The organism is Aquincola tertiaricarbonis (genome assembly GCF_000969605.1).
GTDB lineage: Bacteria > Pseudomonadota > Gammaproteobacteria > Burkholderiales > Burkholderiaceae_C > Aquincola > Aquincola tertiaricarbonis.
In genome coordinates, this window is record NZ_KQ033892.1 from 1 (window position 1) to 55931 (window position 55931).

52 protein-coding genes (1 of these 52 running past the window's edge) are annotated in these 55931 nt (G+C 71.9%); 26 read left to right on the plus strand and 26 right to left on the minus strand.

What is annotated here, in order from left to right; all coding sequences use genetic code 11:
• Nucleotides 1–102: 102 nt before the first annotated feature.
• Nucleotides 103–819 carry a lanthanide ABC transporter ATP-binding protein PedB/LutE gene (locus VO99_RS27585; RefSeq protein ID WP_046116180.1) on the minus strand — a complete coding sequence of 239 codons (717 nt, stop codon included), beginning with the start codon at nt 817–819 and terminating at the stop codon, nt 103–105.
• A gap of 483 nt (nt 820–1302) precedes the next feature.
• Between VO99_RS27585 and xoxF the strand changes: the two genes are divergently transcribed.
• From xoxF to VO99_RS27640, 11 genes are all read left to right on the plus strand, one after another.
• Nucleotides 1303–3123 carry a PQQ-dependent ethylene glycol dehydrogenase XoxF gene (xoxF, locus tag VO99_RS27590; RefSeq protein WP_046116181.1) on the plus strand — a complete coding sequence of 607 codons (1821 nt, stop codon included), beginning with the start codon at nt 1303–1305 and terminating at the stop codon, nt 3121–3123.
• A gap of 104 nt (nt 3124–3227) precedes the next feature.
• Nucleotides 3228–3614, plus strand: a complete 387-nt coding sequence (locus VO99_RS27595) for a c-type cytochrome (RefSeq protein ID WP_046116182.1) — start codon at nt 3228–3230, stop codon at nt 3612–3614.
• Between the two features lie 10 nt (nt 3615–3624).
• The gene (locus VO99_RS27600; RefSeq protein ID WP_046116183.1) at nt 3625–4530 is read left to right on the plus strand and encodes a substrate-binding domain-containing protein; all 906 of its coding nucleotides are present in this window, start codon (nt 3625–3627) and stop codon (nt 4528–4530) included.
• Nucleotides 4490–5572, plus strand: a complete 1083-nt coding sequence (locus tag VO99_RS27605; RefSeq protein WP_052736685.1) for a S1 family peptidase — start codon at nt 4490–4492, stop codon at nt 5570–5572. The genes VO99_RS27600 and VO99_RS27605 overlap by 41 nt, the downstream gene beginning before the upstream one ends.
• 31 nt (nt 5573–5603) lie before the next feature.
• A complete protein-coding gene (locus tag VO99_RS27610; protein ID WP_052736686.1) occupies nt 5604–6374 on the plus strand; it encodes a hypothetical protein in 771 nt (256 codons plus the stop codon).
• Nucleotides 6375–6399: 25 nt separating this feature from the next.
• Nucleotides 6400–6771: a hypothetical protein gene (locus VO99_RS27615; protein ID WP_046116184.1), complete on the plus strand. Its 372-nt coding sequence runs from the start codon at nt 6400–6402 to the stop codon at nt 6769–6771.
• Nucleotides 6772–6791: 20 nt separating this feature from the next.
• The gene (locus tag VO99_RS27620) at nt 6792–7763 is read left to right on the plus strand and encodes a quinoprotein relay system zinc metallohydrolase 2 (protein ID WP_046116185.1); all 972 of its coding nucleotides are present in this window, start codon (nt 6792–6794) and stop codon (nt 7761–7763) included.
• Nucleotides 7760–8602 carry a quinoprotein dehydrogenase-associated SoxYZ-like carrier gene (locus tag VO99_RS27625; protein WP_046116186.1) on the plus strand — a complete coding sequence of 281 codons (843 nt, stop codon included), beginning with the start codon at nt 7760–7762 and terminating at the stop codon, nt 8600–8602. Before VO99_RS27620 ends, VO99_RS27625 begins: the two co-directional genes overlap by 4 nt.
• Nucleotides 8599–9573, plus strand: a complete 975-nt coding sequence (locus tag VO99_RS27630; protein ID WP_310733682.1) for a YncE family protein — start codon at nt 8599–8601, stop codon at nt 9571–9573. The genes VO99_RS27625 and VO99_RS27630 overlap by 4 nt, the downstream gene beginning before the upstream one ends.
• A gap of 40 nt (nt 9574–9613) precedes the next feature.
• Complete coding sequence (locus VO99_RS27635; protein ID WP_046116187.1) at nt 9614–10186, plus strand: SRPBCC family protein; 573 nt, start codon at nt 9614–9616, stop codon at nt 10184–10186.
• A gap of 19 nt (nt 10187–10205) precedes the next feature.
• Nucleotides 10206–11237: an MBL fold metallo-hydrolase gene (locus tag VO99_RS27640; protein ID WP_052736687.1), complete on the plus strand. Its 1032-nt coding sequence runs from the start codon at nt 10206–10208 to the stop codon at nt 11235–11237.
• Here the strand turns inward: VO99_RS27640 and VO99_RS27645 are convergent.
• The 8 genes from VO99_RS27645 to pqqA all read right to left on the minus strand — a co-directional run bounded on the left by VO99_RS27645 (nt 11210) and on the right by pqqA (nt 21065).
• Complete coding sequence (locus tag VO99_RS27645) at nt 11210–11863, minus strand: membrane protein (protein ID WP_046116188.1); 654 nt, start codon at nt 11861–11863, stop codon at nt 11210–11212. The two genes, VO99_RS27640 and VO99_RS27645, sit on opposite strands and share 28 nt — an antisense overlap.
• Nucleotides 11860–16611, minus strand: a complete 4752-nt coding sequence (locus VO99_RS29285) for a PAS domain-containing protein (protein ID WP_157039856.1) — start codon at nt 16609–16611, stop codon at nt 11860–11862. The genes VO99_RS27645 and VO99_RS29285 overlap by 4 nt, the downstream gene beginning before the upstream one ends.
• Nucleotides 16608–17732, minus strand: a complete 1125-nt coding sequence (locus VO99_RS27655) for a response regulator (RefSeq protein WP_232315617.1) — start codon at nt 17730–17732, stop codon at nt 16608–16610. Before VO99_RS27655 ends, VO99_RS29285 begins: the two co-directional genes overlap by 4 nt.
• Nucleotides 17733–17794: 62 nt before the next feature.
• Complete coding sequence (gene pqqE, locus VO99_RS27660; RefSeq protein ID WP_046116189.1) at nt 17795–18949, minus strand: pyrroloquinoline quinone biosynthesis protein PqqE; 1155 nt, start codon at nt 18947–18949, stop codon at nt 17795–17797.
• Nucleotides 18946–19218 (minus strand): pyrroloquinoline quinone biosynthesis peptide chaperone PqqD, encoded by a 273-nt coding sequence (gene pqqD, locus VO99_RS27665; protein ID WP_046116190.1) that lies wholly within the window; start codon nt 19216–19218, stop codon nt 18946–18948. Before pqqD ends, pqqE begins: the two co-directional genes overlap by 4 nt.
• Nucleotides 19215–19937, minus strand: coding sequence for a pyrroloquinoline-quinone synthase PqqC (gene pqqC, locus VO99_RS27670; RefSeq protein ID WP_046116191.1), 723 nt, complete (start codon nt 19935–19937; stop codon nt 19215–19217). Before pqqC ends, pqqD begins: the two co-directional genes overlap by 4 nt.
• Nucleotides 19938–19944: 7 nt before the next feature.
• Nucleotides 19945–20913, minus strand: coding sequence for a pyrroloquinoline quinone biosynthesis protein PqqB (pqqB, locus tag VO99_RS27675; RefSeq protein ID WP_046116192.1), 969 nt, complete (start codon nt 20911–20913; stop codon nt 19945–19947).
• Between the two features lie 71 nt (nt 20914–20984).
• On the minus strand, nt 20985–21065 hold the full coding sequence (gene pqqA, locus VO99_RS32090; protein ID WP_046116193.1) for a pyrroloquinoline quinone precursor peptide PqqA: 81 nt from the start codon (nt 21063–21065) through the stop codon (nt 20985–20987).
• A 173-nt stretch (nt 21066–21238) separates the two neighbouring features.
• On the opposite strand from pqqA, the gene VO99_RS27685 reads away from it, so the two are divergent.
• The 5 genes from VO99_RS27685 to VO99_RS27705 all read left to right on the plus strand — a co-directional run bounded on the left by VO99_RS27685 (nt 21239) and on the right by VO99_RS27705 (nt 24991).
• Nucleotides 21239–22099 carry an alpha/beta fold hydrolase gene (locus tag VO99_RS27685; protein WP_232315618.1) on the plus strand — a complete coding sequence of 287 codons (861 nt, stop codon included), beginning with the start codon at nt 21239–21241 and terminating at the stop codon, nt 22097–22099.
• A gap of 79 nt (nt 22100–22178) precedes the next feature.
• Nucleotides 22179–23534 carry an ATP-binding protein gene (locus VO99_RS27690; protein ID WP_046116194.1) on the plus strand — a complete coding sequence of 452 codons (1356 nt, stop codon included), beginning with the start codon at nt 22179–22181 and terminating at the stop codon, nt 23532–23534.
• Nucleotides 23534–24172, plus strand: a complete 639-nt coding sequence (locus VO99_RS27695; RefSeq protein ID WP_046116195.1) for a response regulator — start codon at nt 23534–23536, stop codon at nt 24170–24172. Before VO99_RS27690 ends, VO99_RS27695 begins: the two co-directional genes overlap by 1 nt.
• Nucleotides 24173–24403: 231 nt before the next feature.
• A complete protein-coding gene (locus VO99_RS27700; protein WP_046116326.1) occupies nt 24404–24718 on the plus strand; it encodes an EthD family reductase in 315 nt (104 codons plus the stop codon).
• A gap of 72 nt (nt 24719–24790) precedes the next feature.
• Nucleotides 24791–24991, plus strand: a complete 201-nt coding sequence (locus VO99_RS27705) for a DUF3606 domain-containing protein (protein ID WP_046116196.1) — start codon at nt 24791–24793, stop codon at nt 24989–24991.
• Nucleotides 24992–25015: 24 nt separating this feature from the next.
• Here the strand turns inward: VO99_RS27705 and VO99_RS29290 are convergent, their stop codons facing one another.
• The 9 genes from VO99_RS29290 to VO99_RS27750 form a co-directional block, all read right to left on the minus strand.
• Nucleotides 25016–27004, minus strand: coding sequence for a methyl-accepting chemotaxis protein (locus VO99_RS29290; protein ID WP_232315619.1), 1989 nt, complete (start codon nt 27002–27004; stop codon nt 25016–25018).
• An 85-nt stretch (nt 27005–27089) separates the two neighbouring features.
• Complete coding sequence (locus VO99_RS27715; protein WP_046116197.1) at nt 27090–27776, minus strand: HAD family hydrolase; 687 nt, start codon at nt 27774–27776, stop codon at nt 27090–27092.
• A 2-nt stretch (nt 27777–27778) separates the two neighbouring features.
• Nucleotides 27779–29665: a chorismate-binding protein gene (locus VO99_RS27720; protein WP_046116198.1), complete on the minus strand. Its 1887-nt coding sequence runs from the start codon at nt 29663–29665 to the stop codon at nt 27779–27781.
• 85 nt (nt 29666–29750) lie between these two features.
• On the minus strand, nt 29751–30284 hold the full coding sequence (gene fae / locus VO99_RS27725; protein WP_046116199.1) for a formaldehyde-activating enzyme: 534 nt from the start codon (nt 30282–30284) through the stop codon (nt 29751–29753).
• Nucleotides 30285–30309: 25 nt separating this feature from the next.
• Nucleotides 30310–31149, minus strand: coding sequence for a formylmethanofuran dehydrogenase subunit C (locus tag VO99_RS27730; RefSeq protein WP_046116200.1), 840 nt, complete (start codon nt 31147–31149; stop codon nt 30310–30312).
• Complete coding sequence (gene fhcD / locus VO99_RS27735; protein ID WP_046116328.1) at nt 31146–32063, minus strand: formylmethanofuran--tetrahydromethanopterin N-formyltransferase; 918 nt, start codon at nt 32061–32063, stop codon at nt 31146–31148. Before fhcD ends, VO99_RS27730 begins: the two co-directional genes overlap by 4 nt.
• The gene (locus tag VO99_RS27740) at nt 32063–33742 is read right to left on the minus strand and encodes a formylmethanofuran dehydrogenase subunit A (RefSeq protein ID WP_046116201.1); all 1680 of its coding nucleotides are present in this window, start codon (nt 33740–33742) and stop codon (nt 32063–32065) included. The genes fhcD and VO99_RS27740 overlap by 1 nt, the downstream gene beginning before the upstream one ends.
• Nucleotides 33739–34959 (minus strand): molybdopterin-binding domain-containing protein, encoded by a 1221-nt coding sequence (locus VO99_RS27745; protein ID WP_046116202.1) that lies wholly within the window; start codon nt 34957–34959, stop codon nt 33739–33741. Before VO99_RS27745 ends, VO99_RS27740 begins: the two co-directional genes overlap by 4 nt.
• A gap of 284 nt (nt 34960–35243) precedes the next feature.
• Nucleotides 35244–35984, minus strand: a complete 741-nt coding sequence (locus VO99_RS27750; RefSeq protein ID WP_046116203.1) for a HisA/HisF-related TIM barrel protein — start codon at nt 35982–35984, stop codon at nt 35244–35246.
• A gap of 12 nt (nt 35985–35996) precedes the next feature.
• On the opposite strand from VO99_RS27750, the gene VO99_RS27755 reads away from it, so the two are divergent.
• From VO99_RS27755 to VO99_RS27765, 3 genes are read left to right on the plus strand one after another with little or no spacing between them, the layout of a single operon-like run.
• Nucleotides 35997–36932: an ATP-grasp domain-containing protein gene (locus VO99_RS27755; RefSeq protein WP_046116204.1), complete on the plus strand. Its 936-nt coding sequence runs from the start codon at nt 35997–35999 to the stop codon at nt 36930–36932.
• Nucleotides 36925–37983 (plus strand): hydantoinase/oxoprolinase family protein, encoded by a 1059-nt coding sequence (locus tag VO99_RS27760; RefSeq protein WP_046116205.1) that lies wholly within the window; start codon nt 36925–36927, stop codon nt 37981–37983. Before VO99_RS27755 ends, VO99_RS27760 begins: the two co-directional genes overlap by 8 nt.
• A complete protein-coding gene (locus VO99_RS27765) occupies nt 37984–38583 on the plus strand; it encodes an amino acid kinase family protein (protein WP_046116206.1) in 600 nt (199 codons plus the stop codon).
• A gap of 386 nt (nt 38584–38969) precedes the next feature.
• Here VO99_RS27765 and zwf read toward each other — a convergent pair whose 3' ends face one another.
• Nucleotides 38970–40433: a glucose-6-phosphate dehydrogenase gene (zwf, locus tag VO99_RS27770; RefSeq protein ID WP_046116207.1), complete on the minus strand. Its 1464-nt coding sequence runs from the start codon at nt 40431–40433 to the stop codon at nt 38970–38972.
• A gap of 199 nt (nt 40434–40632) precedes the next feature.
• On the opposite strand from zwf, the gene fusA reads away from it, so the two are divergent.
• From fusA to VO99_RS27785, 3 genes are all read left to right on the plus strand, one after another.
• Complete coding sequence (gene fusA / locus VO99_RS27775) at nt 40633–42735, plus strand: elongation factor G (protein WP_046116208.1); 2103 nt, start codon at nt 40633–40635, stop codon at nt 42733–42735.
• Between the two features lie 78 nt (nt 42736–42813).
• Nucleotides 42814–43542 carry a class I SAM-dependent methyltransferase gene (locus tag VO99_RS27780; RefSeq protein WP_046116209.1) on the plus strand — a complete coding sequence of 243 codons (729 nt, stop codon included), beginning with the start codon at nt 42814–42816 and terminating at the stop codon, nt 43540–43542.
• Between the two features lie 127 nt (nt 43543–43669).
• On the plus strand, nt 43670–46078 hold the full coding sequence (locus tag VO99_RS27785) for a DUF3772 domain-containing protein (RefSeq protein ID WP_052736690.1): 2409 nt from the start codon (nt 43670–43672) through the stop codon (nt 46076–46078).
• Here VO99_RS27785 and fdhD read toward each other — a convergent pair.
• Entirely contained in the window at nt 46036–46872 is an 837-nt protein-coding gene (gene fdhD / locus VO99_RS27790; RefSeq protein WP_046116210.1) for a formate dehydrogenase accessory sulfurtransferase FdhD, read from the minus strand. The two genes, VO99_RS27785 and fdhD, sit on opposite strands and share 43 nt — an antisense overlap.
• Nucleotides 46873–46931: 59 nt before the next feature.
• On the opposite strand from fdhD, the gene VO99_RS27795 reads away from it, so the two are divergent.
• Nucleotides 46932–48017 (plus strand): substrate-binding domain-containing protein, encoded by a 1086-nt coding sequence (locus tag VO99_RS27795; protein WP_052736691.1) that lies wholly within the window; start codon nt 46932–46934, stop codon nt 48015–48017.
• 133 nt (nt 48018–48150) lie between these two features.
• Nucleotides 48151–49248 (plus strand): asparaginase, encoded by a 1098-nt coding sequence (locus VO99_RS27800; RefSeq protein WP_046116211.1) that lies wholly within the window; start codon nt 48151–48153, stop codon nt 49246–49248.
• 33 nt (nt 49249–49281) lie between these two features.
• Here VO99_RS27800 and VO99_RS27805 read toward each other — a convergent pair whose 3' ends face one another.
• Entirely contained in the window at nt 49282–49536 is a 255-nt protein-coding gene (locus VO99_RS27805; RefSeq protein ID WP_046116212.1) for a hypothetical protein, read from the minus strand.
• A gap of 173 nt (nt 49537–49709) precedes the next feature.
• Between VO99_RS27805 and VO99_RS27810 the strand changes: the two genes are divergently transcribed.
• Nucleotides 49710–50540, plus strand: coding sequence for an urease accessory protein UreD (locus tag VO99_RS27810; protein ID WP_046116213.1), 831 nt, complete (start codon nt 49710–49712; stop codon nt 50538–50540).
• A 22-nt stretch (nt 50541–50562) separates the two neighbouring features.
• Here the strand turns inward: VO99_RS27810 and glk are convergent, their stop codons facing one another.
• Complete coding sequence (glk, locus tag VO99_RS27815; RefSeq protein ID WP_046116214.1) at nt 50563–51534, minus strand: glucokinase; 972 nt, start codon at nt 51532–51534, stop codon at nt 50563–50565.
• 189 nt (nt 51535–51723) lie between these two features.
• Here glk and VO99_RS27820 point away from each other — a divergent pair, with 189 nt between their 5' ends.
• Nucleotides 51724–52389 carry a hypothetical protein gene (locus VO99_RS27820; protein WP_046116215.1) on the plus strand — a complete coding sequence of 222 codons (666 nt, stop codon included), beginning with the start codon at nt 51724–51726 and terminating at the stop codon, nt 52387–52389.
• Here the strand turns inward: VO99_RS27820 and urtE are convergent.
• The 4 genes in view from urtE to urtB are tightly spaced (at most 31 nt apart) and all read right to left on the minus strand, a layout consistent with a single transcriptional unit that may run on beyond the window.
• Complete coding sequence (gene urtE / locus VO99_RS27825; RefSeq protein WP_046116216.1) at nt 52386–53078, minus strand: urea ABC transporter ATP-binding subunit UrtE; 693 nt, start codon at nt 53076–53078, stop codon at nt 52386–52388. The genes VO99_RS27820 and urtE overlap by 4 nt on opposite strands.
• Nucleotides 53079–53083: 5 nt before the next feature.
• Complete coding sequence (gene urtD / locus VO99_RS27830; RefSeq protein WP_046116217.1) at nt 53084–53962, minus strand: urea ABC transporter ATP-binding protein UrtD; 879 nt, start codon at nt 53960–53962, stop codon at nt 53084–53086.
• The gene (gene urtC, locus VO99_RS27835) at nt 53959–55083 is read right to left on the minus strand and encodes an urea ABC transporter permease subunit UrtC (protein WP_046116218.1); all 1125 of its coding nucleotides are present in this window, start codon (nt 55081–55083) and stop codon (nt 53959–53961) included. Before urtC ends, urtD begins: the two co-directional genes overlap by 4 nt.
• Nucleotides 55084–55114: 31 nt before the next feature.
• Nucleotides 55115–55931, minus strand: partial view of an urea ABC transporter permease subunit UrtB gene (gene urtB / locus VO99_RS27840; RefSeq protein WP_046116219.1) — the 3' portion only. 770 nt of this gene lie beyond the right edge of the window; the window shows 817 of its 1587 coding nt (coding positions 771–1587); its start codon lies off the right edge, out of view; it ends in the stop codon at nt 55115–55117.

Consider the following 55931-nt stretch of genomic DNA (forward strand, 5'->3'; position numbering starts at 1 on the left):
CCTGCGCGGCAGCGCCGGCGCAGGCCAGGGCCAGCAGGCAGCCGGCGGCATGACGGAGAGGGAATGGCATGGGTGCGTGTCTCCTTGGAATGGGGTGGTGCGTCAGCCCGTCGTGCGCTGGATGAAGCCGGCTTCCAGCGTGGGCCCGCCCAGCGCCTGCGTCACCGCGGCGGGCGTGCCGTCGGCCAGCAGGCTGCCCTTGTGCAGCACCAGCACGCGGTCGGCGGCCTGCGCTTCCTCCACCCAGTGGGTGGCCCACAGCACGCAGGTGCCGCGCTCGCGCACGTCCGCGCGGATGGCGGCCAGCAGGTCGCGGCGCGACCTGGGGTCCAGGCCCACGGTGGCCTCGTCCATCAGCATCACCGCGGGTTCGTGCAGCCAGGCCCGCACCAACTCCACCTTGCGGCGGTTGCCGCCGGACAGCTCGCGCACCTTGCGCTGCAGGTCGGGCTCCAGGTTCAGCCGCGCACAGCCGGCCTCGATGCGCTGCAGCGCCAGCCTGCGCGGCAGGCCATGCAGGTCGGCCTGGAACAGCAGGTTGCGGCGGATGCTCAGGTCCAGGTCCAGCGACATCTGCTGGAACACCACGCCGATGTGGCGCAACGCTGCGGTGGCCGCATGGCGCAGCGAATGGCCTGCCACCTCCACCTCGCCTTCGTCGGCCGCGAACAGACCGGTGAGCACCTGGAACAACGTGGACTTGCCCGCGCCGTTGGGCCCCAGCAGGGCGGTGAACTGGCCGGCGCCCAATTGCATCGTCAGCGATTGCAGCGCGGCGTGCTTTCCATAACGCTTGGTGAGGCCTTGGGTACGGAGCATGGAGGGGACATCTGGTTCTGGCCTGCAGCCAGCAACTTCCGCGCCTTTGCGCGTCCGGCAGGGGCCACGGGCAGGCCATTCTGCGGCAAGCGACAGCCCTGCACTCTTGTTGCAACACTCTGCGCCAAAAATGCGGCCTGCACTGTCGCGGCCTGCGACGAAGCGGCAGCCGTGCTGCGCTGCGGCATCGGCCGCACCGGTCCCCGATGCACTCAGGGCTTTCCCCAGTCGGCACTTGCCTAGACAGGTGGATTAGCCGCCCTGCGGCCAATTGCAAGCCTGCAATTTCAGGGTTTCACCTAGCGCATCCGGCACCTGGGCCGCCACCGGCCCCGTGCGGCCCGTTGCGGGGCCCGGAGCCGGCGCACCGGTTGCCGGCGATGGGCATGGTTGTTGCGGACCAGCCTGCCTGCGTACCAGCATCGAAGGGCTTCGGTGGCGGACCTTCGCACAACCCCAGACCACCCAGAGAAGGAGACATCGATGAAGCTTTCCCGGCAATCGAGCGTTCGCTATGCGCAGCGCTTGGGGCTTGCGTTGTTGGCTCTCCCGGCCTTGGCGTATGCCAATGCCGACGTGGAGAAGAACATCGCCAATTCCAAGAACTGGGCGATGCAAGCGGGCGACATGTTCAACCAGCGCTACAGCAAGCTGAACCAGATCAACAAGAGCAACGTCGGCAAGATGCAGGTCGCCTGGACCTTCTCCACCGGCGTGCTGCGCGGCCACGAAGGCTCGCCGCTGGTGATCGACGGCACGATGTACCTGCACACGCCGTTCCCCAACAAGGTGTTCGCGCTGGACCTCGACACGCAGAAGATCAAGTGGAAGTACGAGCCCAAGCAGGACCCGGCGGTGATCCCGCAGATGTGCTGCGACACCGTCAACCGCGGGCTGGCCTATGCCGAGGGCAAGGTCATCCTGCAGCAGGCCGACTCGATGCTGGTGGCGCTGGACGCCAAGACCGGCAAGCCGGTGTGGCAGACCAAGAACGGCGACCCCAAGCTGGGCGCGGTGAACACCAATGCGCCGCACATCTTCAAGGACAAGGTGATCACCGGCATCTCCGGCGGTGAGTGGGGCGTGCGCGGCTTCATCGCGGCATACAACCTGAGCGACGGCAAGCTGGCCTGGAAGGGCTACAGCGTGGGCCCCGACGCCGAGATGCTGATGGACCCCGAGAAGACGATGACCTGGACCGACGGCGCGATGAAGCCGGTGGGCAAGGACTCGTCGCTCAAGACCTGGCAGGGCGACCAGTGGAAGATCGGCGGCGGCACCACCTGGGGCTGGTTCAGCTACGACAAGGCCACCAACTCGCTGTACTACGGCACCGGCAATCCTTCCACCTGGAACCCCTCGCAGCGCCCGGGCGACAACAAGTGGTCCATGACCATCTTCTCGCGTGACCTGGACACCGGCATGGCCAAGTGGGTCTACCAGATGACCCCGTTCGACGAGTGGGACTTCGACGGCGTCAACGAGATGATCCTGGCGGACATCGACGTCAAGGGCAAGCCGACGAAGGCGCTGGTGCACTTCGACCGCAACGGCTTCGCCTACACCATGGACCGGGTGACCGGTGCGCTGCTGGTGGCCGAGAAGTACGACCCGCAGGTGAACTGGGCCACGCACGTGGACATGAAGACCGGGCGGCCGCAGGTGGTGTCCAAGTACTCCACGGCGCAGAACGGTCCTGACGTCAACACCAAGGGCATCTGCCCGGCGGCGCTGGGCTCCAAGGACCAGCAGCCCGCCTCGTTCGATCCGGAGACCAAGCTGTTCTACGTGCCGACCAACCACGTGTGCATGGACTACGAGCCGTTCAAGGTGGAGTACACGGCCGGCCAGCCGTACGTGGGTGCCACGCTGTCGATGTACCCGGCCCCGGGCAGCCATGGCGGCATGGGCAACTTCATCACCTGGAACGCCGGCACCGGCAAGATCGTGCAGAGCAAGCCGGAGAAGTTCTCGGTGTGGAGCGGCTCGCTCAACACCGCGGGCGGCCTGTCCTGCTTCGGCACGCTCGAGGGCTACATGAAGTGCGTGGACAAGAACGACATCAACAAGGAGTTGTTCAAGTTCAAGACGCCCTCCGGGATCATCGGCAACGTGTTCTCGTACGAGCACAAGGGCAAGCAGTACATCGGCGTGTTCTCGGGCATCGGCGGCTGGGCCGGCATCGGCATGGCCGCGGGCCTGGAGAAGGACCAGGACGGCCTGGGCGCGGTGGGCGGGTACAGGGAACTGTCCCAATACACCGAGCTGGGCGGTTCGCTCACAGTGTTTGCCTTGCCTAACTGATCCGCGCGCAAGGCACTGACAAGTTGGATGGGTGGGGGGCAGGTTCCCGCCGGGACATCGGCGGGCCGGCCCCCTTTTTTTCAAGCGAGAAGGACGGACGAGACATGAAGTTGAAGCAGATGCTGGTACTGCTGGCCTGCGCAGGTGTCACGATGGCCAGCGCAGCGCAGGACAAGCTCTACACGGTGGTCGACGGCACCAAGGTCGACGCCAAGACGATGGACGGCTTCCGGGCCTGGCGGGCCGCGGCCTGCGACCGCTGCCACGGCGCCAACCAGGAAGGCATGGTGGGCCCCTCGCTCATCACCAGCATGAAGACCCTGAGCAAGGAGGAGTTCATCAAGACCGTGCGCGACGGGCGCCTTGAAAAAGGCATGCAGAGTTTCGGCACCAACCAGATGGTGATGAACAACATCGACAACCTGTATGCCTATCTCAAGGGCCGCTCCGACGGGGCCATCACCCAGGCCAAGGTCAGCCCGATTCCGTGAGGACGCCGACATGACTGCACGCAACCTCCCGCTGCTGGCCGCGCTGGCGGCCGCGTCGATCGCCGCGGCGGTGGGTGGGGCTGCGCAGGCCCAGCCCGCGCAGCAGCAGCCGCCGCAGACCTCGGCCCCCGACGCCCCCGCGCCGCGCCAGGCGCTGCGGGTGTGCCAGGACCCGAACAACCTGCCCTTCTCCAACGTCAAGGGCGAGGGCATCGAGAACCGCATCGCCGAGCTGTTCGGGCGGTCGCTCGGGCTGCCGGTCACCTATTACTCGTTCCCGCAGCGCATGGCCTTCATCCGCAACACGCTGCGCTACAAGCTGCCGGGTCAGGACTACCCCTGCGACATCGTGATGGGCGTGCCGGTGGGCTTCGACCAGGGGGTGTCGGTCACCAAGCCCTACTACCGCAGCACCTATGCGCTGGTGGTCAACCGCGGCCGCGGCCTGGACGACGTGGCCTCGGTGGACGACTTCCTCAAGCTGCCGCGCGAGCGGCTGAAGCGGTTGCGCATCGGCATCTACGACCGTTCGCCGGCCAGCGACTGGCTGAGGAAGCACGACCTGGTGGACCAGGGCGTGCCCTACAAGATGATGAGCGCCGACCCCGCGCAGTACCCCGGCGAGATCATCGAGAAGGAACTGGCCGCCGGCAACATCGACGCCGCCATCGTCTGGGGTCCCATCGCCGGCTACTTCGCCCAACGCGTCAAGCAGCCGCCGCTGGCGGTGCTGCCGCTGGCCTCCGAGCCGGGCGTGCAGTTCGACTACGAGATGGCCATGGGCGTGCGCTACGGCGAGCGCGAATGGAAGCAGCAGATCGAAGGCCTGATCACCGCCAAGCAGGCCGACATCCAGGCCATCCTGAAGGAGTTCGGTGTTCCGCTGCTCGATTCCGCGGGCGACCGGCGCAACTGAGCGCGGTGCCCTCCTGCGGCCGCTGCTGCTGGCGTGGCTGCTGGCCACGGCCGGCCTGCCCGCCGCGGCGCTGGAAGGCGCGGCCCTGGTGCAGGTGGGCCAGAGCATCGTCAAGGTGGAGGTGCTGCGGTCGCAGGGCGGCTTCGCGCTGGGCAGCGGCGTGGTGGTGGCCGAGGACAAGGTGGTCACCAACTGCCACGTGACCCGCGATGCGGGCCAGGTGCATGTGCTGCGCGGCGGCCTGCGCTACACCGCCGAGGCCCAGGCCGCCGACACCCGCCACGACCTGTGCGTGCTGTCGGTGCCGCGCCTGGGCGCACCGCCGGCCGCGCTGGGCGACGAGCCGCTGCAGCCGGGCCAGACGGTGAGCGCCATCGGCTTCACCGGCGGCCAGGGCCTGCAGCACAGCCGCGGCCAGGTGGTGGCGCTGCACCGCTTCGACGCCGCGCAGGTGGTGCAGAGCACCAACTGGTTCAGCTCCGGTGCCAGCGGCGGCGGCCTGTTCGACGATGCCCAGCGGCTGGTGGCGGTGCTCACCTTCCGGCTGCGTGGCGGCCATGCGCATTACTTTTCCGCGCCGGTGGCCTGGCTGCGGCCGCTGCTGGCCGATGGCGCGCTGCAGCCCATCGGGTCGCTGCGCGCGGCCGAGGCGCCGTTCTGGGAGCAGCCCACCACCACCCAGCCGCGCTTCCTGCAGGCCGCGGTGTATGCGCGCGAGCGCCGCTGGCAGGAGCTGGACCAGTTCGCCACGACCTGGGCCCGCGAGGACGGCAGCGATGCCCAGCCCTGGCTGATGCGCGGCCTGGCGCAGCAGGAGATGGGCCGCCTGGCCAGCGCCCAGCGCTACACCGAGCGGGCGCTGAGCATCGAGCCGGCCTCGCGGCTTGCGCTGCTGCGCCTGGGCCTGCTGCATGTGGCCCAGGGCCAGATCGACCCTGCCAAGGCCGTGCTGCTACGCCTGCAGAGCCTGCGTTCCGACCTGGCTTCCGAGCTGGACGGCGCGCTGGAGCGTGCGATGGAACGCATGGGCGAGCGGCGCTGACTTCCACTTCTTCCTCCCTGTTTCCCACACCATGCAGTCCCCACCCACCCCGTTCCCCGATGCCACCGGCGCGCGCCGGCGCCGCCTGCTGGCCGCCGGCCTGGCGCTGCCCGCCCTGCCCTGGCTGGCCGCGCCGGCCCTGTCGCAGGTGCTGCCCCAGCCGCCGGCCGCGGCCGGTGCGGCCGGCGCCATCACCGCACCGGAGCGCGCGCTGTTCGTGCGGCCGCACCTGGCGGGCATGAAGCCGGGCCAGACGCTGCGGTACGGCTTCCGCCATGCCGGCACGCTGGAAGCCGGCTTCGACGACAGCGTGACCATCCACCTCGGCCCCGCCGCAGAGGGCGGCTGCTGCAGCGCACGCGGCGAGTTCCTCAGCGGCCCGCGCAGCATGGTGCTGCCCGACCTGCCCTCGGCCACCAGCAACCCGGTGATCCTGTACTTCCTCGAGCGCGACGTGCGCGAGATGCAGCGCCTGACCCGCGGCCAGCAGAACCACTTCCGCAAGCGCATCCGCCTGGCGCTGGCCGAGCGCGGCCAGATGCGCGAGGTGACGCTGCGCTGGCGCGGCCAGCCGGTGGCGGGCAGCGAGATCACCGTGTCGCCCTACCTGGACGATCCCAACCGCATGCGCTTCGAACGCTTCGCCGGCAAGCACTACAGCTTCGTGCTGAGCGAGGCGGTGCCGGGCGGCGTGGTGGCCCTGCGCAGCACCGTGGCCGGCGAAGGCGGCGCGGCCGAGCCGCTGATCGAGGACATCCTGACGCTGGACGGCGCCGAGCCGCCACCGCCCGCCCGCACCTGACGACACCTCCAAGACGAGCCCCACCATGACCTCCATCCTCCCCTCCGCCCGGCCGCTGGCCGCCCTGCTGCTGGCCACGGCCGCCGGCGCCGCCTCGGCCAACGACTTCCCGACCGTGGAGCGCGTGCTCTACGTGCAGGAATGCGTGGCCACCCATCCCGGCCCGCAGTACGAGATGGTCAACAAGTGCGCCTGCGCCGTGGATGCGCTGGCCCGCGACCTGAAGTTCGACGACTACGTGACCCTGAGCACCGCCGCCAAGGCCACCAGCATCGGCGGCGAGCGTGGCAGCTACATCCGCGAGGCACCGGCCATGCAGAAGGACATCAAGCGCTACAAGGAGCTGCAGACCAAGGCCGAGAAGAGCTGCTTCCTGGGCGCCGCGGTGCCCCGCTGAGCCCACCGCGGCACACCGACATGGCTGAGCTGCGCCTGCTCCTGCCGGCCGCGCTGCGGGCCTGCCTGGCGGCCGTGCTGCTGGCCGCCGGCGCGGCGGTGCGGGCGCAGGCACCCCCGGTGCCGCCGGCGGTGCTGCCGGTGGCCGAGGTGGCGCCGGGCGTGTGGGTGCACACCGGCGCGGTGGACGACTGGTCGCCGCGCAACGGCGGCGACGTGGCCAACCTGGGCTTCATCGTCGGCAGCCGCTGCGTGGCAGTGATCGACACCGGCGGTACGCCGGCCGTGGGCCAGGCGCTGCAGCGCGCGGTGGCCGCGGCCACGCCGCTGCCGGTGTGCTACGTGATCAACAGCCATGTGCACCCTGACCATGTGCTGGGCAACGTGGCCTTCCGCACCGCGGCCGGCGGCCCGCAGTTCGTCGGCCATGCGCGGCTGGCCGACAGCCTGGCCGCCCGCGAGCCCTACTACCGCCAGGCGCTGCAGCGCGAGTTCGGTACCGTGATGCTGGCCGCCGACATCGTGCCGCCCGGCCTGCCGGTGCAGGGCCGCCTGGAGCTGGACCTGGGCGGGCGCGTGCTGCAGCTGGACGCCTGGCCCACCGCCCACACCGATGCCGACCTGACGGTGTACGACCGCCGCAGCCGCACGCTGTTCCTGGGCGACCTGCTGTTCGTGCAGCACCTGCCGGTGATCGACGGCAGCCTCAACGGCTGGCTGAAGGTGATGCAGCAGCTGCAGGCCTTCGACGTGGCGCAGGCGGTGCCCGGCCACGGCCCGGTGCAGACGGCCTGGCCGGCCGCGCTGCAGCCGCAGCAGCAGTACCTGGAGGCCGTGCGCGCGGGCACCCGCGCGGCCATCAAGGCCGGCGTGCCCCTGTCCCAGGCGGTGGGGCAGGTGGCGCCGCAGGCCGCCGCGCCGTGGCGGCTGGCCGATTCCTTCCACCGCCGCAACGTCACCGCGGCCTATGCCGAACTGGAGTGGGAAGAATGAACACGCATGCCACCCGCCGCCGGCTGCTGCTGGCGATGGCCGCCGCCGCGGCCGCCGGCCGCACCGCCGCCGCGCCTTCCTCGCGCGAGGACCAGCCCGATGCCAGCCCGCAGTGGCAGAAGATCCGCGCCAGCCTGTTTGCGCAGCGCGAGATCACCGCCGCCAGCCCCGAGCAGCTGCAGCTGGAGACGCCGGTGCGCGCCGAGGACGCGGCGGTGGTGCCCATCGCCATCCGCTCGCGGCTGCCGGCCGACGCCGGCCCGCGGGTGGAGAAGCTCACGCTGGTGATCGACAACAACCCCTCGCCCATCGCCGCGGTGTTCACGCTGGCGCCGGGCAGCGGCCGGCCCGACATCGAGACCCGCGTGCGCATCGACGAATACACCCATGTGCGCGCCATCGCCCACCTCAGCGACGGCCGGCTGCTGATGGCCACCCGCTGGGTGAAGGCCTCCGGCGGCTGCAGCGCGCCGCCGGGCAAGGACCCGGCCGCCGCACAGGCCAGCCTGGGCCGCATGCGGCTGAAGGTGGAAGGCGAGCCGCGCCCCGGCCAGCCGCTGCTGGCGCAGCTGATGGTGAGCCATCCCAACAGCTCCGGCCTGGCCATGGACCAGCTCACGCGCCACTACATCCCCGCCCACTTCGTGCGGCGCATCGACATCACCCACGGTGGCCGGCCGGTGCTGTCGGCCGACCTGGACATCTCCATCAGCGAGAACCCGAACCTGCGCTTCGCATTCATGCCGCAGGGCACCGGGGAGCTGAAGGCGGAGGTGGTGGACAACCGCGACCTGCAGTTCCGCAGCAGCCTGCAGCTGCAGACGGCCCGGGCGCTGTGAAGCGCCTGGCGCGCGCCCTGCCGTGCCTGGTGTGGCTGCTGGCCGCCAGCACCGGCGGCGCGCTGGCCGCGCCGCTGGCCTGGGTGACCAACCAGGGCAGCCATGACGTGTCGGTGATCGACCTGGCCACGCAGCGGCTGCTGGCCACGGTGCCGGTGGGCCGCTCGCCGGCCGGCGTGGTGGCCTCCGCCGCGGCGGGCCGGGTGTTCGTGAGCAACCCCGACAGCCGCACGGTGTCGGTCATCGACATGGCGCGCCGCCAGGTGGTGGCCACGCTGCTGGCGGGCAGCGGGCCGGTGGGCATCGATGCCTCGGCCGACGGCCGCCGGCTGTACGTGGCCGACTGGTTCGCGCAGCGCCTGCTGGCCTGGGACACCGCCACCGGCCTGCCGCTGGCCAGCGTGCCGCTGGGCCGCGCGCCGGCCGGCGTGGCGGCGCAGGCCGACGGCCGCACGGTGTACGTGGCCGAGCGCGACGAGGACCGCATCGCCGTGGTGGACACCACCACCTGGCAGGTGCGCGGCCATGTGGCGGTGGGCAGCCATCCCTTCGCGCTGCTGCACGACGCGGCGCGCCAGCGGCTGTACGTGCTGAACGTGCAGAGCGACGACCTCAGCGTGCTGGACACCGCCGCCACGCCGCTGCCGCGCCTGCTGGCCACGGTGAAGACCGGCAAGGCGCCCTACGGCGCGGCGCTGGCCGATGGCGGCGCGCTGCTGTACGTCACCAACCAGCATGCCGACAGCGTGAGCGTGATCGACGCGGCCACGCTGCAGCCGCTGCGCACGCTGGAAGGCTTCGGCTACCCCGAGGGCATCGCCGCCTTCGGCGACAAGGTGGTGGTGGTGAACTGGATGGACGACCGCCTGAGCGTGCTGGACGCGCGCAGCGGCCGCACGCTGCACCACATCGCCACCGGCCGCAATCCGCGGGGCTTCGGCGCCTTCATCGCCGACGCGCCGCCGCCCTGAGACCCGCATTCAACCCCCACCCCGGAAGGAGACACCGCGCATGCCGTTCCTCACGCCAAGCCCCGATCACCACCCCAGCCGCCGCCGCTGGCTGGCCACCGCCCTTGCCGGGCTGGGCGCCGCGGCCGCCGTGCTGCCCGCCGCGGCCCACGGCCCCACGCGGCAGAAGGTGGTGGAGACCATCAGCATCGACGCACCCGCCGATGCGGTGTGGGCGCGCATCAAGGCCTTCGATGCGCTGAAGGACTGGCATCCGGCCGTGGCCGAGAGCCCGGCCGACAAGGGCAGCAGCGTGGGCTCCGTGCGCACCATCAAGCTCAAGGACGGCGGCCAGCTGGTGGAGACGCTGGAGGCCTTCAACGACGCCCAGCGCCGCTACAGCTACCGGTTGAAGGACGGCGGCGCGCTGCCGGTGACCAACTACACCTCCACCCTCACCGTGACACCCGACGGCGATGCCAAGAGCACCGTGGAGTGGCGCGGCGCCTTCTACCGCGGGCACCCCAACAACGACCCGCCGCCGGACCGCAACGACGAGGCGGCGGTGGCCGCCGTCACCGGCGTCTACAAGGCCGGCCTGCAGAACCTGAAGCAGCTGGCCGAGAAGAAGTGAGCGCCCGGGGCGCGCCGCCATGCCCGCCCTGCTGACACGCCGCGCGCTGGCGCTGGGCCTGCTGTGCGGCGGGACGCTGGCCGGCTGCAGCGGCCGCGCCGCGCGCCAGTGGGCGCAGGCGCCGCCGGCCATCGACCGCGACGCCAGCGCCACGGAAGTGGCCGCCGGCGTGTGGATGCTGCCCGGCACCGGCGGCGAGCCCGATGCGCGCAACCTGGGCCGCGTGGCCAATGCCGGCTTCGTGCAGGGCCCGCGCGGCGTGCTGGCGGTGGATGCCGGCACCTCGCTGCTGCACGGCCAGGCACTGCTGCGCGCCATCGTGCGCCATGCCGGGCAGCCGCCGCAGGCGGTGCTCATCACCCAGACCAAGCCCGACGTGCTGTTCGGCGCGCCAGCCCTGCGGGCCGCCGGCGCCCGCGTGCTGATGCAGCGCCAGGCCGCCGTGCTGATGGCCGCGCGCTGCAGCGTGTGCCTGCGCAACCTGCAGCGCGACGTGGGCGCCGCCGCCATGGCCGGCACCGAGCTGTTCGAGGCCGACGTGCTGTTCGACGAGGCGCCGCCCCTGCCCGACATCGGCCGGCCCCTGCGCGTGCTGTATCCGGGCCCGGCCAGCGGCCCGGGCGACGTGGCGCTGCTGGACGAGGCCAGCGGCGTGCTGTTCGCGGGCGGGCTGGTGGAAGGCGGGCGCATTCCCAACCTGCACGATGCCGACCTGCCGGGCTGGCTGCAGGCGCTGGAAGGGCTGCAGCGCCTGGCCGCCGGCGGCCGGCTGCGTGCGCTGGTGCCCGGCCACGGCCCTTTCCAGCCCGATGCGGCCGCCGCCATCGGCCGCACCGCCGGCTACCTGCAGGCGCTGCAGGCCCGGGTGGCGGCCCTGGTGGACGAAGGCGTGCCGCTGAGCGCGCTGCCCGAGCGGGCGGCGCTGCCGGCCTATGCGGGCTGGGACGGCTATCCGCAACTGCACCGGCGCAATGCCGGGCTGCTGTACCTGCGGCTGGAGCAGCAGCAGCTGATGCAGCCCGCTCAGCCTGGCGCGGCGGCCGGCAGGTAGAGCCGGTCGGAATAGCTCCACAGCCACTGCGGCCGGAAGGCCACCAGCACCGCGGTGAAGGCACCGGTGATGAAGGCCTCCGCGAAGGCGGTGAGGCCCAGCGCCAGCGCCATGTCGCCACGGGCGCTGCCCACCGGCAGCACCTGCACCGCCATCGCCGCCCAACCCGCCAGCGCGCAGGCCAGCAGCGTGCCGAAGAAGCCGCGCGCCAGGATGAAGACGAACAGGTGGTGCGGCAGCCAGCGCCGCACCGCCGCGCCGATGCCCAGCGCCAGCGTGGCCGGCACCAGGCCCAGCCAGGCCAGGCGGGACAGTGCCTCGGCGGGCGGCAGGCCGCCCATCCAGGCTGCCAGCACGGCCACCGGCAGCATGGCCAGCACCGCCATCGGCCAGCCCGCCAGCAGCACCAGCAGCACCGAGCCCGACAGCGGCAGCAGCAGCGGTGCCTTGGCCAGCCCGTCCAGGCCCCACAGCAGCGGCATCGCCGCCCACAGCGCCAGCCAGGGCCAGGGCGGGCCGCCGGCCCCCAGCAACCGCCAGGGCCGCAACCACAGTGCGATGCCCGCCGCCAGCACCACCGCCAGCGCATGCAGCAGGACCCAGCCGCCGCCGGCCGGGCCGCTCATGGCGCACCCCCGGGAGCGGGCTGCAGGCCCTGCGTCCGCGCGGCGCGCACCAGCTTCAGCACTTCGTCGTAATCGAACCGGGCCAAGGCAGCCTCCGCACGGGCGGCGCCCTCCGGCGACCAGCGGCGCAGGCCGCCGGCCATGGAACGGAAGAGCGCCTGGGCGTCGTAGTCGGCCGCCTCCAGCAGGGCTTCGAGGCGGTCCAGCGAGGCCGCGGCAATCGGTGCGCCCGCTTCCTGGGCCGCCTCGTCGCCCAGGGCCTGGGCGATGCGCTGGGCCAGCGCGGCGGTGTCGGCCGCCAGCTGGCGGCCGGCCTCCACCGCCGGCGCCGGCGCCGCGGCCTCCGCCAGGGCCTGCACCGCCGCGGCCTCGGCCGCCTGTGCATCCGCGGCCAGCGTCGTCGCGCCGATGGCCGCGGCCGCGCTGCGCAGCGCATGGGCCACCGCCCGCACGCCGGCCAGGTCGCCCTGCGCGGCGGCCTCGGCCAGGCGGCCGGCCTCCACCGCATAGTGCTCGGCGAACTGCCGCAGCACCCGCTGGTACACGTCCAGGCTGCCGCCCATGTAGCCCAGCGCCTGCTCCGCATCCAGGCCGGCCACCCGCGGCGCGGCGGGCGGCGGCAGCGGCGGCGCCAGGGCCGGCACCGCGGTGCCGCTGCCCAGCCAGCGCCACAGCGTGGCATACAGCTCGGCCGGGTTCACCGGCTTGCCCACGTGGTCGTCCATGCCGGCGGCCAGGCAGGCGGCGCGGTCCTCGCCGAAGGCATTGGCGGTCATCGCCAGGATGGGCACGCGCTGCGCCGGACCGGGCTGCGCACGCACCTGCCGCGTGGCCTGCAGGCCGTCCAGCACCGGCATCTGCACGTCCATCAGCACCAGCGCCGGCACCGGCGGCCGGGCCAGGCGGGCCACCGCCTGCGCACCGTCGCCGGCCAGTTCCACCTGCAGGCCGGCGGCCAGCAGCAGCTCGCGGATCACGTCCTGGTTGACGGGGTTGTCCTCCACCAGCAGCACGGTGGCGCCGGTGCAGTGGCGCTGCAGCATCCGCTCGGCATCCTGCGGCCGCGGCGCCGGCCAGCGCGGGCTCGTGGCGGCCGGGTCGCCGGCCTGCAGCCGGGCGGTGAACCAGAAGCGGCTGCCCTGGCCCGGCGTGCTGTGCACGCCCACCTCGCCGTCCATCATCTCGGCCAGCCGGCGGGTGATGGCCAGGCCCAGCCCGGTGCCACCGAAGCGGCGGGTGGTGGAGGCATCGGCCTGCACGAAGGCGCCGAACAGGCCGCCCAGGTGCTCGGGCGCGATGCCGATGCCGGTGTCACGCACCTCGAAGCGCAGCCAGGGCTGGGCGGCGGTGCTGGCGGGCAGCGGGCTTACCACCACCGCGATGCCGCCCCGCTCGGTGAACTTCACCGCATTGCTCAGCAGGTTCAGCAAGGCCTGCGACAGCCGCGTGGGGTCGCCGCGCAAGGCGTCGGGCGCGGCCGAGGTGTCCACCGTCAGCAGCAGCCCGCGCGACTGCGCCCGCTGGGCCACCAGCGCGCAGGTGCTGCCCAGCAGGGCCGACAGCGAGAAGTCGGTGGCCTCCAGCTCCAGCCGGCCGGCCTCGATCTTGGACAGGTCCAGGATGTCGTTGAGCACCTGCAGCAGGTGGTCGGCCGCCTCGGACACGCGGGCCAGCCGCTCGCGCTCGCTGCGGGCGCGGGCATCGCGGCGCATCAGGTGGGTGAGCCCCAGGATGGCATTGAGCGGCGTGCGGATCTCGTGGCTCATGTTGGCCAGGAAGGCGCTCTTGGCCCGGTTGGCGGCCTCGGCCTTGTCGCGCGAGGCCACCAGCAGCGCATTCGTGTCCTGCAGCTGGCGGGTGCGTTCGTCCACCAGCTCCTGCAGCCGGTGGCGGTGGCGGTCGAGCTCCAGGCCGATGCGCTTGTGGTGGGTGATGTCCTCCACCACCAGCAGGTGGTGGGTGATGCGGCCGTCGGGCTGGCGGATGGGCGCGGCATGCACGAATTCCTCGTACGGCTCGCCATCGCGCCGGGTGTTGGCGAACTCGCCCGCCCAGGCCTGGCCGTCGGCCAGCTTCCGCCGCAGTTCGGCCATGCGCTCGGCCGGCCCGCGGCCGGGCTGCAGCCGGTGGCCGGTCTGGCCCAGGGCCTCCTCCTGCGGCCAGCCGCTGATGCGGGTGAAGGCCTCGTTCACGTATTCGATGCGGCCCTGCAGGTCGCTCACCACGATGCCCACCGGGCTCTGCGCCACCGCCATCGACAGCTTGCGCAGCTCGCCCTCGGCCACGTGGCGCTCGGTGATGTCGCTGAACGAGGCCACCACGCCGGTGAGCTCGCCGCCCTCGCCGTCGCGCACCGGCTCGGCATTGACCATCAGCCAGCGCATGCCCTGCGGCATGGCGGCCCCCACCAGCATGTTGCGGCAGGGCTGGCCGGTGCGCAGCGTGCGCGAGGGCGGCAGCTCCTCGAAGGGCAGCGGCTGGCCGTCGGGGCGCAGCGGCTGCCAGCGCTGCAGGTTGCCGGGCTGCTGCATCTGCGCCAGCGTCAGGCCCATGAAGCGCTCGGCCGGCGCATTGCAGGCGGTGACCTGCATGCGGCGGTCGAACACGAGGATGCCTTCGTCCAGCACCGACACCATCGACCGGTAGCGGGCCGCGCTCTCGCGCAGCGCCTCCTCGGCCAGCCGGCGCTGGGTGGTGTCGGCATGCAGCAGCACCGCGCCGCCGGCCGCGCTGCGCAGCGGGGTGACGCTCATCTGGAACCACTGGCGGGTGCCGGACAGGCTGCACGGGTATTCCAGCGTGAAATGGCTGCGCCGGCCGGCCAGCACCGCCTCGATGCCCTGCGCCGCGGCCTGCGCCACCGGCTGCTCGTCGCCTTCGGCGGCGCGGCAGCGGGCCAGGTAGTCGGTGCCCGGGCCGGCGGTGGCCACGTGCAGGCCGGGCTGGGTGGCCGCCCGCTCGGCAAAGGCGCGCCAGGCGGCATTGACCTCCAGCACCCGGCCTTCGCGGTCCAGCACCGCCATGCGGTCCAGCACCGAGTCCTTCACCGACTGCAGCAGGTCGGTGGCATCGCGCAGCGCCTCCACGGCGCGGCTGCGCTCGGTGATGTCGCGCGAGATGCCGAACACGCCCACCACGTTGCCGGCCTCGTCGCGCAGCGGGCCCTTGGTGGCCAGGAAGGTCAGGCGGCCCTGGCCGATGTCGATGCGCTCCTCGTAGGTGTTGAGCCGGCCCTCGGCCAGCACCTGCGCATCGTTGGCCATCACCGCCTCGGCCTGCGCGGGCGGGAACAGCGCGCGGTCGTCCTGGCCCAGCACCGCTTCCAGCGGCAGCCCGATGACGCGGCAGGCCTCGCGGTTGCACAGCACGTAGCGGCCCTGCAGGTCCTTGGCGAAGATGGCATCGCTGGAGCCCTCGGCGATGGCCTGCATCAGGGCCAGGCCGCGCAGCTGCTCGGCCTGCTGCGCCTGCTGGCGCCGCGCGCTGTGCAGCGCACGCCGGTCGCGCCGCAGCCGCGCGCCGGTGACCAGCGCCAGCAGCGCCAGCGCTCCGGCCGAGACGATCCACAAGGTGTTGCGCAGCGCGGTGGCGCGCGCCTCGGCCTGCGCCACGCGGGCCACCAGGAACCAGCCGTCGTCGTCCACCGGCTGCACCACGCCCAGCACCCGGCGGCCGGTGGCGTCGGTGCCGGTGGCGACGAGGCCGGCCGGCAGGTCGCCGCGGCTCACCCGTGCAACCAGCCGGTCGGGCTGGGACAGCGGCACCGGCGGCTCGCCGGGCAGGCCGTAGAGCTGGTGGCCCAGCCGGCGCACCAGCACCGTGGCGGCGCTGGGGCTGGCCGGCAGCGGCGCCACCGCCAGCATCGGCAGCAGGAAGCCGCCGGGGTCGGCCCGCAGCACCAGCAGCGCCTGCGGCCGCGGCGGCTGCGCGGGCAGCGGCACCAGCAGGTCGAGCCAGGTGCCGCCGCCCTCGCCGCGCGCCAGGTACAGGCCGGTATGGCCGGCGCGGCCGGTCTGCAGCGCCTGCAGGGCGGATTGGCGCAGCTGCTCGGGCAGCGGCGGCTGCGGCCGCTCGCTGGCCAGCAGCTCGCCGCGGGCGTCCAGCAGCAGCGCCTCCTGGTGGCCCAGGGCCTGGCGCAGCTGCACCGCCGCGGCCAGCAGCCGGGCCAGCGAGGCCGCATCGTCCGCGGCCTGCCAGGCGCGGTAGGGCTCGGCGCCGGGGCCGGCCTCGGCACCCCGCTGCGCCTGCTGCAGCTGGGCCTGCAGCCAGCGGCCGGCCTGGCGCGCGCGGGATTCGGCCATCAGCTCCAGCTGGCGGGTCTGGCGGTGCATGCCGGCGCGGTAGTCCAGCGCCGCCGTGATGGCGGTGAGCGCGGCCACCGACAGCAGGGCCGCGGGCAGGGCCAGCCGGCGCCAGCCGCCGCCTGGCACCGGCACGCGCGACGCCTCGGCTTCGGCCCCGGCCACCGGATCGGCGGGCGCATCGGCGGTGGGCTGCGCGGGCGGCGCCGGCGCGCGGCGCAGCAGCAGGTACAGCCCCAGCGCCGTGGCGGCGATGAACAGCCAGCCCTTGAGCGCGGCCACCTGCACCAGCCAGGGGCTGTTGCCCGCCAGCAGGCCCAGCAGCCAGTCCGACACGAAGATCCACAGCCCCGCCAGCAGCCCGTACAGCCCGGCGATGCGGAAGGCGCGGCTGCGCAGGGCATCCACCGGAGCGCGCGGTGCCTGCCGCGGGGGCCGGTCGTTCACGGCGTCAACGGGGCAGGCAGGGTGGCGCCGCAGTGGTCGGCCGGCTCGTCCGGCCGGGCGCGGGCGATGTCGCAGAACCGGTCGAAGTGGCCGATGAAGGCGTCCAGCAGGTCGGGGTCGAACTGCCTGCCCCGCTGCGCGGCCATGGCCGCCGCCACGCGCTCGAAGTCGATCGGCGCCTTGTACACGCGGCGCGAGATCATCGCGTCGAACACGTCGGCCAGCGCCATCAGCCGCGCCGACAGCGGAATGGCCTCGCCGGCCAGGCCGTCCGGGTAGCCGGTGCCGTCCCAGCGCTCGTGGTGGTGCATGGCGATGTCGCTTGCATGCCGCAGGTAGGGCACCGGCGCGTCGATGTCGGCCACCGCGCGGGCGATGGCCTCGCCCCCCAGCCGGGCATGGGTCTTCATCAGGGCCCATTCGTCGTCGGTGAGCTTGCCGGGCTTGAGCAGCACCCGGTCGGGGATGCCCACCTTGCCGATGTCGTGCAGCGGCGCCGACTTGACCATCAGCTCGATGGTGTGCGGCTGCAGCTCCGCCTGGAAGCGCGGATGCCGCTGCACCAGCGTGGCCAGCAGCCGCACGTATTCCTGCGTGCGCAGGATGTGGTTGCCGGTCTCCTGGTCGCGGGTTTCGGCCAGCCGCGCCAGCGCGCGCATGCTCACGTCCTGGATCACGCGGTTCTCGAGCTCGCGGCGGTCCACCTCGGCTTCCAGCGACGCATTGCGGCGCTGCAGCTGCTCACGCGCGGCGGCCAGCTCGAGGTGGGTCTTCACCCGCGCCATCACGATGGCCGGGCGCAGCGGCTTGGTGATGTAGTCCACCGCGCCCAGGGACAGGCCGTGCTGCTCGTCCTCGGTCTCGCTCATGGCGGTGGCGAAGATCACCGGGATGGCGCGCGTGGCCTCGTCCGCCTGCAGCCGCTGCAGCACCTCGTGGCCGCTCATGCCGGGCATCATCACGTCCAGCAGGATGAGGCCGGGCCGGGGCATCCGACGCGCCAGCTCCAGCGCCCGCTGGCCGGAGGTGGCCGACCGCACGCTGTACTGCTGGCTGAGCAATTCACCGAGCACCATCAGGTTCTCGGTGTTGTCGTCCACGATCAGGATGGTCGGCTTCAACTGCTGCTCCCGCGGCTCCTGCGGCGGGTTATACCTTGCCGCGCCAGGCCCTGGCAGCCGGATCAGCGGGTGACCAGGGGCGTGGAAAGCTTGCGCGAAGTGCCGGGATCGCGGAACACCAGCGGCCGCTCCACCACGCCGCCGCCGGGCTGCTCGGCCCGCGCCACCGCCTGGGCCACCGCGCCGTGGTGCGGGCTCTTGGGGCACACCGGATCGGCCGCGGCGGGGTCGTTGGCCAGCATGTAGGCCTGGCAGCGGCAGCCGCCGAGGTCCACCTCGCGCTGGTCGCAGCTCACGCAGGGCTCCTTCATCCAGCCGGTGCCGCGGTAGCGGTTGAAGCCCTCGGACTCGTACCAGATGTGACCCAGCGAATGCTCGCGCACGCTGGGGAACTGCAGCCCCGGCAGCATGCGCGCGGTGTGGCAGGGCAGCGCGGTGCCGTCGGGCGCCACGGTGAGGAACATGCTGCCCCAGCCGTTGACGCACTTCTTCGGCTTGCCGTCGTGGTAATCGGGCGCCACGAAGAACAGCCGCATGCGCTCGCCCAGCTTCTCGCGCCAGGCGGCGGTGGCGGCCTCGGCCGCGCGCAGCTGCGCGGCAGTGGGCAGCAGGTGCTCCCGGTTCTCGAAGGCCCAGGAGTAGTACTGGGTGTTGGCCAGCTCCAGGTACTCGGCGCCCAGCTCGTCGGCCATGCCGATGATGCGGTCGATGTGGTCGATGTTCAGTCGGTGGATCACCACGTTCATCACCATCGGCCAGCCCTGCGACTTGATGATGCGGGCCACCTTGTGCTTGAGCTCGAAGGTCTTGGTGTGCGAGAGGAAGTCGTTGACCTCGCGCGTGGAATCCTGGAACGAGAGCTGCACATGGTCCAGCCCCGCGGCCTTCAGCGCCGCGGCGCGCTCGGCCGTCAGGCCCACGCCGCTGGTGAGCAGGTTGGTGTAGTAGCCCAGCCGGCGTGCCTCGGCCACCAGCACTTCCAGGTCGTCGCGCAGCAGCGGCTCGCCGCCCGAGAAGCCGCACTGCACCGCGCCCAGCGCACGGCCTTCGCGCAGCACGCGCAGCCAGTCGTCGGTGCCCAGCTCGTCGGGCTGGGTGGCGAAGTCCACCGGGTTGTAGCAGAACACGCAGTGCAGCGGGCAGCGGTAGGTGAGCTCGGCCAGCAGCCACAGGGGCGGCCCCGGCCGGCTGGCACCGGTGTTGAATGAAGCGCTCATGTCCATGCCAGCCACCGCTGCTGGCCCGCCATCTCCACGAAGGCGATGACGTCGGGCTGCAGGCCCTGTGCGTTGAAGGCCTGCTCCAGCTCGGCCACGATGGCCGCGACCGGCTTCTCGCCGTCGCAGCGCTTCATGATCTCGCCCGCGCTCTGGTTGAGCTTGACCATGCCTTCGGGGTACAGCAGCACATGGCAGTCCTGCGCCGGCTCCCACTGCAGGCGAAAGCCCGGCGCCACGCGGGGCACGGTGTCGGCGGTCACCGTCATGCGTTCACCCCGTAGCGCGTGGCCATCGCGTCGTTCATCGCCCACAGGATGTCGAGCTTGAACTGCAGCACCTCCAGCGCCCGCTGCTGCAGCGGCCGCGTGGTGAAGTGGTCGAGCGTGATGGCCAGGCCCTGCTCCACGTCGCGCCGTGCCTGGCTCACGCGGTTGCGGAAGTAGCTCAGGCCGCCGGGCTCGATCCATGTGTAGTGCTCCGGCCAGGTGGCCAGCCGCTGCTTGTGGATCTCGGGCGCGAAGAGCTCGGTGAGCGAGGAGCACACCGCCTCCTGCCACGGCGCACGCCGCGCGAAGTTCACGTAGGCGTCCACCGCGAAGCGCACCGCCGGCACCACATGGCGCAGGTCCAGCACCTCCTCGCGCTGCAGGCCGGTGGCCTCGGCCAGGCGCAGCCAGGCCTCGATGCCGCCGGCATCCCGCACCGTGCCTTCGGGGCCGGTCAGCTCGAAGCCGTCGTGGTCCAGGATGCGCTGCACCCAGCCGCGGCGCACCTCGCGGTCGGGGCAGTTGCTCATCACCGCCGCGTCCTTGATGGGGATCGCGATCTGGTAGTAGAAGCGGTTGGCCACCCAGCCGCGGATCTGCTCGGGCGTGGCGCGGCCGCTGTTGAGCATCACGTTGAACGGATGGTGGATGTGGTACGCCTTGCCCTTGGCGCGCAGTTGCGCCTCGAATTCGACGCGGTCCCAGGCGGCTTCGGTCATGGTGGGCTCACAGCGTGATCTGCATCCCGTCCTCGCAGACCTCGACGCCCGCGCGCGCCAGCTCGGCCCGCGGTGCCGAGTCCTCGTCCAGGATCGGGTTGGTGTTGTTGATGTGGATGAGCAGCTTGCGGGTGGTGGCGGGCAGGCGCGCCAGCACTTCCAGCATGCCGCCCGGCCCGCTCTGCGGCAGGTGGCCGATGGCGCGCGCCCGCTGCGGGCCCACGCCGGTGGTGATCATCTCGTCGTCGGTCCAGAAGGTGCCGTCCACCATCACCACGTCGGCGCTGGCCATCGCATCGAACACCGCGGGCGTGACGGCGCCCAGGCCCGGCGCATAGAACAGGCGCCGGCCGCTGGCCTGGTCGATGGCGGTGATGCCGATGTTGTCGCCGGGCTCTCCGCTGTCGCGGTGCGGTGAATAGGGCGCGGCCTTGCTGTCCAGCGGCAGGGCCTTGAACTGCAGGCCTTCCGCACCCGGCACGCTGAAGGGTGCGCCGTCCAGCGCGATCGTGTGGTGGGTGGTGCCGCAGTAGTGCGTCAGCACGCGCAGCACCGGGTTGCCGTGGGTCAGGTCCTCGGCCACGGCGTCGGTGCACCACAGCGGCAGCGGATCGGGCGCGCGGCCGCCGGGCCGCTCGGGCGCGGGCCGCGAGCGTTCGCGCAGCATGAACAGGCCGGTCACGTGGTCGATCTGGCCGTCCATCAGCACCACGCCGGCGATGGCGGAATCGCGCAGGCCGCGGCCGGGCTGCAGGTGGGCGTTGGCGCGGATCTGCGCCAGCAGGTCGGGCGAGGCGTTGAACAGCACGCCGTCGGCGCCCGAGTGCGCACCGGCATCGGGCCGGATGAAGATCGACGACTGGGTGCGGGCCTTGGCCTTGAGCGTGCCGGCCCGCAGGCCGGCGCAGTTGCGGCAGTTGCAGTTCCACTGCGGAAAGCCGCCGCCGGCGGCGGAGCCGAGCACCGTGATGCGCATGAGGGCCCTCGTCGGTCTTCAGGAATGGGGGGTCGCCGGAGCCATCGGCTGCGGCGACCGGGCACGCACCGTCAGCGGTTCGCGACGTACAGGCTGATTTCGAAGCCGAAGCGCCAGTCGATGGCCGCTGGGGTTTGCCATTGCATGTTCATAGTGAGGCTCCTTTCTCCGGTGGCACAGCGCCATGTGGCGGCTGCGGGGGAGCTGTCGCGCCCCGTGACGCATGGTGTGCCCGATGGCCGCGCAGGCCCAGCCGGGTGAGCATGAATCGGGCTTCATGATTTCCATGAACCCGTGTGCGGGTTGAGGCCGATACGATGCGGGCGTGCCCCAGCCGTTGCCGTACCCCGATCCCCCGCCGTTCCGGCAGTTCATGCTCGATGCCAGCCATGGCCACCGGCTGCATGTGGAGCAGTGGGGCACGCCCGACGCACCGCCGGTGCTGCTGCTGCACGGCGGCCCGGGCAGCGGCCTAGGGCCGGGCCTGCGGCGCTGCTTCGACCCGGCGCGCTTCCACGTCATCGGGCTGGACCAGCGCGGCGCCGGCCGCAGCCTGCCGGCCGGCAGCACCGACCACAACACCACCGCGCACCTGCTGGCCGACCTGACCCTGCTGCGCCGCACGCTGGGCATCGAGCGCTGGCGCGTGGTGGGCGGCTCCTGGGGCGCCACGCTGGCGCTGCTGCATGCCGCGGCCGAGCCGCAGGCGGTGAGCGGCCTGGTGCTGCGCAGCGTGTTCCTGGCGCGGCCGCAGGACATGCAGCCCTTCATGCCGCTGGCCGAGACCTTCCAGGCCGCCGCGGCCGATGCGGACGAGCGCCGCGCCATCGCCCGCGCCTGGTGGCAGCTGGAGCTGCGCCGCGCCACCGGCGCCAGCGCACCGCCGCCCGAGGGCGATGCGCTGCAGGCGCTGGTGCAGCGCTACACGGTGCAGGCCCACTACCTGCACGCCGGCTGCTGGCTGCAGGCGCCGCCGCTGCTGGACCGGCTGGCCCCGATGCGCCGGCTGCCGGTGCAGATCGTGCACGGCACCGCCGACCGCATCTGCCCGCCGGAAGGCGCCCGCCTGCTGGCCGCCCGCCTGCCGCAGGCCACGCTGCGCTGGGCCGAAGGCGCCGGCCACGACGCCCTGCATCCCGCCATGCTGGCGGCGATGGTCCAGGCGCTGGATGAGGGTCCGGCATGAACGCCGCCGCCCGGCCGCTCCGAAGGTGGCGTTCCATCCCTCCCGGAGGGATCCCGCGCAGCGGGAGGGTGCCCCGTCGATGAGCCTGCGCCTGAAGATCAACCTGCTGGTGAGCACGCTCACGCTGCTGTTCCTGGCCGCGGTGATGGGCCTGCAGCTGCGCAACATGCGCGAATCGGTGCGCGAGGAAGTGGTGGCCGCCAACCGCGTGGCCGCGCAGCTGCTCAAGCGCACCGCCTGGCTGTACGCGGCCCAGGGCATCCCGGCGATGCGCTCCTTCCTGGAAGGCGTGGGCCGGGTGCGCTCCAACGACATCGCGCTGCTGGATGCGCAAGGCAACGAGCTCTACCGCTCGCCACCCTCGCCCTACAAGGCGGGCCGCGATGCGCCCGACTGGTTCGAGCGCCTGGTCTCGCCACCGCCCGACGAGCAGTTCATCGGCTTTCCCGATGGCCGGCTGGTGGTGCGGGCCAATGCCTCGCGCGCCGTCATCGACGCCTGGGACAGCGCCTTCGTGATGGTGCTGGCCGCGCTGGCGCTGCTGGTGGCGGTGAATGCGCTGGTGTTCTGGCTGGTGGGGCGCGCGGTGCGGCCCTTCGGCCGCATCGTGGGCGCGCTGGGCGAGCTGGAGGCCGGCCGCTTCGGCGTGCAGCTGCCGCGCCTGCCGGGCATCGAGGCGGCGGCCATCGGTGCCGCCTTCAACCGCATGGTGCTGCAATTGCAGGACCACATCGAGACCGAGCGCCGCGCGGTGCGGGCGGAGATGCAGCTGTCCGACAGCCGCGAGCTGGCCCGCTGGGTGGAGCGCCATGTGGAGCAGGAGCGCCGCATGATCGCCCGCGAGCTGCACGACGAGCTGGGCCAGTCGGTCACCGCGATGCGCAGCATGGCCGTTTCCATCGCCCAGCGCAGCAAGGACAAGGACGCCGCCACCGAGCAGGCGGCCCGCATCATCGCGGACGAATGCTCGCGGCTGTACGACGCGATGCACGGCATCATCCCGCGGCTGGCGCCGCTGGTGCTGGACCGCTTCGGCCTGGCCGAGGCGCTGGACGACCTGGCCGAGCGCACCCGCCGCGCCCAGCGCGGCGTGCAGCTGGACCTGCAGGTGGCCCTGGGCGATGCGCCGGTGCAGCCCGAAGCCGCGCTGGCCCTGTACCGCGCCGCCCAGGAGGGCGTGACCAATGCACTGCGCCACGGCCAGGCACGCCACATCGCCATCGACGTGCGGCGCGAGGGCGGGGCGCTGTGCCTGCAGGTGAGCGACGACGGCGTGGGCCTGCCGGCGCAGCTGCCCTCGGCCGCCCAGCCCGCCGGCCACCATGGCCTGCGCTGGCTGGCCGAGCGGGTGCAGGGCCTGGGCGGGCGGTTTGCCCTGCTGCCCCAGCCCGGCCGCGGCGCGCGGCTGGAAGTGCAATTGCCTGTGGAGAGTTGATGGAACCGCTGCTGCGGGTGATGCTGGTGGACGACCATGCGCTGGTGCGCATGGGCTTCCGCATGCTGCTGGCCGATGCCCGCATCGAGGTGGTGGCCGAGGCCGACACCGGCGAGGAGGCCTGTGCTGCCTATGCCCAGGCCCAGCCCGACGTGGTGGTGCTGGACCTCTCCATGCCCGGCATGGGCGGGCTGGAGGCGCTGCGACGGCTGCTGGCGCAGGATCCGAAGGCGCGGGTGCTGGTGCTCTCGGCCCATGAGGACACGGCCCATCCACGGCGGGCGCTGAAGGCCGGCGCGCTGGGCTACCTGGGCAAGCGCAGCGCGCCCGATGCGCTGATTGCCGCAGTGACGGCGGTGGGCAGCGGCCGGCCCTACGTGGATGCGGCCACCGCGCAGGCGCTGGCGCTGGCCACCGTCACCGGCGAGACCAGCCCGGCCGAGGGCCTGAGCGAGCGCGAGTTCAGTGTCTTCGTGCAGCTGGCGCGCGGCCTGAGCGTGGCCCAGATCGCCGAGAACCTGAAGCTGTCGCCCAGCACCGTGGGCACCCACCTGTACCACGTGAAGCAGAAGCTGGGCGCCAGCAACCAGAGCGAGCTGACGCTGGTGGCACTGCGCTGGGGCTTGATCGAGGCCTAGCCGGGAGGCGCCTCGCGCGCTGGTTTCGAACGATCCAGGCGCGCTTCAGATCGCCTCAAGAGGGACGGCCGGGCCGGCCCGCAGATTGCGGGCGTCGTCTTCCGGCGACGCAGGAGTCGGCATCCACCGCGCACGGCCCGCGCCAGCCGGGTAGTGCCGGATGCGCCGCGCCGCCGCATGGCCTACCTTGCGCGGGTGGCGGCCATGCCGGCCGCCCTGCAGGAGCAAACGATGATCAAGGTGACCGTGATGTACCCGCACACGCCGGGTGCGCGCTTCGACCACGACTACTACCGCGACCGCCACATGCCGATGGTGCAGGACAGGCTGGGCCCGGCCTGCCTGCGCTACACGGTGGACAAGGGCCTGTCCGGCGGCGCCCCGGGCTCCGCCCCGCCCTACGTGGGCACCTGCTCGCTGTTCTTCGACAGCGTGGAAGCCTTCCAAGCCGCCTTCGCCCCCAAGTCCCAGGAGATCCTGGGCGACATCCCCAACTACACCGACCTGCAGCCGGTGATGATGGTGAGCGAGGTGGTGGTGGAGTGACCTCTCCTGCCAGGCGCTTTGACGCGGTGCCGGCACGGCCATTGCCGAAGCTCCCTGCATCAAGGAGCACCCATGACCGACATCGACGGACCGCCCGAGGATCCGATTCCCACCACGGTGGACACCGACAACCCCAGCGTCGTGAAGTACTGGTGCGGTGTGTTCGGCATCACGCTGGAGCAGCTGCAGGAAGCCGTGCTGGCCGCCGGCACCGATCCGGCCGCGGTGCGGGAGCACCTGCTGCAGCAAGGCAGCAGCGCCGGCGCGGGCTGAGCGTTTCTCCCGCGCCGGTGGGCTTCAGGCCGGCAGCCTGAAGCGCGCCACGCGCGCGGCCAGGGCCATCGCCTGGTCGCGCAGCGTGCTGGCGGCGGCGGCGGTCTGCTCCACCAGCGCGGCGTTCTGTTGCGTCTGCTGGTCCAGCGTCTGCAGTGCCACGCCCACCTGCGCCACGCCGGCGCTCTGCTGCTCGGTGCCGGTGAGCACTTCCGTCATCAGCTGGCGCATGCGCCCGGCGGTGTCCACCAGCTCGCCCATGCGCTCGCCGGCGTGGCCCACCACGTTGCTGCCCTCCTCCACCCGCTGCAGGCTGTCGGCGATCAGCTGCTTGATCTCGCGTGCGGCCTCGGCCGCACGCTGCGCCAGGTTGCGCACCTCGCTGGCCACCACGGCGAAGCCCTTGCCCTGCTCGCCGGCGCGCGCCGCCTCCACGGCCGCGTTCAAGGCCAGGATGTTGGTCTGGAACGCAATGCCGTCGATGGTGCCGATGATGTCGCCGATGCGGCGCGACGAGGCCTGCACGCCGCCCATGGTGCGCACCACTTCGTCGATGGTGCGTCCGCCGGCACCGGCGCTGTCGGCATTGCCCACGGCCATCTCGGTGGCGCGCTTGACGCTGTCGGCGGTGTGCTGCACGGTGGACGAGATCTGGTCCATGGCCGCGGCCGATTCCTCCAGGTTGGCGGCTGCCTGCTCGCTGCGGGCGCTGAGGTCGCTGGAGGCGGTGGCGATCTCGCCGCTGGCATGCACGATGCTGTCGGAGGCCTGGCGCACCTCGCCCACGATGCCGCGCAAGCTGGCCTGCATCTCCGACAGCGTGGTCATCAGTGCCGCCGCCTCGTCGCGGCCCCAGGGGCGCGGGCTGGTGGTCAGGTCGCCGGCGGTCATCGCCTTCAGGTGGCGTTCCACCTCGCCCAGGCCGCCGTCCATCACCAGGTAGAACGAATAGAACAGGTAGAGCACCAGGGCCAGCGAGCCCGCGGTGACGGCCAGCGTGAGGTTGCGGTTGAGCACCACCCGCGCCTCGCGCTCGCGCAGCAGGTCCTGCAGCAGCAGCGTGCCCTCGGTGCCCAGGCGGCGCAACTGGTCCACCGCGGCCTGGCCGTGGCCGTCCAGCGCCTTGGCATCGTGGCTGAAGGCATCGGCGAACCAGGGCCGCGCGGCTTCATCCAGGAAACGGCGGGCCGCGTCGGCCGCGGCCGTGCCGTCGGCACGGGTCTTCACGCGCGGCTCGGCCTCGGCGGCGCGGTGGAGGCCGTCCAGCACCCCGTCGACCGCCTGGCGGCCGGTGTACCAGACGCCATATAGCTCGCGCACGCCGGCCGCGGTGGCGCCGGCCTGCTGCAGCGAGCCGGCCATTGCGCGACTGCGCGACACGGCTTCCACCAGGTCGGGCGCGCCCAGGGCGGCCACGCTCATCAGGTAATAGGTGGCCTGCTCCGGGTCCAGCGAGAGGCCGGACACGTCCAGCACCGAAGCGCGAGCGGAGCGCACCGCATCCACATAGGCCTGCAGGCGCTGGCCCTGCGCACCGGCGCCCTGCTGCTGCAGCGCCCGGTGGGCCTGCAGCGCGGTGGACAAGGCGGCGGACGCGTCGACACCCTGCGGCCGGGCGGCCACCAGGGCCTGCACCGGCGCCAGCAGCGCCTCGATGGCCGGCAGGTCGGGCGCGGCCTGCTGGCCGGCGATCACCAGCCGTCGCTGCTTCTGCACTTCCACCAGCCAGGGTTCGATCTTGTGCAGCAGCTGTACGCCGGCCAGCTCCTTGCGGGTGAAGGTCAGCGACTCGTCCACCCCTTGCAGGTAGGAAACCATCAGCAGCACCAGCGGCATCAGAAAGGCCACCGACACCAGCATCGCCTTCCCGCTGAAGCCGATGCGCCTGAACAACCGCACGCCGGGCGCCCAGATGCCGTGATGTTGGAAGAACCCGGTGCGCACAGGGCGCGAGTGGGAGGTATCGCCAGGCGCGGCGCCCAGGCCGGGCGCCGCATTACTGCTGCTGGTCATGCATCTGCCTTCACATCATTTGTGACGGCTTTGTCGGCAGGTCTGAGCGACGCTTGAGGGCGAAGTGCTGCGGGCTTGCGTTACATCAAACCGGCGGCGGCACGGCGGCCCGCTGGCCGATCACCGGCCAGCCCCGGGACCGCGCCTCGGACCGCAGCGCCGCATCGGGCCGCACCGCCACCGGGTGGCTGACGGCCTGCAGCAGCGGCAGGTCGCTGGCCGAATCGGAATAGAACCAGCTGTGCTCGAACGCGCCCAGCGACAAGCCGCGCCGCGCCAGCGCGGCGGCCACGTGGGCGGGCTTGTGCTCGCGGTGGCAGGGCAGGCCGTCGATGCCGCCATCGGGCAGGCCGGTGGCAGTCAGGCGAGGCCGGGTGGCCACCACCTCGTGCAGGCCGAACAGCCGGCCGAAGGGCTCGGCGACGATGGCGCTGGTGGCGGTGACCAGCAGGCACAGGTGCCCTTTGGCACGGTGGCCGGCCACCAGGTCCTTCATGTCGGGCGGCAGCCGCGTGGCCATGTCCGCTTCGAAGCGCTGCAGGCAGGCCTGCAGCTGCCGCGGCGCAAAGCCGGCCAGCGGCGCGACGGTGGCCCGGTGCAGGTCATGGATGTCGGCCTGGCCGGCGACGAAGCGCTGGCAGCAGGCCAGGTGGTCGCCGGGCGCCTCCGGCGGCAGGGCGCCCTGCCCGGCCAGGAAGCTGATCCAGGCCATGCCGCTGTCGAACGGGATCAGCGTGTGGTCCAGGTCGAACAGCGCCAGGCCCGGCGGCATGGTCAGGCGGCCTGCCGCTGCTCGGCCGCCGGCGCGGGCAGGGCCTCGGGCAGCAGCTGCGCCGGCAATGCGCCGCGCAGCGCATTGCACACCACGATGGCTTCGGCGACCTGCAGGTCGGCCAGGGTGAGCGTGCGCTCGACGGCGGCCCAGTCCGGATCGTCCAGCAGCACGCCGCGCATCACGCCGGGCAGGGCGCCATCGGCCCGCGGCGGCGTGCACCACTGGCCCGCCAGCTTCAGGAAGACCGAGCTGCGCCCGCCTTCCACCAGCCGGCCGTCCTGCGTGAGAAAGAGGCTGTCGAAGCCGCCGGCAGCCTCGGCCTGCTGCACGCCGGCGTCGTAGTGCGCGCGCAGCGTGGTCTTGAAGGCGGCCAGCGGCTGGTGGTCGGGCAGCCGGTGCGGGCTGACCAGCAGGCCCACCGGCGTGCCCGCCGGCAGCGCGGCCAGCGGTGCATGGCTGAGCTGGAGACGGCCGTCCTGCGCCAGCGCCAGCCGCACGCGCGAAGGCGCGGCCAGCGCCCGCGCCTGTGCCAGCGCCGCCTGCACCGCGGCTTCGTCGTACACGAAGCCCAGCGCCTGCGCGCTGGCACGCAGGCGGGCCAGGTGGCGCGGCAGGTGGCGCAGGCCGGTGGCGGGCTCGAACAGCAATGTCTCGAACAGCTCGAAGCCCGGCGGCAGGCCGGTGAGAAAGCGGGCCTTGAGCCGGCATTCCTCGTATTCGTCTTCCGCCACGCTGTCCAGCACGATGCCGGCGCCCACGCCCAGCCGGGCCGGCCGCAGGCCCCGCCGTGGCGTCCCCAGCGTGAGCGTGCGGATGGCCACCGACAGGCAGAACTCGCCGAGCGTGGCACCGGCCGCCGGCGCATCCACCCAGCCGATGGCACCGCAGTACAGGCCGCGCGGCGTGCTTTCCAGGCCGGCGATCAGCGACATCGTGTGGTGCTTGGGCGCGCCGGTGATGCTGCCGCAGGGAAAAATGGCGCGCAGCACCTCGGGCAGGCGCAGGCCGGCACGCGGACGGGCCTGCACCGTGGAGGTCATCTGGAACAGCGTGGTGTAGGGCTCGATGGAGAACAGCGCCGGCACCTGCACCGATCCCGTCTGCGCGATGCGGCCCAGGTCGTTGCGCAGCAGGTCCACGATCATCAGGTTCTCGGCGCGGTTCTTGATGTCCTGCTGCAGCAGCCGCGCCGTCTCGCTGTCACCCTCGGGCCCGCGCGTGGGCGCGGCGATGCGCGGGGCGGTGCCCTTCATCGGCCGCGCGGTGAACAGGCCGGCCTCGTGCCGCAGGAAGAGTTCGGGCGAGCAGCTCAGCACCACCTCGCCATCACCGGCCACCACCAGCGCGCCGTAGGACACCGGCTGCCGCTGCCGCAGCCGGCGGAACAGCGCCAGCGGGCTGCCATAGGCCTGGCCGGTGAGGCGGTAGGTGTAGTTGACCTGGTAGGTCTCGCCGGCGCGGATGGCCTCGTGGATGCGGCCGATGGCGGCCACGAAAGCCTCATGGTCCACGCTGGGCTGCAACCCCGCCACGCCGGCCGCACCGGGCTCGGCCTGGCCTTCCTGTCCGGCCAGCCAGGCGTCCACTTCGTCGCGGGAGAGCTTCTCGAGGCTGCGGAACATCAGCACCCGCAGCGCCGAGCCGTCCTCGGCCCGCAGGGCCTGGTGGCCGGCCTGCAGCAGCTTCGCACCCCATTCGTAGTCGGCCAGCAGCACCGCATGCAGCCCCGCGCGCTGGTCGGCCTCCACCTGCGCCCAGGTGGCCTCCAGCGTGGCCGGATCGCTGCAGCGATGCGTCTGCACCAGCCCTTCGTACAGCCGGCTCGTCGGCCGTTCCCGCGTCGCGTCACGGTCGTCGAGCAGGGCGAAGGCAGGCAGCAGGATCATGAAGAAACGTTAGCAGACGGCATGAAGCGTTGGCGGACGGGGCCCGTACCCCGGTCCGCCGCCGGGCCGCTCCCAAGGCTGACATCTAGCTCCAGTCGTCCATGTCGTGCTTGATGGTGTGCCTGTTCGCGATCAGCTCTTCCACCGACGGTTCGTTGTTCAGCGCCCGCTTCAAGGCCAGCTTGGTGGCCTCGTAGTTGGTGCGGTACATGTCCTTCTTGTCCAGCTGCGGATCGTTGGCGCAGCGCGGGTCGATCCACACCAGGCTGATGATGCACAGCTCATTGGCCACCGCCTTGGGGATGATGCCTTCGATCAGGCAATCGACCACCGCATCGGCCGTGGCGCTCTGCACCACGCCGCCGAACAGGTCGATGTTGGCCATGTCCTTCAACGTGACCTTGGGCACCACGATGGTGGCCGGCCGCACGAGCTGGTTGCAGGCGCGGATGGCGAACATCGCGGTGTGGCCCTTGCTCTGCGCCATCATGTTGGCGAAGGCCTGGCCCACCGGGCCGTCGGTGCGGCCGATCAGGATCTCCGGCATCGCGTCGGTGTACTGGCCTTCCTTGGCCAGCACCGTGGCCTCGCCGGCATGGAAGAGATAGGGCTGGGTCATCGCGGTCTGCTTTCCTTCATGGGGTTCATGGTTCGACGAGCATCAGCTCGCCCTTGCCCTGGGCCGACAGGTCGCCCAGGTGGCGCACGATGCGCCGCTGCGGCAGCGTCTCGAAGGCACCGCCGTGGCGGGCCAGGCTGCGCGCCAGCAGCTGCCAGGCCACCGGCACCTCGGCGATGGCCGGCACGAAGGTGGGCACGATGGCCGGCGCCGGGCCGGCCAGCACCAGGCTGCCGCGCCGCATGCCGTAGCCCGGATGCGCGCCCACGCTGCCGGCCACGGCGATGGTGCCGGCCACCATGCGCGAGGCCAGCAGGTCGCCGGCATCGCCGCGGATCACCGCCGTGCCGCGGCGCATGCGGTCGCCGAAGCGCTGGCCGGCGTTGCCGCCGACGATGAAGCTGCCGCCGCGCATGCCGTCCATGCTGCCGGGCAGGGCCGAGGCGGCGAAGTCGCCGACGTCGCCATCCACCCGCAGCAGGCCGCCGGCCATCTCGCAGGCGGCCAGCAGGCCGGCATGGCCCTGCACATGCACTTCGCCGCCCGACATGCCGGCGCCGGCGTAGTCGCCCACCGCGCCTTCGACCACGATGCGGCCGGCCATCAGGCCGGTGCCGATGCGGTCGAAGCGGCTGCAGTCGCCCACCAGCCGCAGCTCGGCGCTGCCATCCGGCAGGTCCGCCACCTCCCGGCGCTGCACGCCGAACCACTCGGCCAGCGGCACGGCATGGCGGCCATGGCCGAAGCGCAGCTGTTCGATCCCCGCCACCGGCAGGCTGGCCAGCGCGGCCGGCAGCAGCCCGCGCAGGTCCACCCGCAGCGGCGGCCGCTGGCGCAGCGTGAGTTCAACCAGCACGCCGCTCATGCACCCACCCCCGGCAGCAGCTTGTGCAGGTGAAAGTGGTAGGGCCCCAGCTTGCCGCCATAGTTGCCCGCGGCGATGCGCACCAGCCCGCCTTCGCGGCCGATGTCGATGCCGGCCTGGAGGCCGGCACGCATGGCCGCGGCCACGTCGGCTTCGGTCAGGCCGTCGATCACCACCTCCATCACGCAGCGGGTCTCGGGCGTGATCTGGCTCTGCTCGCTCAGGCCGTGCAGCGTGGGGCAGTAGGCGTCGTTGGTGGAGGCGCTGAGCGTCGTGTACTTGCTGCCCACCTTCGAGCCCGAGCGCACCACACCCCCCGGGAACGGCATGATGACATTGGGCAGCCGCTTCATCGCGGCCACCGCGGCTTCCGACACCGTCAGCGCGGCCTCCACGTCTGTCGCCATGAACAGCAGGTTGCCGCCGCCCACCGCCTTGGTCACCGCCGTGGTTTCCTGCGCCACGAACTCGCCGTCCATCACCGGCACGCGCCAGTAGCGCACGCCGTCGATCACCTTGCTGATCTGCCAGCCATCGCCGAAGAAGCGCAGGTTGCGGCCCAGCGCAATGGCCTCGCCTTCGGCAATGCCCGCGTACACCGCGGTGGTCGGGCAGGTGAGCACGCATTGGCCCACGCGGCGTTCCACCTGCTTGGCCAGCTCCTTGCCGCTCATCGAGAAGATCAGCACCGCCACGCCCGGCCGGCCGTCGGGCGTTTCGTCGGCGCCGAGTTCACGCTCGATGCCGGCCTCGCAGCCGCAGGCGATCACGCTGGTGGCGAAGCCGGTGGCGCTGGTGGCGGCGTTCATCGCCCACTGCATGTTGTGCGCGGTGATGAGGATGCGCGTGGCCTTCATCGGAAAGGCCTCGGCGAAGCCGTCGTCGATGGCGACGCCGTTGTGCTCGGCGGCCATCAGGTCGCCTCCGCGGCCAGGCATTCCACCGGCAGCAGCCGCCCGCCGTTGCAGCAGCTGCACAGCTCGTCGTGGCCGATCGCCGCGGCATCGAAGGGCACCGAGCCCAGCCGGTCGAAGTGGCGGCGCAGGGTCTTCTCGATGCCGCGGTCGTACTCGGGCTCGACGAACCAGGTGCCGCCCGTGGGCACCGCCAGCACGCGCCCGCGGCTGGCCACGGCCACGCCGTCCTTGAACACCCATTCGGGCTGCGCGAACATCTTCTCGCGGTCGGGCTCCTCGCGGTACACGGCGATGTCCGCCGCGGCGCCGACGCCCAGGTGGCCGCGGTCCTTCAGCCCGAGCAGCCGGGCCGGCGCGGCGCGGGTCATGATGGCGATCTCGCTGAGCGTCAGCTCCCGCGTGATGCCTTTGAGGGCCGCCTGCGCCGCCACGTCGGGGTGCAGCCTGGCCAGCTGCTCCTCGCGGAAGCTGCGATCCATCAGCAGCTTGATGAGGTGCGGGTAGCTGGTGAACGGGCCGCCGTTGGGGTGGTCGGTGGTGAGCACCACGCGCCAAGGGTCCTTCACCAGCAGGAAGATCTCCAGCCCGATGACCCACTGCAGCGCGTTCACGTAGCTCTGCTCGCGGTAGCGGAAGGGCAGCACGCCGCATCCGGCCTCGCATTCGATGTCGGCCCCCATCCACTTGCGCGGATGGGCGAAGCCCGACTGCGCATGCTGGCGCATGGTGTCGCCCGAAGCGGTGACGGTCTGGCCGAACATGATCTGGCCGACGTCGATGCTGACGTTGGCATTGGCGTTCACCGCCTCGATCAGCGGCTGCGCGGCCGACGAGAACTTGCGCGGCCCTTCGGTGCCGTAGGCATGGAACTGGATGTGCGTCAGGTGGGCGGGCAAGCCTTCCAGCGCGTCGATGGTGGCCAGCGTGCTCTCGATGTTGCCGGCCACGCCCAGGTTGCTGCCGTGGATGTGCAGCGGGTGCGGTACGCCCAGCTCCTGCAGCGCACGGGCCAGCGTGTGCACCACGGTGCGCGGCGTCACCTGCCAGTGCACATGCGGCTCGTCCACGTCCAGCTTGCGCTGGTTGAACTTGAAGGCCGAGATGCCGCCCGGGTTCACCACCTTGATGCCCATGGCCTTGGCGGCGTTGATCGTCCAGCCCGCGTAGTCGCGGATGCGCTGGAAATCCTCGCCCCGGGCCAGCATCTCCAGGAACAGCTCGTCGTTGCCCAGCATCACGTAGGCGCCGTGGTCCAGGATGGGCATGTCGCCCATCTCCATGTGGGTGTGGCGCGCGTTGCAGGCCATCATCGCCGGCTCGAAGGCGGCGGTGTAGCCCATCTCCACATAGCGGTAGCCGGTGGCCAGCGTGCCCGGTGCGCAGCTGCCGCAGCTGGCCAGCTCCAGCGGGTTGTCGGGCAGCGCGATGGGCGAACCATCGGCGCGCCGGTGGTCCTCGGGCAGCAGCAGCCGCGCCAGGTTCACCTTGCCGCCGCCGATGTGGGTGTGCAGGTCGATGCCGCCGGCCATCACCACGCAGCCGCTGGCGTCGATGGCCTGCGCGGCAGGGTCCGGGCCGACGATGCGGCCGTCGCGCAGATACAGGTCGCGCACCTGGTCGACGCCGTTGGCGGGATCGATCACGCGGCCGCCGCGCAGCACGGTGGTGGAGGTCATGCGGTGCTTTCCTGGAAGGCGGCATGCAGTCGCTGCAGCACCGTGGCCACGGTAGGCAGGCTGTCGGCGTACAGCGGCCGCAGCGGCAGCAGCACCGAGCCGTCGGTGCGGAAGAGGTGGCCGGCCGAGCCCACGCCCGGGGTGGAGACCGGGATGAACACCGTGTCGCCCTCGGCGGCCTGATCGGGATGGCCCAGCACGATGCGCGGCAGGCCGGCGGCCGCGGTGGGCACGGGCAGCGGTCCGAAGGTGGCGATCCACAGCAGCGCATCCACCGCGCCATCGGCCAGCAGGCGCTCGGTGGCAAAGCGCAGCGGCTCATGCTCCAGCCCGCCCTGCGCAGCCCGGCTGCGCAGCGGCAGGCCGGACAGCCAGGTGAACACCTGGTTGACGGTGTACGCGCCCGCGGTGGACCCGGCCCCGCCGCCCAGGCCCAGCGCGGCCGCACGGGTGCTGCGGTTCAGCGTGGCCACCACGCGCTGCAGAGCCTCGATCAGCAGCCCGCCATGCGCGGGCAGCCGGCTGGTCTCATAGACGATGACCGCATAACGCGCGGCCTTCAGGCGCTCGGCCAGCACCAGCATGGCCTGCGGCGCACGGGCCCGCACGGCGCCGCGGCCTTCCACCAGCGCGGCCAGCCACGCCAGCGCATCGAAGGCATCGGCGCCCGGGCCGGCAGCCTGCTGCAACTGGAGCACCTCGGGTGAACCCGCGGTGCAGCGTGCCAGCAGGTCGGCCATGGTGTCGGACGGCGCGGCGTCATCGTGCGGCGTGGCCAGCAGCAGCAGGTCCGCCCGTTCGGCCACCTCGGCCAGGGTGGTGGTGTAGCCGCCGCGGTCCTGCTGCACCCGCAGGCTTTCGAACATCGGCGTGCCGGCCGCCACGTCGCAGATGGCGCCAGCGGCGCAGGCCAGCGGATACAGCGCACGGGCGCCGGCCACGTCGGTGGCCAGGCCGCCGAACAGCGGCTGCATGCTGGCCCCCAGCAGCGCGGCGGCATGGGCCACCGCCTCGTCCAGCGTGGCCGGCCGGCCGGCGATGCGCGGCTGCGGGTCGGCAGGCACGTCGGCGAACCGTGCCAGGCCGGGCCCGGCATGCCGGCAAGGGCCGCTGGCGCCGGTGATCGGCCGCAGGCGCGGGCCGGGCTGCACGCCGGCCGTGGTGCACAGCAGCGGGCAGAACGGGCAGGTCCACGCGGTGGTCCAGGAGGAAGTCATCGGCCCGCGGGACGCAAGCGATGTGCCACCGCCCAGCCCCGGGGACTGCGGGCAGCGCCGGCACGCCCGACACGGCCCGCGGGGCCAGATGTGCCACAGAGTGTTCCGCTTTTGGCCGCCCGGGCCGGCCGCCAGGGGCCCCCGGCCGGTGGCACGAATCGTGATGCGGCTGCCGCAGGCGGGCAGGCAGGAGAACGGCCGGTGATCGACGGCGATGCAGGTGGTGGGTCGGAAGGGACGGCCGGGCAGCCGGCCCGTGGGTGGTGGGCCGGGCCGGCCGGCGCTCAGCGCGGCGTGCTGCCTGCCGGCGGTAGATGGCCGTCGTGCAGCGCGCTGGCCACCAGCCAGGCGTCGGCGCCGGCTTCGTGGGCATGCAGCAGGTCGTCCGGATGGCGCACGCCGCCGGCGCCGATCAGCAGCGTGCCGGGCGCACTGCGCACACGCACGGCCTGCAGCGTGTCCAGGTCGGGGCCGGCCTGGGAGCCCACGCGCTCCAGCGTCATCACGATGACGCGCTGCGGCCAGAGCTCGGGCGCCTGCCAGCAGCCGGCCGGGTCCAGCGGCTGGCCGTCGCGACGGTCCAGCGACAGCACCGCCCGCGCGCCGAGAGGATCATGGCGGTCGAAGGCCTGCGCCAGCGCCTCGCGCGACTTGAGCGACTCGCTGCCGTACACCGGCACCACATGGGCGGCGGCGAAGCTGCCCAGGCGGGTCATCAGCGCCTGCGCCGCGGCGGCATCGGCAAAGCCGGCGTCCAGCCACAGTTCCAGCTCGGGCAGGGCTTCCAGCAGGGTGTGCAGCACCGCGTACTGCGGCGGGCCGCCCATCAGTGCATCCAGGTCGGCCACGTACAGCCGCTGGGTGCCGCAATGGGCACAGAGAATGCGCGCCACCGTGGCGGGGTCGCTGCTGCCGCACAGCGCCGACACGATGGGCCGGTATGCCTGGCGGTCGCCCCGCACGCCACGAACCACCTGCCCGCCGAGCAGGTCCATCACGGGAATGAGCGAGGTCTCGGCAGCCATGCAGGAGCAACGATGAAGCGGGTGGTCGTGTTCGAGTATGTCACCGCGGGCGGCGATGTCGGCGGCCCGGCCGAGCGGGACGAGCTCATGCCCATGGGCCGCGCGATGCGCGACGCCCTGGTGGCCGACCTGCTGGCCGTGCCCGGCGTGCAGGTGTCCGCGGCGGTGTGCCCGCAGGCCGACGAGCTGCCCGCCCGCGCCCGCGCGCTGCGGCCGCGCAAGGGCGAGCGCACCGTGGACTTCATGGCGCGCGAGGCCGCCTCGCACGACCTGGCCTGCGTGGTGACGCCGGAGACCGGCGGCCTGCTGCTGCACTACAGCCGCCAGGTGTCGCCCGGCCGCTGGATGGGCTGCCGGCCGCAGGCCATCGCCGTGGCCAGCAGCAAGCGCGCCACGCTGCAGCGGCTGGACGAGGCCGGCGTGTGCACGCCGCTGCGCATGGCCGAGGCGCGGCGCTGGGTGGTCAAGCCCGACGACGGCGCCGGCGCGCTGGACACCCGCGTGCACCGCAGCCATGAAGCCGCGCTGCACGACCAGCTGGCGCGGGCCCGCACCGGCCAGGTGGCCACGCTGGAGCCCTGGGTGGAAGGCGAGGCGCTGAGCCTGTCGCTGCTGTGCCGCGGCGGTGGCGAGGCCGAGGTGCTGAGCGTCAACTGCCAGGACGTGGCGGTGGACGACGCGGGCCGCGTGCACTTCCACGGCGTGCGGGTGAATGCACTGCCGGGCGCCGAGTCGCTGGGCCGCATCGCCACTGCGGTGGCGCAGGCGCTGCCGGGGCTGAAGGGCTTCGTCGGCATCGACCTGGTGTGGCATCACCAGCACGGGCCGGTGGTGATCGAGATCAACCCCCGCATCACCTGCGCCTATGCCGGCCTGTCGGCCGCGCTGGACCGCAACCTGGCGGCCGAGCTGCTGACCCTGTACGCGCGGGAGCCGGCCCATGCCTGAAGGCGGCGGCGTCACCGTCGGCTGGGACATCGGCGGCGCCCATGCCAAGGCCTGCCTGGTGCAGCACGGCCAGCTCGTCGACGTGGCGCAATGGGCCTGCCCGCTGTGGCAGGGCCTGGACCGGCTGGAGCAGGTGCTGGACCAGGCGCTGGCCCGCTGGCCACGGATGGCGGGCGCACACCATGCGCTGACCATGACCGGCGAGATGGTGGACCTGTTCGAGCACCGCGAGCAGGGCGTGCAGCGCATCGCCACGCTGGCCGCGCAGCGGCTGGGTGCAGTGCACTGCTATGCCGGCGACCACGGCTGGGTGGAGGCGCCGCAGGCCGGCGCTCAGTGGGCGCACATCGCCTCGGCCAACTGGCTGGCCACGGCCCGGCATGCGGCGCAGGCGGTGGACGAAGGCGTGCTGGTGGACATCGGCAGCACCACCACCGACCTGATCGCGCTGCGTGGCGGGCGCGTGCTCACCACCGCACGCAGCGACGTGGACCGCCTGGCCACCGGCGAACTGGTCTACCACGGCGTGGTGCGCACGCCGCTGTGCGCGCTGGGCCCGCGCATCGCCTTCGGCGGCCGCATGCTCAACGTGATGAACGAGCTGTTCGCCACCACCGCCGACGTCTATCGCCTGACCGGCGAGCTGGACCCCGCGCACGACCAGCAGCCCGGCGCCGATGGCGGCGCCAAGGACATGGAGGCCACGCGCCGCCGCCTGGCCCGCATGATCGGGCTGGATGCCCGCGATGCCACGCCCGCCGAGTGGCTGCAGATGGCCCATGCCTGGCGTGCTGCGCAGGTGGCCGAGCTGGGCGGCCAGCTGCGCCGCGTGGTCGAGCTGCATGGCCTGGGCGAGTCCGCGGTGGCGGTGAGTGCCGGCTGCGGCAGCTTCCTGGCGCCCGACCTGCTGCAGCAGTCGCAGCGCATGCCTTCGCGCTGCATCCACTACGGCAGCCATGTGGCCCGCGCCACGCCCGAGCTGGCGCCCTGGGCCCAGGTGTGCGCACCCTGCGTGGCCGTGGCCGCGCTCTACGACAAGGAGCGGCGCTAGATGTGGATCGTCAAGCTGGGCGGCAGCGTGTGCACCGATCCGCTGCTGCCCCACTGGCTGGAGCTGCTGGCCGACCTGGGCGGCGGCCGCGTGACCGTGGTGCCGGGCGGCGGCCGCTTTGCCAACGAAGTGCGGCGGGCGCAGACCGAATGGCAGTTCGACGACCTGGCCGCGCACAACATGGCGGTGCTGGCCATGGCGCAGACGGCCTACCAGCTGCATGCGCTCAATCCCGCGCTGCGGCTGGCCACGCGCAAGAGCGACATCCATCGCGTGCTGCACACCGGCCGCACGGCGCTGTGGCTGCCGCTGGAGCTGCAGCGCGAGACGATGGACGACCGCACCAACTGGGAAGCCAGCTCCGACACCATCGCCTTCGACCTGGCGCACAGCCTGAATGCGGAGCGGCTGGTGTTCGTCAAGTCCTGCGCCATCGACCACCGCATGTCGCTGGCCGACATGAGTGCCAGCGGCGTGATCGACGCGCCGCTCGCCCGCCGGGCCCACGGCGCGGCCTTTCCCATCGAGCTGCTGCACAAGGCCGAGCTGGCCGAGATGCGGGCCATGCTGCTGGGGGACGTGCGTTACCTGGGCGTGTGAAACGGGATATCGGTGATCCCGGGTAACCGGGCTTTACTGGCTTCGGTCAATGTAGCCCCCACCGCGGCCGCTGGTGCCAGACCTGGCCGGCCTCGGCCTGCCGGTGGCCCGCACCGAAGTGGCCCGCTTCGGGGACCAGACGGTGCTCGTGGTGGAACGCTTCGACCGCCGGTGAATGGACGGTCGCCGTTGGATCGCGCGGCTGCCGCGGGCGGACCTGTGCCAGGCGATGCACCCAGCCAGTCGCGCGCAAGCGCGCCGGCCTGGCGATGGCCCTGCGCTCGAAGAACGCGCACGGCACGCTGGACACCATCCACGCCCGCCACTGGCATGCGCCGGCGTTGCGCCACGGCGGCTCAGGCGCAGCGGTTGCGGCAGGGCCGGCCTCAACTGCCGGTGTTGTCCGGATCCCGCCACACCCGCTCGAACGGCAGCCGCCAGGCATGCGGCGCGATGAGCTGGTGCACCGGCTTCGGTCCCCACGAACCCTGCTCGTACAGCCGCACCGGCGGCGGCTGCTCCAGCAGCGGGGTGGACACCTGCCACAGCCGCTCGATGCCCTCGGCGGTGGTGAACAGCGTGCGGTCGCCGCGCATCGCGTCGAGGATCAGCCGCTCATACGCTTCCAGCACCTCGCCGATGAGGCCGGTGTCGCGCATCGCGAACTGCAGGCTCAGCTTGTCCAGCCGCATGCCCGGGCCGGGGCGCTTGCCGTAGAAGGAGAGCGACATCTTCGACGCATCGGCCAGGTCGAAGGTGAGGTGGTCAGGGCCTTGCGAGCCCACGCCCGAGTTGGGCGGGAACATGCTCTTGGGCGGCTCGCGGAAGGCGATGGAGATGATGCGCTGGCCCTGCGCCATGCGCTTGCCGGTGCGCAGGTAGAAGGGCACGCCGGCCCAGCGCCAGTTGTCGATGTGGCACTTCAGCGCGATGAAGGTCTCGGTGTCGCTCTCGGGGTCGACGCCCTCCTCCTTGCGGTAGCCGCTGTATTGCCCGCGCACCACGTCGTGCGGCGCGATCGGCAGCATGCTGCGGAAGACCTTGTTCTTCTCCTCGCTGATGGGCACCGGCTCCAGCGAGGTGGGTGGCTCCATCGCCATGAAGGCCAGGATCTGGAACAGGTGCGTGACCACCATGTCGCGGTAGGCGCCGGTCTGCTCGTAGAAGCCGGCGCGCTTGCCCAGGCCCAGCGTCTCCGGCACGTCGATCTGCACGTGGTCGATGAAGTTGCGGTTCCAGATCGGCTCGAACAGCCCGTTGGCGAAGCGGAAGGCCAGGATGTTCTGCGCCGGCTCCTTGCCCAGGAAGTGGTCGATGCGGAAGATCTGCTCCTCCGCGAACACCTCGTGCAGGTGCGCGTTGAGCGACACCGCGCTCTGCAGGTCGGTGCCGAAGGGCTTCTCCATCACGATGCGGGCGTTTTCCACCAGGCCCGCCTCGCCCAGCATGCGCACCACCGGCAGCGCCGCGCTGGGCGGCACGCTCAGGTAGTGCAGGCGCCGCGTCTCGCGGCCCAGCGAGGCCTCGGCCCGCTGCACCGCCTCGCGCAGCGCGGGCGCACCGGCGGCCAGCGGCACGTAGTCGAGGATGGCGGCAAAGGCCTCCCAGGCTGCGGGCGACACCTTGCGGGCCGCGAACTCGTCGAGCGCGCTGCGGGCCACGTCGCGGAAGCCGTCGGCATCCAGGTCGTCCAGCGAGACGCCGATGATGCGGCAGCCCGGAATGAAGCCTGCGTTGACGAGGTGGAACAGGCCCGGCAGCAGCTTGCGCCGCGCCAGGTCGCCAGTGGCGCCGACCAGCACCACCACCTGCGGATACTGCGGTCCTACGCCTTGTTGGATCTTGGCCAAGGGGGTCTCCTCTCCCGGAGGGTTTTCGACTTCTGTGGAGGATGAACTGCAACGGAGGTCAAGCGATTTCGGTGCCAGTGGCGCGGCCGGGCCGGTGCGTTGACCCCGAAACTCGCCAGCCTACCGTGGGCCCGCTAAGCTGCGCCAGCCAACGCGGCAACCCGGGCGCCCCGCCCGAACCGCCAGGAGGATCACCGCCATGTCCCGCAAGACTCCCATCGAGCGCTACCGCAACATCGGTATCAGCGCCCACATCGACGCCGGCAAGACCACCACCACCGAGCGCATCCTGTTCTACACGGGTGTGAACCACAAGATCGGCGAGGTGCACGACGGCGCCGCCACGATGGACTGGATGGAGCAGGAGCAGGAACGCGGCATCACCATCACCTCGGCCGCCACCACCGCCTTCTGGAAGGGCATGGCCGGCAACTATCCCGAGCACCGCATCAACATCATCGACACCCCGGGCCACGTCGACTTCACCATCGAGGTGGAACGCTCGATGCGCGTGCTGGACGGCGCGGTGATGGTCTACGACTCGGTGGGCGGCGTGCAGCCGCAGAGCGAGACCGTCTGGCGCCAGGCCAACAAGTACAAGGTGCCGCGCATGGCCTTCGTCAACAAGATGGACCGCGTGGGCGCCGACTTCTTCCGCGTGCAGCGCCAGATCGGCGAGCGGCTGAAGGGCGTGGCCGTGCCGCTGCAGATCCCCATCGGTGCCGAAGATCACTTCCAGGGCGTGGTCGACCTGGTGAAGATGAAGGGCATCGTCTGGGACGAGGCCGGCCAGGGCGTGCGCTTCGAGTACATCGACATCCCGGCCGACCTGCAGGCCACCGCGCAGGAGTGGCACGACAAGATGGTCGAGGCCGCCGCCGAAGCCAGCGAGGAGCTGCTCGACAAGTACCTGGGCGGCGACACGCTGACCGAGGACGAGATCAAGGCCGCCATCCGCAAGCGCACCATCGCCGGCGAGATCGTGCCGATGCTGTGCGGCAGCGCCTTCAAGAACAAGGGCGTGCAGGCGATGCTGGATGCGGTGATCGACTACCTGCCCTCGCCGGTGGACGTGCCCGCCATCCTTGGCCACAACGAGGACGACGACACCCCCGCCGAGCGCCACCCGGCCGACGACGAGCCGTTCTCGGCGCTGGCCTTCAAGATCATGACCGACCCCTACGTGGGCCAGCTGATCTTCTTCCGCGTGTACTCGGGCGTCATCAAGGCGGGCGACTCGGTCTACAACCCGGTCAAGGGCAAGAAGGAACGCCTGGGCCGGCTGCTGCAGATGCATGCCAACGAGCGCGCCGAGATTAAGGAAGTGCGCGCCGGCGACATCGCCGCGGCGGTGGGCCTGAAGGACGCCACCACCGGCGACACGCTGTGCGACCCGGACAAGACCATCATCCTGGAACGCATGGTGTTCCCGGAGCCGGTGATCTCGCAGGCGGTGGAGCCCAAGACCAAGGCCGACCAGGAGAAGATGGGCATCGCCCTGAACCGACTGGCACAGGAAGACCCCAGCTTCCGCGTGCGCACCGATGAGGAAAGCGGCCAGACCATCATCGCCGGCATGGGCGAGCTGCACCTGGAGATCCTGGTCGACCGCATGAAGCGCGAGTTCGGCGTGGAGGCCAACGTCGGCAAGCCGCAGGTGGCCTACCGCGAGACCATCCGCACCACCGCCGCCGATGTGGAAGGCAAGTTCGTCAAGCAGTCGGGCGGCCGCGGCCAGTACGGCCATGCGGTCATCACGCTGGAGCCGTCGGCGCAGGGCAAGGGCTACGAGTTCGTCGACGCCATCAAGGGCGGCGTGATCCCGCGCGAGTACATCCCGGCGGTGGACAAGGGCATCCAGGAAACGCTGAAGTCGGGCGTGCTGGCGGGCTTCCCGGTGGTGGACGTGAAGGTCACGCTCACCTTCGGCTCGTACCACGACGTGGACTCGAACGAGAACGCCTTCCGCATGGCCGGCTCCATGGCCTTCAAGGAAGCGATGCGCCGCGCCAAGCCGGTGCTGCTGGAGCCGATGATGGCCGTGGAGGTGGAAACGCCCGAGGACTTCATGGGCAACGTGATGGGCGACCTGTCCTCGCGGCGCGGCATGGTGCAGGGCATGGAAGACATGGCCGGCGGCGGCGGCAAGCTGGTGAAGGCCGAGGTGCCGCTGTCGGAGATGTTCGGCTACTCGACCACGCTGCGTTCGCTCAGCCAGGGCCGCGCCACCTACACGATGGAGTTCAAGCACTACGCCGAAGCGCCGCGCAACGTGGTGGAAGCGGTGATCGCCAACAAGTAGGGGCATCGGGCAGGGCGCATACTCGGCGCCCTTTCCCTTGATCGAAGCCTCTTTGCTGCCGGCTTCGCACGCCCCGCGATGCCCGGCTATGAAACCAAGCAAGAGCGCATCGCCGTGGCGGGCGTGGACGACCTGTTCATCCGCTCGCTGCTCGACCGCCAGCAGTTCAGCGACCCCCATGGGGACGCCGCCGACATCGGCATCTCGTCGGCCACCTGGCCCCTCTTCGGGCTGCTGTGGCCCTCGGGCGCGGAACTGGCCGCGCTGCTGGCGATGCGCCCGGTGCGCGGTGCGGAGCGCATCCTGGAGATGGGCTGCGGCCTCGGCCTGGCCAGCCTGGTGGGCCACCGGCGCGGCGCCGACATCACCGCCAGCGACTGCCATCCGCTGACCGGCGCCTTCCTGCAGGCCAACCTGCTGCTCAACGGCCTGGCGCCAATGAAGTACCGCTACGGCCATTGGCGCACGCCGCTGCCGCCACTGCCGCGGGAAGGCGAAGCCGCGCAGCTGGCGGTGGACGGCCCCTACGACCTGCTGATCGGCAGCGACCTGCTGTACGACCGCGACGCCGCCGACGACCTGGCCGGCTTCATCGAGCTGCATGCCGGCGACGCCGCCGAGGTGTGGATCGTCGACCCCGACCGCGGCAACCGCGCCGCCTTCAACCGCCACATGGCCGGCCAGGGCTTCACGCTCACCGAGCAGCGGCTGGACCGCGCCGAGACCGCGGCAGTTGCGGGCTACAAGGGCCGGCTGCTCAGCTACGTGCGGCACCTGCCGCCGCAGGCCCGCACCACCCTCGCCTAACATCCTGCGCCCGCCCCGCCGGGGCGAATCGACAGGAGTGGATGTGATGCCGTTGCGCAAGACCGCGAGGCCTGCTTGCGCGGGAACGAGACCCGGGGCCGCGCCGGCCGCGCCGCAGCTGCCCCAGGTGCTGCTGGCTCTCCTGCTGGGCTTCCTGCTGGCCCTGCTGCTGGCCGCCGCGCCGCCCGCGCGCGCCGCCGATGTGGTGGACACCGCGCTGGATGCCGCGCGGCTGCAGGTGGAGCGCATCGAGAAGCGCCTGTCCGGCGAGGCGCCGGTGCCGGGCAGCGAGCTGGCCGAATCGCGCCGCCTGCTGCTGCAGGTGCAGGAGGAGGCGGACCGCATCGCCGCGGAGCAGGCGCCCGAGCTGGAAAGCGCCCGCGCCCGCTTGGCCGAGCTGGGCCCGGCGCCGCCGACGGGCGGCGAGGCCGCCGACGTGGCCGAGCAGCGCAGCGGCCTGCAGAAGACCATCGAGACGCTGGACGCCCGCATCAAGCTCGCGCGGCTGCTGGTGGTGCAGAGCCAGCAGCTGGCCGACCAGGCCGCCGGCCAGCGGCGCGACCGCTTCCGCGCGGCGCTGTTCGAGCGCACCGAATCCATTCTTTCCCCCGGCTTCTGGAGCGAGCTGCGCACCAATGCGCCGCGCGACCTGCAGCGGCTGCGCCAGCTGGCCGGCACCATGGCCGAGGCCGCCGCGCGCACGCCGGGTGGCGCCTGGGCCGGGCTGGGCGCGCTGGTGGTGGGCGTGTTCGCGCTGCGCCGCTGGCTGAGCCGGCGGCTGGTGGCCATCGCGGCCGAGCGCACGCCCTCGGGCCGCGTGCGCCGCTCGGTGTATGCGGTGGCGCAGGCGCTGCTGGCGGTGCTGGTGCCGGGCACGGTGGCCTATGCGCTGATGCGGGGCATCGGCTGGACGCTGCCCGAGACCGAGCCCGCCCGCGTGCTGCTGGGCAGCATGCTGGGCGCCATGTGCTTCTCGGCCTACGTGGCCGGCCTGGGCGCGGCGCTGCTGGCGGCCACGCGGCCTTCCTGGCGGCTGCTGCCGCTGCCCGACGAGGTGGCCACCGGCCTGCGCTGGCATCCCACGCTGATCGGCGCGCTGATCTTCGTGGGCTGGCTGGTGCAGCGCCTGGCCTCGCTGGTGCAGGCCAGCCTGGCCACCGAGGTGGCCGTCAACGGCATGTATGCGCTGGCGCTGGGCGTGCTGCTGGCCCACACGGTGCGCCGCGGCGAGCGGCTGCGCCGCCGCTCCCACGAGGTGCGCGACGAGCGCGAGCACCTGCCCCGGCCCAGCTGGATGACGCTGGCGCTGTTCTTCGCGCGCACGCTGCTGGCGGCGAGCGTGCTGGCCATCCTGATCGGCTATGTGGCGCTGGGCGCCTTCGTGGTGCGGCAGGTGGCCTGGATCGCGACGCTGGCCATGACGGCCTTCCTGCTGGACGCGCTGATCGACGACGTGTTCACCGCCTGGCTCGCCTCGCGCTCCGCCCCCGGCAGCGAAGCCGCCGGCAGCGCGGGCCCCGAAGGCGAGGCCGACACGCCGGGCAGCCGGCTGCGGCGCCAGGCCGCGGTGCTGGTGTCGGGCGCGCTGCGGCTGACGGTGGCGCTGGTGGCGCTGGTGATGGTGCTGGCGCCCTTCGGCGAAGGGCCGGCCGACCTGCTGCGCCGCACCGACCAGCTGCGCGACGGCATCATGGTGGGGCAGCTTCAGCTGCGGCCCACCGCGGTGCTGCAGGCGGTGCTGGTCTTCCTGCTGGCCACGGTGGTGCTGCGGGCGGTCAAGCGCTGGTTCTCCGACCGCTTCCTGCCCACCACCTCGCTGGACGCGGGCATGCGCGCCTCGGTGGCCACGCTGATGGGCTTCCTGGGCACGGTGGTGGCCATCGGGCTGGGGCTGTCGGCCATCGGGCTGGCACTGGACAAGGTGGCCTGGATCGCCAGCGCGCTGTCGGTGGGCATCGGCTTCGGCCTGCAGGCGGTGGTGAGCAACTTCGTCTCCGGCCTGATCCTGCTGGCCGAGCGGCCGGTGAAGGTGGGCGACTGGGTGGCGCTGGGCGGTGTGGAGGGCGACATCCGCCGCATCAACGTGCGCGCCACCGAGATCCAGATGGGCGACCGTTCCACCGTGATCGTGCCCAACTCGGAGTTCATCACCAAGGTGGTCCGCAACGTGACGCACCAGAGCCCGCAGGGCCTGGTGCAGATCAAGCTGCCGATGCCGCTGGACACCGACACCGAGCGGGCGCGGCAGATCCTGCTGCAGGCCTTCCTGGACCACCCCGACGTGCTGGACAACCCGGCGCCCAACGTGCAGCTGGACGGCATCGACGCGGGCAACGTGGTGTTCAACGCCACCGGCTTCGTGTCGTCGCCGCGGCAGAGCTACGGCGTCAAGAGCGCGCTGCTGTTCCAGGTGCTGCAGGCGCTGCCGGCGGCCGGGCTGCCGCTGTGGAAGCCGCCTTCGATGGTGCTGCGCGAGCCGGCCGCGCCGCCGCCTCAGCCCGGCGCGCTGCCGGCACCGCCGGCCACCCCGGCATAACGCACCGCCTGCTGGCCGCGGCTGAAGCCATACAGCACCAGCCCGGCCTGCTGCGCGATGGCCACCGCCAGCGTGCTGGGCGCCGACACCGTGGCCAGCGTGCCGATGCCCACCCGCGCGCACTTGCGCACCAGCTCGTAGCTGGCACGGCTGGACATCACCACGAAGCCGGCCGTGCCCAGCAGCCTGTGCTGCGCCAGCCGGCCGATCAGCTTGTCCAGCGCGTTGTGGCGGCCCACGTCCTCCATCGCGAACTGCAGCGCGCCGTCGGGCGTGGCCCAGCCGGCGGCATGGCAGCCGCCGGTGGCGCGGTTGACCGGCTGGTGGTCCGCCAGCTGCGCCATGGCCTGCAGCACCGCGGCCACCGGCACCGGCGGCCGGGCGGGCAGGGGCTCGGGCTGCAGGTCCAACGCGGCCAGGCTGTCCACGCCGCACAGGCCGCAGCCGCTGCGGCCTTCCATCGAGCGGCGCTTGTGCTTGAGCTGCACGAAGGCCTGCTGCGCCACCTCCAGCGCGACCTCGCAGCCCAGCCGGCCGGCGGTCACGTCGATGCCGTAGCACTGCGCCGGGCTGGCGATCAGCCCTTCGGACAGCGCGAAGCCCAGGGCCATCGCCTCCAGGTCGGTGGGCGTGGCCATCATCACCGCATGCGACAGGCCGTTGAAGGTGATGGCCACCGGCACCTCGCTCACCACCACGTCGTCGGCATCGGTGCCCGTGCCGTCGGCGCGGCAGCGGGTGACGTGCAGGGCCTCGAAGGCGGGCAGGCAGGCATCGGCGACGTCGTCGGTCATGGTGTTGGAGGCATGTGACTAAACTGGCCCGGCCAAGCATAGCCCCGGGTACCGCCAACGTGCTGCACGTATCGATCCGACCGCACTGGAACATCCGCAACGCCGAGGGCCGCGAGCTGCCTGCGCGGGTGCTGGCGCTGCTGTCGCTGGTGGAGGACCACGGCAGCCTGGCCGCGGCCTGCGAGCACGAGGGCGGGTCCTACCGCCATGCCTGGAAGTTGCTGCGCGAGGCCGAGGCCGTGCTGGGCGCGCCGCTGCTGCAGATGCAGCGCGGCAAGGGCTCGGCCCTCACGCCGCTGGCGCGCACGCTGGTGTGGGCCGACCGCCGCATCGGCGCGCGGCTGTCGCCGGTGCTGGAGAGCCTGGCCTCCGAACTGGAAGCCGAGCTGCACACCCAGCTGGCACCCAGCGGCGCCGCGCTGCGGCTGTGGGCCAGCCACGGCTTCGCGGTGGAGGCGCTGGCCCACCAGCTGGAGGCGGCGCAGCTGCCGCTGGAGCTGAAGTACTGCAACAGCGAGCAGGCCGCGGCCGCGGTGCATGGCGGCGCCTGCGACGTGGCCGGGCTGCACCTGCCGGTGGGCCCGCTGGGCAGGCAGGTGCTGGCGCACCATGCGCGCTGGCTCAGCGGCGACCTGCGTGCCATCCACCTGGTGCTGCGGCGCCAGGGCCTGATGGTGGCCGCCGGCAACCCCAGGCGGGTGTACGCGGTGGACGACCTGCTGCGGCCCGAGGTGCGCTTCATCAACCGCGAGCGCGGCTCCGGCACCCGGCTGCTGCTGGACCTGCTGCTGGCCCAGCGCGGGCTGGACGGCAGCCGCATCGCCGGCTACGAGCAGGGCGAGCACACCCATGCGGCGGTGGCCGCCTACGTGGCCAGCGGCATGGCCGACGTGGCCTTCGGCGTGGAGGCGGCGGCGCGCCGCTTCGGGCTGGAGTTCATCCCGGTGCAGGCCGAGCGCTACTTCCTGGCCTGCCGGCCGGGCGCGCTGCAGCAGCCGCTGGTGCAGGCCATGCTGGGTGTGGTGCGCAGCCCGGCCTACCGCGCCGCGGTGTCGCAGCTGGCCGGCTACCAGCCGGATGCCTGCGGCAGCGTGGCGCCGCTGGATGCCGGCCTGCTGGGCGAGGCCGGCGCAGCGGCTGCCTGACCAGGGGGCTGCGGCGCCCGCGCCACGCGCCATGCGTTGTTGGTGCAGCGGCATGCCTGATCCGTATCAGCTGCGGGCCCGTTTCTCGCATCTACTCCGGCTGGTTTTTTCACAGCCAAGAGGAGAGCCCTTGATGAAGAACATGACCTCCGGCCTGCGGGCCACCTGCGCCGCCCTGGTGGCGGCCGCCACCCTGGCCGCGCTGCCCGCCTGGGCGCAGCAGGCCGCCACGCCTGCGGCCAAGCCCACGGTGGTGATCGTGGCCACCGGCGGCACCATCGCCGGTGCCGGTGCCTCGGCGCTCAACAGCGCCACCTACCAGGCGGCCAAGGTGCCGGTGGACAAGCTGATCGCCGGCGTGCCGGAGCTGGCCAGCGTGGCCAACGTGCGTGGCGAGCAGGCCTTCCAGATCGCCTCCGAGAGCTTCACCAACGACAAGCTGGTGGTGCTGGGCAAGCGGGTGTCGGCCCTGCTGAAGGACCCGGAGGTCAGCGGCGTGGTGGTCACCCACGGCACCGACACGCTGGAGGAAACCTCCTTCTTCCTGAACCTGGTGGTGCGCAGCGACAAGCCCATCGTGGTGGTGGGCTCCATGCGGCCAGGCAGCGCGATGTCGGCCGACGGCATGCTCAACCTGTACGACGCGGTGGTGGTGGCGGCGTCGCCCAGCGCCAAGGGCAAGGGCGTGCTGGTGACCATGGCCGACGACATCCTGTCGGGCCGCGACGCCAGCAAGCGCGTGAACATCAAGACCAGCGCCTTCAGCAGCCCCTGGGGCTCGCTGGGCATGGTGGTGGAAGGCAAGACCTACTGGTTCCGCAGCCTGGCCAAGCGGCACACGATCAACTCGGAGTTCGACATCGACGCCATCGATGCGCTGCCCGAAGTGGCCATCGTCTACGGCTCGGGCAGCATGAACCCGGCGCTGTACGACGCCGCGGTGCAAGGCGGCGCCAAGGCCATCGTGCATGCGGGCACGGGCAACGGGTCGGTGCCCAACTACGCGGTGGACAAGCTCAAGGCCATCCGCGAGAAGGGCGTGATGATCGTGCGCTCCACCCGCGTGGGCGAAGGCGGCTTCGTGCTGCGCAATGCCGAGCAGCCCGACGACCAGTACGACTGGGTGGTAGCCCACGACCTGAACCCGCAGAAGGCCAAGATCCTGGCCGCGGTGGCGCTCACCCGGCCGCGCAGCAGCGCCGAGCTGCAGCGGATCTTCTGGGAGTACTGAGCCGAAGGTCCCGGGCGCCTGGCCTCGAGCCCTTCAGGCGTCGCCGCGGCCGCGGCGCAGGGTGACGAAGCCGATGGCGCCCAGGCCGCCGAAGAACAGCGCCAGGTCGACGCCGACGGTCGATTCCGCCGGCGCCCCGGCGCTGGGGGCGGTGGCCGCCGTGGTGGTTGCCGCATGCTCGCCCGGCAGCGGGGCCGCCAGGGTCGCCGCGCCTTGCGCTGCCGCCAGGACCGGGCCGGCCAACGCCGCGCCCAGGACCAGAAGACCGATCCGCTTCGCGTGGTGCATCACTTCTCCCTGAAGTTGTACATCGCATGCCGGCGGACGGTCTGGGCCACCCTGCTCATGCACGCAGGCACAGCGTAAGCAACTTCCGTGACAGCTTTGCTGCACCGCCACAGGACGCAGGGAAGCGCCCGGCCGGCGGTACAGTGCCGCCCTTTGCACCGCAGCAAGGCAGCATGGGCTGGACCGGTCACCTCGATCTGCACTACACCCGCGATGGCGAACGCACCATCGCGCTCGACCGCCATGAAGGACCGCTGCGGGTGCTGCGGCGGCTGTATCCCGAAGGCCCCGGCATCTGCCACCACGTGCTGGTGCATCCGCCCGGCGGCGTGGTGGGCGGCGACGTGCTGCGCCTGGAGGCCCGGCTGGACGCCGGCACCCATGCGCTGCTGACCACCCCCGGCGCCACGCGCTTCTACCGCAGCGAGGCGGCCGCCGCACTGCAGTCCACCCACTGCACCGTGGCCGACGGCGCCCGGCTGGAATGGCTGCCGCTTGAAGCCATCGCCTACAGCGGCTGCGAGGCCGAGAACCGCATGTGCTTCGAGCTGGCACCCGGCGCCGAGATGATGGGCTGGGACGTGCTGGCCCTGGGCCTGCCGGCCACCGGCCTGGCCTTCGAGCGCGGCCGCTTCCGCACCCACCTGGAGCTGCCGGGCGTGTGGCTGGAACGGGCGACGCTGGCCGCTGCGGACACCGCGCTGCTCGATTCGCCGCTGGGCCTGGCCGGGCACCGCGTGGTGGCCACGATGTGGTTCGCCGCAGGCCAGCCGCTGGCGCCGGCCCGGCGCGAGGCCCTGCTGCAGGCCGCACGCGAGGCCTGCGAGGCCAGCCCGCTGGTGGCCACCGCGGGCGCCACCTCGCCGCATGCCGAAGCCGTGGTGCTGCGGGTGCTGGCGCCGCGGGTGGAGCCGGCGCAGCAGCTGCTGCACCGGGTGTGGGCCGCCTGGCGGGCCACTGCCTGGGACATGGCGGCGCCGCCGCCGCGCATCTGGCGCACCTGAGCCGGGCCGGCCAGGCTCCGGTTCAGGCCGCGTCCAGCGCGCGCGAAGCGCCCAGCAGCGCGGGCGATTGCTCGGCGTCGATCACCCAGCACGGGATCTCGCTCAGGTAGCCCTGGAAGCGGCCCTTGGCCTCGAAGCGCTGGCGGAAGGCCGAGCGGGCGAAGGCTTCACCCATGCGTGGCACGATGCCGCCGCCGATGTACATGCCACCGCGCGCGCCCACGGTCAGCGCCAGGTTGCCGGCCACGCTGCCGAGCAGCGCGCAGAACATGTCCAGCGCAGCCGCGGCCAGCGCATCGCTGCCGTCCATCGCGGCGGCCAGCACCGCGGCCGGCTCTTCCAGCGGCGCGGGCTGCCGTCGCACCTCGGCCAATGCCACGTAGAGATTGACCAGCCCGGGGCCCGACAACGCCCGCTCGCCCGACGCATGGCCGAAGCGCCGCTGCAGGCTGTCGATCACCGCGGCTTCCTCGGCCGTGGCCGGCGCCAGGGACACATGGCCGCCCTCGCCGCCCACCGCCACGGCCTCGCCGCGCTGCGTGAACACCAGCGAGGCCACGCCCAGGCCGGTGCCCGCGCCCACCAGGCCCAGCGTGCCGCCCGGCACCGCCGTGCCGCCACCCACCGGCTTGAGTTCCTGCGGCCCCAGGGCCGGCAACGCCAGCGCCAGCGCAACGAAGTCGTTCACCACCACGAAGCGGTCGAAGCCGAACTCGCGCCGCACCGCCTCGATGGAGAAGCCCCAGGTGTGGTTGGTCATCTGCAGGTGGTCGCCGTCCACCGGGTTGGCGATGCCGATGGCACAGGCCTTGGGCACCGGGCCGCCCAGGCTGTCCAGGTAACTGCGCATGGCGGCCTGCAGCGTCGGGAACTCGTCGCCCTTGAGCGCGGCGACGCGGGTGGGCTGGGCGTCCGGGGCCTCGCAGATGGCGAAGCGGGCGTTCGTGCCGCCGATGTCTCCCACCAGGCGGGGAAACGCGGTTCTGTTCTGCATGGCTGTGTTCTTGCTCCTTGTGCCCATGGTATCGGTCACCGCGCGCCGCCGTGCGGCCGCCGAGGCCCTATGGCGGGTACGTTTGGGTTACGGCCCTTACGATGGTGTTTTGGCGACAGCCCGATGACCCACAAAGCAACCCGAACCCCTGCTCCCGCCCTGGCTCCGCTGGCGCGGCCTCGATCGCCTGTGCAGACCGGCGGTTGGCTGCGCTGGGCCGCCCTGGTGCCACCGGCCCTGGCCGTGCTGGTGTCTCTGGTCTGGGGCACCACCCTGCCGCATGACGCGGTGATCGCCCTCATCCATGAGGACGGCCCGGTGGAAAGCCTGACCGTGCTGCTCTACCTGCTGCTGGCCCTGGCCCTGTGGTGCGTGCCACGCCCGGGCGACGACACGCGCCCGCGTGCGGCCATCACCTTGCTGGTGCTGGCCCTGGCCGCGCGCGAGCTGGACCTGCACAAGCACTTCACCGGCGGCAGCGTGCTCAAGGTCAGCTTCTACCTGCACGATGCACCGCTGCTGCACAAGCTGGTGGCGCTGCCCATACTGCTGGTGATCCTGGCCACCGCGGCCTGGCTCGCACTGCGTTACATCCGGCCGCTGTGGCGCGACCTGCGCCGTGGCCGGCCGCTGGCGGTGACGATGGCGGTGTTCTTCGCCACGCTGGTGCTCACCAAGCTGATCGACCGCTCCTTCGCCATCCTGGCGGAGGACTTCGGCATCGTCATGTCCGCCGGCCTGGATGCGGTGCTGTCCGGGATGGAGGAGGTGGGCGAATGCAGCCTGCCGCTGATCCTTGCGGTGGGGCTGGGCCAGTACCAGCATGAGCGGGCCTCGGGCTCCGCAGCCGGCTAGATCGACATCATCTCCCGCACGTTGTTGGCCTGCATCTCGCTGCCACGGCCGCGGGCGATGATCTCGCCGCGCTCCATCACCAGGTACTGGTCGGCCAGTTCCTCGGCGAAGTCGTAGTACTGCTCCACCAGCACGATGGCCATGTTGCCGCGGTCGGCCAGCATGCGGATCACGCGGCCGATGTCCTTGATGATGGACGGCTGGATGCCCTCGGTGGGCTCGTCCAGGATCAGCAGCTTGGGGCCGGCAGCCAGCGCGCGGCCGATGGCCAGCTGCTGCTGCTGCCCGCCCGACAGGTCGCCGCCGCGGCGCTGGATCATCTGCTTGAGCACCGGAAACAGCTCGAAGATCTCGGCCGGCACCGGCACGCTGCCGGGTTTGTAGGCCAGGCCCATGCGCAGGTTGTCCTCCACCGTCAGCCGGCCGAAGATCTCGCGGCCCTGCGGCACGTAGCCCACGCCGCGCTTCACGCGCTCGTACGGCTTCTCGCGGCCCATGTCCTCGCCGTCGAGCTTGATGCTGCCGGTCTTGATCGGCACCACGCCCATCAGGCTCTTGAGCAGCGTCGTCTTGCCCACGCCGTTGCGGCCGAGGATCACAGTGACCTCCCCCACCTTGGCCTCGAACGACAGGTTGCGCAGGATGTGCGAGCCGCCGTAGTACTGGTTCAGACCTTCGACTTGCAGCATGTGATTCACCGGCCCAAATAGACTTCGACGACCTTGTCGTTGGCCTGCACCTCCGACAGCAGGCCCTCGGCCAGCACGCTGCCTTCATGCAGCACCGTGACCTTCTTGCGGCCCTGCGTCAGCTCGTCGACGAACTTCATGTCGTGCTCCACCACCACCAGCGAATGCTGGCCTTCCAGCGAGAGAAACAGCTCGGCGGTGCGCTCGGTCTCCTCGTCGGTCATGCCGGCCACCGGCTCGTCCAGCAGCAGCAGCTTGGGGTCCTGCATCAGCAGCATGCCGATCTCCAGCCACTGCTTCTGGCCGTGGCTCAGCAGGCCGGCGGTGCGCTGGGCAGAATCCTTCAGGTGGATCAGCGCCAGGATCTCGCCGATGCGGTCGAGCTGAACGCCGTTGAGCCGCGAGAACACGCTGGCCCGCGCGCGGCGGTCGGCCTTCAGCGCCAGCTCCAGGTTCTCGAAGACGCTCAGTTCCTCGTACACCGTGGGCTTCTGGAACTTGCGACCGATGCCGATCTGCGCGATGTCGTTCTCGCGCAGGCGCAGCAGGTCGATGTTGGAGCCGAAGAACACCTTGCCCTTGTCGGGCCGGGTCTTGCCGGTGATCACGTCCATCATCGTCGTCTTGCCGGCGCCGTTGGGGCCGATGATGCAGCGCAGCTCGCCGACGTTGATCGTCAGCGACAGCGCATTGAGCGCGCGGAAGCCGTCGAAGCTGACGGTGATGTCGTCCACGTACAGCGCCACGCCCTGGGCAAACTCGGGCACCCCGGCACGGGCCACGCGGCCGTAGCTGGCCTCGCCACCGGAGCCGCCGACGTCGTGCACGCGGTGCTCGTGCGCCTCGCGCAGCGCCGCGCCCGCTTCCATCAGGTCAGGCGTCACTTGGCTTCCTTCTTCAGCTTGCGAAACAGGCCCACGATGCCCTGCGGCAGGAACAGCGTGACGGCGATGAACAGGGCGCCGAGGAAGTACAGCCACACCTCGGGAAAGGCCACGGTGAACCAGCTCTTGGCGCCGTTGACGAAGAAGGCGCCGATGATCGGGCCGATCAGCGTGGCGCGGCCGCCCACCGCCGCCCAGATCGCGATCTCGATGCTGGCCGCCGGCGTCATCTCGCTGGGGTTGATGATGCCCACCTGCGGCACGTACAGCGCGCCGGCCACGCCGCACATCACGGCCGACAGCGTCCAGATGCTGAGCTTGTAGGCCAGCGGGTCGTAGCCGGTGAACATCACGCGCGTCTCGGCATCGCGGATGGCCTGCAGCACGCGGCCGTACTTGCTGTTGACGATCCAGCGCGCCATCAGGAAGAAGCCGATCAGCACCAGGCCGGTGAGCACGAACAGCGTGATGCGCATCGACGGCGTGGCAATGGGCAGGCCCAGGATGCGCTTGAAGTCGGTGAAGCCGTTGTTGCCACCGAAGCCCGTCTCGTTGCGGAAGAACAGCAGCATCGCGGCGAAGGTCATCGCCTGCGTGATGATCGAGAAATACACGCCCTTGATGCGCGAGCGGAAGGCGAAGAAGCCGAACACGAAGGCCAGCAGGCCCGGCACCAGCAGCACCAGCAGCATCTGCGCGATGAAGGAATCACTGAGCGCCCAGTGCCACGGCAGCTCCTTCCAGTCGAGGAACACCATGAAGTCGGGCAGCTCGCTCTTGTAGTTGCCGTCGCGGCCGATCTGGCGCATGAGGTACATGCCCATGCCGTAGCCGCCGAGGGCGAAGAACAGGCCGTGGCCCAGCGACAGGATGCCGGTGTAGCCCCAGATCAGGTCCATGGCCAGCGCGCAGATGGCGTAGCACATGATCTTGCCGATGAGGCCGATGGCGTAGCCGCTGAGGTGGAACACGCTGCCCTCGGGCACCACCATGTTCAGCACCGGCGCCAGCACGCACACCACCAGCAGCGCGACGAACACGCCCGACCAGCCCTTGGGCCCCAGCAGCGTGCCGCGCTTGGGCACGGGCAGCGAAAGGGCAGAAGGCAACACAGCACTCATTCGATTTCTCCGTTCATGCAGGCAGCGCGGCTCATGCCTCGGCGCTGCGGCCCTTCATCGCGAAGAGACCCTGCGGCCGCTTCTGGATGAACACGACGATGAACACCAGCACCATGATCTTGGCCAGCACCGCACCGGACCAGCCTTCCAGCAGCTTGTTCAGCACGCCCAGGCCCAGTCCGGCCACCACGGTGCCCGCCAGCTGGCCCACGCCGCCCAGCACCACCACCATGAACGAATCGACGATGTAGCTCTGGCCCAGATCGGGACCGACGTTGCCCACCTGCGAGAGCGCGCAGCCCGCCAGCCCGGCAATGCCGGCGCCCAGCGAGAAGGCATAGGTATCCACCCGCGCGGTGTTGACGCCCACGCAGGAGGCCATGCGGCGGTTTTGCGTCACGCCGCGCACGAACAGGCCCAGCCGGGTGCGGGCGATCAGCAGCGCCACGCCGCCCAGCACCAGGAAGGCAAAGGCCAGGATGGCCAGCCGGTTGTACGGCAGCGTGAGGTTGCTCATCACCTGCACGCCACCGCTCATCCAGGCCGGGTTTTCCACCGGCACGTTCTGCGCACCGAAGAGCGAGCGCACCGACTGCATCAGCACCAGGCTGATGCCCCAGGTGGCCAGCAGGGTTTCCAGCGGCCGGCCGTACAGCCAGCGGATCACGCTGCGCTCCATCAGCGCGCCCACCAGCGCGCTGGCCAGGAAGCTCAGCGGTATGGCCGCCAGCACATACCAGTCGAAGGCGCCCGGCAGGTACTGGCGGAACAGGTTCTGCACCACGAAGGTGGCGTAGGCGCCGATCATCATCAGTTCGCCGTGGGCCATGTTGATGACGCCCATCAGC

What these genes read in the sequence shown, in the direction of transcription:
- VO99_RS27585 (WP_046116180.1), bottom strand. Translation starts at nt 819, where the DNA reads ATGCTCCGTACCCAAGGCCTCACCAAGCGTTATGGAAAGCACGCCGCG.
- xoxF (WP_046116181.1), top strand. Translation starts at nt 1,303, where the DNA reads ATGAAGCTTTCCCGGCAATCGAGCGTTCGCTATGCGCAGCGCTTGGGG.
- VO99_RS27595 (WP_046116182.1), top strand. Translation starts at nt 3,228, where the DNA reads ATGAAGTTGAAGCAGATGCTGGTACTGCTGGCCTGCGCAGGTGTCACG.
- VO99_RS27600 (WP_046116183.1), top strand. Translation starts at nt 3,625, where the DNA reads ATGACTGCACGCAACCTCCCGCTGCTGGCCGCGCTGGCGGCCGCGTCG.
- VO99_RS27610 (WP_052736686.1), top strand. Translation starts at nt 5,604, where the DNA reads ATGCAGTCCCCACCCACCCCGTTCCCCGATGCCACCGGCGCGCGCCGG.
- VO99_RS27615 (WP_046116184.1), top strand. Translation starts at nt 6,400, where the DNA reads ATGACCTCCATCCTCCCCTCCGCCCGGCCGCTGGCCGCCCTGCTGCTG.
- VO99_RS27620 (WP_046116185.1), top strand. Translation starts at nt 6,792, where the DNA reads ATGGCTGAGCTGCGCCTGCTCCTGCCGGCCGCGCTGCGGGCCTGCCTG.
- VO99_RS27625 (WP_046116186.1), top strand. Translation starts at nt 7,760, where the DNA reads ATGAACACGCATGCCACCCGCCGCCGGCTGCTGCTGGCGATGGCCGCC.
- VO99_RS27635 (WP_046116187.1), top strand. Translation starts at nt 9,614, where the DNA reads ATGCCGTTCCTCACGCCAAGCCCCGATCACCACCCCAGCCGCCGCCGC.
- VO99_RS27640 (WP_052736687.1), top strand. Translation starts at nt 10,206, where the DNA reads ATGCCCGCCCTGCTGACACGCCGCGCGCTGGCGCTGGGCCTGCTGTGC.
- VO99_RS27645 (WP_046116188.1), bottom strand. Translation starts at nt 11,863, where the DNA reads ATGAGCGGCCCGGCCGGCGGCGGCTGGGTCCTGCTGCATGCGCTGGCG.
- pqqE (WP_046116189.1), bottom strand. Translation starts at nt 18,949, where the DNA reads ATGAGCGCTTCATTCAACACCGGTGCCAGCCGGCCGGGGCCGCCCCTG.
- pqqD (WP_046116190.1), bottom strand. Translation starts at nt 19,218, where the DNA reads ATGACGGTGACCGCCGACACCGTGCCCCGCGTGGCGCCGGGCTTTCGC.
- pqqC (WP_046116191.1), bottom strand. Translation starts at nt 19,937, where the DNA reads ATGACCGAAGCCGCCTGGGACCGCGTCGAATTCGAGGCGCAACTGCGC.
- pqqB (WP_046116192.1), bottom strand. Translation starts at nt 20,913, where the DNA reads ATGCGCATCACGGTGCTCGGCTCCGCCGCCGGCGGCGGCTTTCCGCAG.
- pqqA (WP_046116193.1), bottom strand. Translation starts at nt 21,065, where the DNA reads ATGAACATGCAATGGCAAACCCCAGCGGCCATCGACTGGCGCTTCGGC.
- VO99_RS27690 (WP_046116194.1), top strand. Translation starts at nt 22,179, where the DNA reads ATGAGCCTGCGCCTGAAGATCAACCTGCTGGTGAGCACGCTCACGCTG.
- VO99_RS27695 (WP_046116195.1), top strand. Translation starts at nt 23,534, where the DNA reads ATGGAACCGCTGCTGCGGGTGATGCTGGTGGACGACCATGCGCTGGTG.
- VO99_RS27700 (WP_046116326.1), top strand. Translation starts at nt 24,404, where the DNA reads ATGATCAAGGTGACCGTGATGTACCCGCACACGCCGGGTGCGCGCTTC.
- VO99_RS27705 (WP_046116196.1), top strand. Translation starts at nt 24,791, where the DNA reads ATGACCGACATCGACGGACCGCCCGAGGATCCGATTCCCACCACGGTG.
- VO99_RS29290 (WP_232315619.1), bottom strand. Translation starts at nt 27,004, where the DNA reads ATGACCAGCAGCAGTAATGCGGCGCCCGGCCTGGGCGCCGCGCCTGGC.
- VO99_RS27715 (WP_046116197.1), bottom strand. Translation starts at nt 27,776, where the DNA reads ATGCCGCCGGGCCTGGCGCTGTTCGACCTGGACCACACGCTGATCCCG.
- VO99_RS27720 (WP_046116198.1), bottom strand. Translation starts at nt 29,665, where the DNA reads ATGATCCTGCTGCCTGCCTTCGCCCTGCTCGACGACCGTGACGCGACG.
- fae (WP_046116199.1), bottom strand. Translation starts at nt 30,284, where the DNA reads ATGACCCAGCCCTATCTCTTCCATGCCGGCGAGGCCACGGTGCTGGCC.
- VO99_RS27730 (WP_046116200.1), bottom strand. Translation starts at nt 31,149, where the DNA reads ATGAGCGGCGTGCTGGTTGAACTCACGCTGCGCCAGCGGCCGCCGCTG.
- fhcD (WP_046116328.1), bottom strand. Translation starts at nt 32,063, where the DNA reads ATGGCCGCCGAGCACAACGGCGTCGCCATCGACGACGGCTTCGCCGAG.
- VO99_RS27740 (WP_046116201.1), bottom strand. Translation starts at nt 33,742, where the DNA reads ATGACCTCCACCACCGTGCTGCGCGGCGGCCGCGTGATCGATCCCGCC.
- VO99_RS27745 (WP_046116202.1), bottom strand. Translation starts at nt 34,959, where the DNA reads ATGACTTCCTCCTGGACCACCGCGTGGACCTGCCCGTTCTGCCCGCTG.
- VO99_RS27750 (WP_046116203.1), bottom strand. Translation starts at nt 35,984, where the DNA reads ATGGCTGCCGAGACCTCGCTCATTCCCGTGATGGACCTGCTCGGCGGG.
- VO99_RS27755 (WP_046116204.1), top strand. Translation starts at nt 35,997, where the DNA reads ATGAAGCGGGTGGTCGTGTTCGAGTATGTCACCGCGGGCGGCGATGTC.
- VO99_RS27760 (WP_046116205.1), top strand. Translation starts at nt 36,925, where the DNA reads ATGCCTGAAGGCGGCGGCGTCACCGTCGGCTGGGACATCGGCGGCGCC.
- VO99_RS27765 (WP_046116206.1), top strand. Translation starts at nt 37,984, where the DNA reads ATGTGGATCGTCAAGCTGGGCGGCAGCGTGTGCACCGATCCGCTGCTG.
- fusA (WP_046116208.1), top strand. Translation starts at nt 40,633, where the DNA reads ATGTCCCGCAAGACTCCCATCGAGCGCTACCGCAACATCGGTATCAGC.
- VO99_RS27780 (WP_046116209.1), top strand. Translation starts at nt 42,814, where the DNA reads ATGCCCGGCTATGAAACCAAGCAAGAGCGCATCGCCGTGGCGGGCGTG.
- fdhD (WP_046116210.1), bottom strand. Translation starts at nt 46,872, where the DNA reads ATGACCGACGACGTCGCCGATGCCTGCCTGCCCGCCTTCGAGGCCCTG.
- VO99_RS27800 (WP_046116211.1), top strand. Translation starts at nt 48,151, where the DNA reads ATGAAGAACATGACCTCCGGCCTGCGGGCCACCTGCGCCGCCCTGGTG.
- VO99_RS27805 (WP_046116212.1), bottom strand. Translation starts at nt 49,536, where the DNA reads ATGCACCACGCGAAGCGGATCGGTCTTCTGGTCCTGGGCGCGGCGTTG.
- VO99_RS27810 (WP_046116213.1), top strand. Translation starts at nt 49,710, where the DNA reads ATGGGCTGGACCGGTCACCTCGATCTGCACTACACCCGCGATGGCGAA.
- glk (WP_046116214.1), bottom strand. Translation starts at nt 51,534, where the DNA reads ATGCAGAACAGAACCGCGTTTCCCCGCCTGGTGGGAGACATCGGCGGC.
- urtE (WP_046116216.1), bottom strand. Translation starts at nt 53,078, where the DNA reads ATGCTGCAAGTCGAAGGTCTGAACCAGTACTACGGCGGCTCGCACATC.
- urtC (WP_046116218.1), bottom strand. Translation starts at nt 55,083, where the DNA reads ATGAGTGCTGTGTTGCCTTCTGCCCTTTCGCTGCCCGTGCCCAAGCGC.